Consider the following 57,290-nt stretch of genomic DNA (forward strand, 5'->3'; position numbering starts at 1 on the left):
GTCCATCTCTATGTATGCTTCCATCTTATTTCTGGACACGGATAAGGTAAAACGGTCTTGAAGTTTGTCCACTTGAAGCCTTCCTCCTTCACTTATTATTTTCCAAGATCCAGCAAAGCTCCCTTCAATTTAAAAATCGCTTTAGCATGGATCTGCGATATTCTTGAAGTTGTTAAATTTAATAACTGGCCGATCTCTGTGAGAGTAAGTTCTTCATGATAAAAGAGACTGATTACCATTTGTTCTTTTTCATTTAACTCTTTGATTTGGTCCGCTAACTCTTGATAATTTTCTTCTTTAATTATTTTCTCATGCGGAGCAGGAGTGGTGTGATCTGGAATTGAGTAGCCAATCCCTTCCTTATGATCATCCTGTCCGTCCCTTGATCTTTCTTCCATAGATAAAACATTTGCATAAAGGGAATCTTTCATTGTTTCCTCAACTTCGCTAACACTCATATGTAACTGTTCGGCAATCTCATCAGCGGCAGCTGGTCTTTGAAATTTTTGCTCTAAACTCTCCGCAGTCTGCTCGATCTTCTTAGCCCTGTCCCGGACAGAGCGAGGCAGCCAGTCTTCTTTTCTTAACCCGTCAATAATTGAACCACGAATTCTAAAAGAAGCATACGTATCAAATTTAAGATCTCTAGCCGGATCGAACTTCTTTAAAGCATCATATAAACCGAGCAGCCCTAAACTATTCACATCGTCCTTGCTCACACTTTTCGGCAAATGGGCGGTAATTCTTTGTACATGATAGCTGACTAAATAATAATATCGTTCTACCAGTTCATTTGCGGCATCCGCTCGCTGGTAAGTTGTCCAAAGCTCCCATAACTCTAGTTCCTGAGTAGATAGTGAACGTGACATTTAATTCCTCCCTACTGTAGCAGTAAAATAAGTAGATTCAGTTTTCATCTTTTAATAAAGAGCGAATGACGTTTGTCGTTTCTTCTACTGATTCAGGTGTCATTTCCTTACTAGACTGTGCAGTTCTTTCATCTCGCTGTCCTTTAAGATACGATGTTTCTGATTCTTTGTTTACATAAGCCCACAGCAATCGAAATATAAACGCAAGAAAAAAAAAATAAAGAAGGAAGCTGAGCCATGTAATATTGAAGTTTCCCATGTGTTTACCGATAGAGAAATACTAGTAGTCAGGCCGAAAGCGGCGAGTGCCGAAATTAAATTCCATAGTATTGTGCCTGCCATTTAGATTACTGACTCTCCTTTATTCACTGTACGTATGTTTAGCTGCAGTGTCTCAGAATTAAATTCAATTGTCCTGCCGTTTTTGCCTCCTGTATCTTCTGCAATGAGCGGAATCTTTAATTCTTTAAGAGACTTCTTCACTGCATCAACATTTCTTGGACCAATTCTCATCATGTTGTTCGCCGTTTGAAACTGAAACATTTGGGCGCCTCCGGCAATTTTCGCCTGCAGTCGGCTTTTCTTCCCGCCCTGTTTCACTAACCCAGCTACTAAATCTATGATGGCAGTATCTGCATACTTTGACCGGTTTTTATCCTCTTGCTTGGACATAGAAGACTCAGGAAGCATAACATGAGCCATCCCAGCAATTTTAATCCTGTGATCAAATAGTACGACCCCCACACACGACCCTAACCCCGACGTCCGGATTTTTTGCGGATTCTTCACGATTTTTAAGTCAGCGATACCCACTTTGATTACTTGTGCCAGGTTATTCATCTGATGGTACTCCTAGTGCTTTAAAGATCCTATCGTAGGAATCAGGATCAGGGAATAAAAAGAAATGACCGGTTAAATTTTCATGATTTTCGTCATGCAGTGCTGTTTCCACCACAATTGCTTGATCACTGACTTGCGATAATTCTAGTAAACCATAGCTTAAAATTGCACCTGCCATGTCTGTAGATAAGGAAGGGACCGAAAGATAAAGTTCCAGCCCTGTAAAGTCAGACAAAGCGGAAATATAAGATCCCGAGAGGATATTCCCTAGTTCCTGCAGCACAGAAGAAGTAAATTCGTCCACGCTGTCCATGGGGAGAACGTAACTTGGAAGCCCTGCTATTTGTTTAATAAATTGTTCTGCCTGCCTGGGTGGAAGCAAGAAAAAGATACTGCCAGGTGCCTCTCCATCTATTTTAAGAGCAACGCTGACAACCATTTCTTCCGCTCCGCCTGCAAGCTCCACCACTTCATCAAAATCCACTAGTTTTACGGAAGGTACGTGCATCTCAACTTTTCTGTTCAATAGTGTGGAAAGTGATGTTGCAGCATTTCCCGCCCCAATATTGCCTATTTCCTTAATGACGTCCAAATGGAAATCAGTGAATTTATCTTTAAAGCTCATCCAATCATCCTTCTATTTCTTGTAATTCATTTACTTCTTCACGATTCAGGACTTTCTCTAAATTCAGCAGAATCAGCAATCGATTCTCAATTTTAGCTACACCGCGGATATATTCCACCTCTACTGTTCCCACTACTTCCGGTGCCGGTTCAATATCATCATTATGTAAATCCAGCACATCATTGGCAGCGTCAACAATTAGTCCAACACTCATTCCTTCAATAGTAGAGATAATCATTCTTGTTTGTTCGTTATAGGGCCCTGCTTCCAAATTAAACCTTCTCCGCAAATCGATGATCGGAGTTACGACTCCCCTTAGATTGATAACACCTTCTATAAAGATGGCTGTGTTAGGAATTCGTGTAATAGGCATCATTCGCTCAATGGATCCCACTTGAGAAACGGGAATGGCATACTCTTCTTCATTGAGTTGAAAAACAATGGCTTTCTCTTGTACAACTGATTCTTCAGACATAAAGTGGCCTCCCTTATTTAATTAAGGCATTACTATCAATAATTAAAGCTACTTGTCCATCCCCCAGGATTGTGGCTCCCGAAATGGCGAATACGCTGGACAAATAATTACCTAGTGACTTCAACACCACTTCCTGCTGGCCAATAAATGAATCTACTATCACACCAGCCAGCTTGTCCCCTTTACGAATAATCACTAGTGAGTAATCGTCATCGTCTACTTTCGTTTCTGGTACATTAAATAAATCTTTAAGAGAGACTAGAGGAACAACTTTCCCCCGAAAATCGATTACTTTCTTATTATGCGCCTTCATAATCTCATCTTTTTTTACAATGGCTGTTTCTATAATAGAGGATAATGGAATGGCATATTTTTCTTCCTGAACTTCGACAAGCATGACGGATAAAATAGAAAGTGTAAGCGGAAGCTGGATAGAAAATATACTGCCCTGATTCAGTTCGGAATCAATGGTAATACTTCCTCCTAGTGACTCGATCGTATTCTTTACTACATCAAGTCCCACTCCCCGGCCGGATAAATCGGAGACAGTATCTGCAGTAGAAAATCCACTGGCCATTAGTAGTTCATAGACTTGTTTATTCGTCATGCTTTCAGCTTGTTCGCCCGTTACAATGTTATTCTTCACAGCTTTTTCAATAACTTTATTCCTATTGATTCCTGCCCCATCATCAGAGATTTCAATAAACACGTGATTTCCACTGTGATAAGCTTTCAATTCAATGCGGCCAGTACTACCTTTTCCATTTGCTTCCCTGATCTCAGGGGACTCTATCCCATGATCCAGCGCATTCCTGATCAGATGAACGAGAGGGTCTCCAATTTCATCGATGACGGTTCGATCCAACTCTGTTTCGGCGCCGATGATTTCTAAGTCAATTTGTTTATTTAAGTCACGCGAAAGCTGGCGGACCATGCGCGGAAAGCGATTAAATACTTGCTCTATTGGAACCATGCGCATCGTTAAGATAATACTTTGCAAGTCGCTGGTGATTCTAGACATACGTTCAACTGTTTCTTGAAGTTCGTCATGCTTAAGATCATCAGAGATTTGTTCAAGTCTTCCTCTGTCAATTACTAACTCTTCAAAAAGATTCATCAGGACATCGAGCCGTTCAATATTTACACGAATCGTTTTATTGGGGTTCGTTTTCGCCTGGGAATTGGGTTCTTGATTGGCATCAGCTTCAGTTTCTAGTGGAGATGGACGGCTGACTTTTTCTTCGTTTGAATTAGAGTCAGGCAGCTGCTGAATTTGATTTTGTTCGGCCAAATACTTTTTAATAGAAAAAGTTTTTACTTCCGTCTTTTCTATTTCAGAAACTTTCAAAATCCTATTTTGAACTTCCTCACCAGATTGTTCGGTAATAAGGAGGACTTGGAAACCGGTATCGAATTCCTCATTCTCCAGAGCCTCCACGGCAGGAATCGACTTAATTACCTCTCCAAGCTGATCAAGAACTTCAAAAACCATATAAACGCGAGCAGCTTTGAGTAAACAATCATCTCGAAGTGTAATGTGAATGTGAAAATTATTTTGATTTTGCTCTTCTGATTGCTCGAGCACCGTTAATGTGAATTCATCAAGGATTAGTTCTTCTAAGGAGTGACTATTAGTAGACTCTACATCTGGAGAAGCTGTGTTAGAATTCATAACGGGATTCTCCCCTTGTTCAATCGCATCCAGCATTTGTACTACCTTGGTCACGTCCCGTTCGCCTGCGCCTCCATCTGCAATATCGATGACCATCGCCTCCAGGTCATCGACAGAATCAAAGACTACGTCAAGGACCTCAGCATTCACCTGAAGCTGTTCATTTCTAACAGCATCCAGAACATTTTCCATCTTGTGCGTTAAATTAGCGAGGTCTTGATACCCCATAGTTGCCGACATTCCTTTTAACGTATGGGCCGAGCGGAAAATTTCTCCAACAATGGAGAGATTCTGCGGCTGTTTTTCCAAATCCAGCAGATGATCGTTAATAGATTGCAGATGCTCTCTACTCTCATCAATAAATACTTCTAGGTACTGACTCGTTTCCAACGTCTATTCCCCCTTGTGGTTAGCTGATGGTCTGAATAATTTCTTTACTTAACTGCTCTAACGGTAAAACTTGGTCGGCTAACCCTGTTTTAATGATCGACTTTGGCATTCCGAACACAATACAGGATTCCTGTGCTTCTGCAATCGCATAAGTTTGAGGACAGGCATCCTTAAGTTGAAGGAGACCCTCCATCCCATCTGCCCCCATCCCCGTCATAATAACGGCTATGGTACGCACTTGCTTTAAAGCAGCTAAAGAAGAAAGCATCCGATTCACAGCTGGTCTGTGGCCATTTACAGCGTCTGATTGGTCGAGCTCAACATAGAGTTTATTGCCCTTAGAAACAATATTCATATGAAAATCCCCAGGTGCAATATAAGCGGTACCGCCTGTTAATTCTTCTTGGTCTTCCGCTTCTTTAACGGTGATCAGCGAAAGTTTGTTTAAACGAGCTGCTAATGACCGGGTAAAGCCCCGAGGCATATGCTGGACAATCACAATCGGCAAAGGAAAGTCGGCCGGAAGATCAGTTAATACTTTTTGTAATGCCCTCGGTCCACCCGTCGAAGTGCCAATAGCGACTATCATTGGCTGCTCAATACGAGAGCGGAGGGGTTTATAGCAAGCTGGGGGTTCTTTCCAAGGAAAAGCGGTAACTTTTGCTCCGCTTGCTGCAATAACTTTACGGATAATTGGCCGAGATACTTTCTCCATATCAAGGGAAATGGATCCCGAAGGCTTTTCAATAAAATCCACGGCTCCCAAATGCAATGCCTGAAATGTACTCTCTGCGCTTTGACTTGTTAAACTTGAAACCATTACTACAGGCAGGGGACGTTTTTCCATAATATTCCTCAATGTTTGCAGGCCGTCTAGTTTAGGCATTTCTATGTCCATTGTAATTACATCAGGAGTCAGCGTCGTAAGTTTATGTAGACAATCAAGCCCATCTCTTGCAGTGCCGATCACCTCAATTCGGAAGTCCTTATTTAAAATATCTGAAATCATCTTTCTCATAAATGCTGAATCATCTACAACTAAAACTTGCACTTTATTCATGGGGACTACCTTTCTAATACAAATCTTTTAAGTTTAGTTAGAAACGAACTTTCCTTTCGTTCCTTTTCTTCTATTCGATCGGCAACGTAGCGTTTGGCTATCCCGGCAACTGCCGCGCTGGCTTTGCTTTTAGGACTATTAATGCAGAAAGGTATCTGTTTTGCCACTGCTTGCATCACACTTCGGTCTTCAGGAATGACTCCTAATGAATGAATCGTCTTTGTTAGAAAATGCTCTGCCACTTTTTCAAGTCTTTGAAATGCTTTTTGTCCAGAGTGAACATTTAACGCCCGGTTGAGGAGTAGATAGATTGGTAAGTTCTTATCTTTCGTTACTAGATGTTTAATCATCGAATAGCCGTCCGTAATGGAGGTCGGTTCCGGCGTTGTCACCACGACTGCCTCATCTGCTGCCGAAATGAAGCTCAAACCGTCTGCAGACACTCCTGCACCCATATCAAATAAAATGTAATCGTAAGCGATGGCAAGTTGGGAGAATTGGGATTGGAAATACTCAAATTTACTCTCATCCAATTGAAAAAGATTCGCTAAACCAGCTCCCCCTGCTATATAAGATAGGTTATTTGGTCCTAGTTCAATAATATCATGAATGGTAAGATCTTTAGTAAACAAATCAACAATAGAATATCGAGGAGAAACACCGAGCAGAATATCGATGTTCCCCATGCCGATATCCAGATCAAAGATGAGGACTTTCTTATTTAATTGCACTAATTGTAGAGCAAAATTAATGGTAAAATTTGATTTCCCTACACCGCCCTTCCCGCTTGCAATCGCTATCGTCTTTCCTGCTGCGGGAGTGTCACGGATTTTCAGTCTGTTACGAAGCTGTTCTGCTTGATCTTTCATTCGAAGTCCTCCATGAGCAGAGAAGCAAGTTTATTAGAAGTACACTTAACAATATCATCTGGTACGTCTTGGCCGTTTGTTAAATAAGCAATTCCCATTTCATGCTGCCTCGCTATGTTGATCGCAGGTCCGAAAACAGAAGCTTCATCCGTTTTAGTAAATATTAATTGGTAAACAGGAATTTCTTTGAAATTTCGAATAATTTCCTTCATATCTCTTTCCTTTGAAGTTAATGAGAGCACCAGATGAGTAGCAGTGTTCTGATTAAAATCCATCGTTTCTTTTAGTTCTTGTACGTGAAAGATTTCTTTAAAATTTCTGCCTGCTGTATCGACGAGAATGAGGTCATACTTAGCAAATTTCTCTCTTGCTGCTATGTACTCTTCAAAGTTATAAGCAACCTCAAAAGGAATGTCTAGAATTTTAGCGTACGTTCTTAATTGGTCAATAGCAGCGATTCGATACGTATCAATTGTAATTAGCGCCACGTTTAAATCTCTATTCAGCATGGCATCTGCTGCTATTTTAGCAATCGTTGTAGTTTTTCCTACTCCTGTTGGACCGACTAAATGGACGAATTGTTTAGAATAAAGTTCAGGGAATTGAACCGTCTTTCCTAATTTTTCACTAAGCATATTTACCATATCTCGTTTGGAAGACGTCATGGAATTCAAGCTTAATTGGTTTCCTTCCACCAATGTTGTAAACTCATGCGCCAATTCTTTATCTAACTCCTGATTTAATAAATGTTCGTACAACTTTTGGCAGGAGTCATGAAATAGTGGCTGTTGCTTCTGTTCTTTCATGAGTGTTTTCAAATGCTTTAATTCTTTTAGAACTTCATCTGAGTCGGAAGCAGGGGGATAATTCTCTGGGAGCCGGTTTTTCCTATTAATATACGGTTCCTTTACTTTGCCACGGCTGGCGGCAGGATCCAATGCAGCAATGACCTCGATGTTCATTTTTTTAAACATCCCGAGAAAACCGCCCGTCTTCACATTTTTCGAATTCAAAATTACGGCATCTGGTCCCAGTTCCTGTCTTACTTTTTTCATAGCTTCCGGCATCGTTGGTGCAATAAATTTCTTTATCTTCATGCCACGTTCACCACCCCTACACTTTGTACCTCAACACTTGGTTCCAGCTCATTGTAAGATAAAACAACCACTAGCGGTAAAAAACGGTCTAACAGTTGTTTTAAATACATGCGGACTGCTGGCGAGCAAAGGAGAATGGCTGTTTCTTCCTGAAGGGACATTTGCTCTGCCTGCTCTGCAACTGCATTTATGATCGTTTGCTGAGAATCCGGATCCAACGCTAAATAGCTCCCATGTTCTGTCTGCTGAATATGATCTGCTAATATCTTTTCTACCCTTCCGGAAACGGTGATTACTTTTACACTGTCGTCAGCTGAACGATATTGGCTGGTGATTTGAGCTGCAAGCGCCTGCCTGCTGTATTCAGCTAGTAAGTCGGTATCGTTGGTCATCCGACCAAAGTCAGCCAGCGTTTCAAAAATTACGGGTAGATTTTTTACTGATATATTTTCCCGCAGGAGCTTGGCAAGAACTTTTTGAATATCGCCAATAGATAAAGGATCAGGAGTAACTTCGTCTGCCAGAATCGGATAGGATTCCTTCAGATGATCAATTAGCTGCTGTGTTTCCTGTCGTCCTAATAATTGATGAGCGTGCTGTTTAATGACTTCAGTAATATGAGTAGAAACTACGGATGGGGGATCCACCACTGTATATCCCGACAATTCTGCTTCATCTTTCAAATCCTCGGTAATCCATTTAGCAGGCAGCCCGAATGCAGGCTCCGTGGTTTCAATGCCTTCAATTTCATCTTCAGCTCCTCCAGGACTCATGGCTAAATAGTGATCAAGCAGCAGCTCCCCATAAGCGACCTGATTTCCTTTTACTTTTAACCGGTATTCGTTAGCTCCCAGCTGAATGTTATCTCGAATTCGGACTACCGGAATGACAATCCCCAGTTCGATAGCAAGCTGACGGCGAATCATCACGATTCGATCCAGCAAGTCTCCTCCCTGACTCGTATCCGCAATTGGAATGAGGGCATAGCCAAATTCAAATTCAATAGGATCCATGCTTATTAAGCTCACCACATTTTCAGGAGATCTCATCTGATCACTTTCTGCTTGATCGGTTTCTTCAGGTTCTTCCACTTCCGGAATTCTTTCCTCTCGCGATAACCAGTATCCCCCAAAGAAAAGAAGGCAAGCGATTAACGTTGTTATAAAGAAAGGAATGGGCGTTAACCCCAGTAAGAAGATCGTAGCTCCCGCGATGTATAAAAGCTTAGGGTAACGAAGAAGCTGACTGGTAATATCCGTACTTAAATTCCCTTCTGATGCAACTCTTGTAACTACTATTCCTGTCGCCGTTGAAATGAGTAACGCCGGAATTTGACTGACGAGTCCGTCCCCCACTGTTAATCTCATATATGTATCGACAGCTTCATTAAATGACATATCCATTTGGACCATTCCAATAATGAGACCAAATATAATATTAATAAGTACAATAATAATTCCTGCAATCGCATCACCTTTAACAAATTTACTGGCACCGTCCATAGCGCCATAAAAATCCGCTTCGTTTTCCACTTTTTGGCGGCGTTCTTTAGCTTGGATTTCATTGATCATTCCTGCGTTTAAATCAGCATCAATACTCATTTGCTTCCCTGGCATAGCATCCAGGGTGAATCTGGCTGCAACTTCGGATACCCTTTCGGCCCCTTTGGTAATAACCAGAAACTGAATGATGATTAAAATAATAAAGACAACAAATCCTACCAGTGGATTACCGCCGGTTACAAAAGAACCGAACGTCGCAACTACACCGCCCGCCTGGGCATCCGATAAAATGGAACGAGTTGTCGATACATTCAACCCAAGTCTAAATAAAGTTAATAATAGTAATAAGGAAGGAAAGATGGCGAATTGCAAGGCCTCATCCATATTCATGGAAACTAAAATCACAATTAAAGCCAAGGTAATATTAATTAAGATGAAAAAACTAAGCAGCCAGCCAGGCAAAGGAATGACAAGCATAACGATGATTAATATAACTCCTAATATGACTGATAGGTCTTTTGCGGACATGCACCTCACTCCTTTGGGCTACGCTTTTTTCTGTAATTGATAGACATAAGCAAGAATTTCTGCAACGGCTTTGTAAAATTGTTCATCTATAGACTGATCAATCTCTGAGTGCTGATACAATGCTCTTGCTAAAGGTCGATTTTCCACAGTGATGACATCGTGCATTTTGGCAGTTTCTTTAATCTTTAAAGCGAGAAAATCTACACCTTTAGCAACAACATAAGGAGCATCGGATTTATCTTCATCATACTTCACAGCGATTGCATAATGGGTGGGATTAGTTATGACGACATCCGCGTTTGGAACTTCACTCATCATTCTGGATGCGGACATCTGTCTTTGCTTTTCTTTAATTTTTGATTTAATTTGCGGATCGCCTTCCATGTTTTTATGCTCATCTTTCACATCCTGCTTGGACATCCGAATATTTTTTTCATGATCAAACCTTTGATAAGAATAATCCAATACAGAAAGCAGAAGCAAAGCGAGAGCGGAAGCAAGTCCCATAATGACCGCTGTACGACCAAAGAATGCCAATGCACCTTCAACTGATGTTTGGGAAACCATCAGCATATGATCTTTGTTCAGCCAGATAATTGAAAAAGTAATGGTTCCAATCAATGAAATTTTCAGCAATGATTTCACAAGTTCTACCAGGGCACGGGCAGAAAAAATCTTTTTCGCGCCTTGGATAGGATCTAATTTTTTTAAGTCCATTTTTAGCGGTTCGCCTGTGAACATAACTCCCACTTGGAGGAAATTAGACGTCAAACCAGCGATGATCGCTATTCCCATAAGGGGGACAACCACTTTACTTACTTCCAATAAGGTTTCGACAAATACCGTGTAAACTTGGTTCTCTGTTACTTCCCAAGTAATATATTCCTGAAATGAATGCTGAAATATTCCTGTCAGCGTTTCTTTCAAACTTCCTCCCATGAGGAATAACAGGCCAAATACCATAAGCAGCAAAAAACCTGTATTCACGTCCTGACTCTTCGGCACCTGTCCCTTTTTTCTAGAATCCTGCCGTTTTTTTGGTGTCGCTTTTTCCGTTTTCTCATCGGCTGCAAAGTATTGCAAGTCTAGATTCAGCATTCTATCCGCCTCCAAAGATTTTAATGAGCCCTTCCATCGTCGTCAGCATCGTTTCGAATAAATTTTTTATAAGCATGATGTAAAAGGTCATCGCAATCACAAGAACAGATAAACCGATGAAAATTTTCAAAGGAAGACCTACCACAAAAACGTTTAGCTGAGGGACTGTCCGAGCGATAATCCCAAGAGCTATATCTACGAGAAATAAACAGCCGACAATTGGAGATGCCATTAAAAAAGCAATGACAAACATCTTATTAAAACTATTTAAAATGTAATGAATCCATTTTCCATTTTCGATTGGAATAAACTGATCGAGAGGGATCAGCTGATAACTGTAAAAGACTCCATCAATGATTAAGTGGTGACCGTTAACTGCTAAGATAAATAGTAAGGTAAACATATAAAGATATTGACCAATTAATGGACTTTGTGCCCCTGTCTGGGGATCAATGACATTTGCAATTGCAAACCCCATTTGAAAGTCAATAAATCCGCCAGCTATCTGAATCGCTGCAAGGACTATATAAGCGAGTAGACCAATGGACAAACCGACTCCTGCTTCTTTCAGTAAGAGAAGGTAGTAATCAGCGTCTATCGATAATTCAGGCAAATCAATCGTTGAGTACATTAATAAAGCAAGAAAAAAACTAAAAGCTATTTTATAACGGGTCGGAACATTCCGATAAGAAAATAAGGGCACGCTTACGAAAAAAGAAGTCACGCGAATCAAAATTAATAAAAAAGCCGGCAGATTGACAAAATGAAAAGACTGAAGCATTCGTTATCCTGCCAGCATGTTCAAATTTTTAAAGATATCGGCGGCGAATTCTACCATGTTCGTCAGCATCCATGGTCCAAAAAAGATTAAACCTACCATAACGGCAACTATTTTCGGAATAAAAGCCAGTGTCTGTTCCTGTATTTGGGTCGTTGCCTGAAAAATACTAACTAACAAACCAACTGCAAGAGCCAGGACGAGTAAAGGACCAGTTACGAGTAAGATTGTATAAATGCCTTCTTTTGCAAATGATATAACCAATTCTGAATTCAAAAGATTGTCCTCCTCTGCTTAAAATCCTTCCAGCAGTGATTTAGTAATTAAGTACCAGCCATCCACCAACACAAATAGTAGAATTTTAAATGGAAGGGAGATCATCACTGGCGGCAGCATCATCATCCCCATGGACATTAACACGCTGGCAACTGCCATATCGATGACCAAGAAAGGAATGAAAATCATAAATCCCATTTGAAATGCCGTTTTTAATTCACTAATGGTGTAGGCAGGAACTAAAGTAGTTAACGGAATATCCTCCACTTGTTCCGGCCGTTCCATTTGAGAGTAATTCATAAATAAAGCAAGATCCTTCTGCCTTGTATGTTTCGCCATAAAATCTTTCATTGGATCGCTTGCCTTTTGATAAGCTTCGTCCAAGGTGATCTCTTCATTAAATAAGGGAGTCAGCGCCTGTTCATTTACCTGTTGAAACGTGGGCGCCATGATAAAGAATGTCAAAAACAATGCGATCCCCACAAGTACCTGATTAGGTGGCATTTGCTGAGTCGCAAGTGAGGTTCTGACAAAAGACAGAACAATGATAATCCTAGTAAAGCAAGTCATCAAAATAAGGATACTCGGGGCAAGAGATAAAACAGTCAGGAGAAGTAAAAGTTTCACCGAATTCGCGACGTTTTCAGGATCAGAACTTGAAAACATATCAATAAAATCATTCATAATCCCGACCCTCCTTCTTCTCCTTCTTCTCCTTCTTCCATTCCTTACGTTTTTCTTTCATTTCATTTAACTGCTTTTCGAACATTTGCTGAAATTGAACCGTGGAGGAATGATCTTTAGGCTGGCGGTCTTTTTTATTGAACTTCGTCAGCCACTTCTTCATGCCAAATACCTGGTCCAGATTTCCTTCTTCTCTGTTTAATAAGTGCTCTTTTGTTTCCTCGTTGGTTATCTCTGTAATGATTTCCACCGAGTCCCCGACTCCCAGAATGAATACTTGTGTGCCGATTCTCACCGCCTGAATAGATCGGTTTGGCGCAAGGTTCATTCCACCGAGATTTTCCATTGTGCGATTCCTGTTCATTAACTTGTTTTTTGAATTGAAAAACTTTAGCAGCCCATATATAAGGGCCAGAACAAGAATTAACACGAAAACCAAACGAACAATACTCCAAATCAAAGGAGCCGTTTGATCTTCTCTGGAGGAAGAGGAGCTAATTACTCCTTCCTTTTTTTCATTTCCATCTTCTTTACCAGCATCGTCTGACTGAGAAGCACATCCATCAAGCTCTGGATTTTTCGTACAATCACTCACTGACGGACCGGCAGCCCAAACAGCAGAACTGCTCATAAAGAAACTTAAAAATAGAAGCAGACATACAGTTGTCATTCTAGTTGATTGAAACATAAGGATCCCTTCTCATTCGTTAGCTTAAAGCTTTTTGAATGGCTTCGATCACGCGATCTGCCTGAAACGGCTTGACAATAAAGTCTTTCGCGCCTGCTTGAATAGCATCGACAACCATCGCTTGCTGACCCATAGCAGAGCACATAATAACTTTCGCGTTCGGATTAATTTGCTTAATTTCCTTTAATGCTGTAATTCCATCCATCTCCGGCATAGTTATATCCATAGTCACTAAGTCTGGCTTGTGGTCTTTATACATCTCTACTGCTTTTTGTCCATCTTCTGCCTCGGCGGCAATTTCATAACCATTCTTCGTTAAAATATCCTTCACCATCATTCTCATAAATGCTGCATCATCTACTATTAAGATTCGTTCTGCCATCCTATTTCCTCCTCATGTAATTAACGAAGTTTACTTAACCGGTCTTTGGGACTTGCAATATCCGTGACCCGGACACCGAAATTTTCATCGATGACTACGACTTCGCCTTTCGCCATTAATTTGTCATTCACATGGATATCTACCGGTTCTCCCGCTAGTTTGTCTAGCTCCACAACGGAACCGGAGGTAATTTCTAATATTTCTCGAATTGTTCGCTTCGTACGTCCCAGCTCTACCGTAACCTTTAAAGGGATATCCATCAGCATATCGAGGTTTTTTTGCTCGTGGTTATTCAGCTGTACAGAGTCAAAATCTTGAAATTGTGCAGACTGTACCTTTGAATTCTCCATCTCCTGTCCCTGTGAACCCCCTACAAATTGCTGCTGAGGTTGATCCTTCTGCGGCTCCGGTTTAAGCTCAGAAGCTTCCTTATCCGGAAAAACGGAAGTGCCAGAATCCGCAGTTTTCTCCTTCATTGGCGGAGGTGTCTGCGACTTAGGTGTTTCCTTTAAGTCATCTTCTTGATCATCAGCAGGGTTCATAAGTTCATCTACTAACTGCTTGGCAAATTGAATAGGAAGCAGCTGCATAATATTAGAATCTATTAAGCTGCCGATTTTCAACTGAAAGGACACTTTCACTAGAATCTCATCATCAGGAAGCTGTTCTGTTCCTTTATCTTCCTCTAAATTCAATACCTCTATGGAAGGAGGAGAAATATCCACCTTTTTATTAAAAATGGTAGACATGCTAGTCGCAGCGGAACCCATCATTTGGTTCATAGCTTCCTGGACAGCACTTAAGTGAATTTCCTGTAAAACATCAGCAGGAGAGACCCCATCTCCACCAAGCATAAGATCTGCAATGATCGCAGCATCCCGCGAACGGATTACCAGAACATTTTCTCCAAAGAATCCGTCAGTATAGGTAACCTGGACCGCTACATGAGGCTTAGGAAACTCATCTCTCAGTCTGGAGCGCGGCACGATAGAGATTTGCGGAGTAGTAATTTCGACTTTCTGATTCAGAAGGGAGGAAAGGGCGGTAGCAGAGCTTCCAAAAGAAATATTTCCAATCTCACCTAAAGCATCTTCTTCTAAATCGGACAGTTCCTCCTCGACAGGAAGATCCTCATCCTCTTCACTGCCATTCAATAAAGCATCAATTTCATCTTGAGATAACATATCATCACTCATCATCTTCTGCCCCCTCTCTAAATTCTTCTAAAACTTGGACAGCCATTTTGTTTCTCAATTTACCTGGCTGGATCCAGAATTTTTTCTCCTGATCCACTTTTAGAGTCATCGGCTGATCAATCGCTTGATTCAAATGAATGACATCGTCCGTTTGAAGCCGTAGAAATTGCTGGATCGACATTTCCGCTTCCCCTAAAATAGCCTTAACATCCACATGAGCTTTCTTAACCGTTTTGCTGAGCGCTTGATACTCTTCCTCATTTCGTTCTTTGGTTTGCTGTTTCTGCATCCAATAATGAACGGAAAGCTTCGGCAGAATAGGTTCAAGTACCACGTGCGGGATACAAAAATTAATCATACCGCTTGCCTCACCTATAGTCGTGTTTAAAGAAACTACCACGACTGTTTCATTAGGAGAAACCATTTGCAGAAATTGAGGGTTCACTTCGAAATCTTCCATAACAGGATCGATCTCTACAACTGAGCCCCAGGCTTCCTGGTAATTATCAAGTGCACGCTCAAACAACTGAGACATAATTGTCGTTTCTATTTCGGTTAAATTATCAATTTTGTTTACACTACTGCCCTTTCCACCCAAAACTCTGTCCAGCATCGCATAAGCGACATTAGGATTTGTTTCTAGTAAAATCCTGCCTTCTAAAGGCGAAACGCTGAAAATATTTAAAATAGTCATCGTTGGAATCGAACGAATGAATTCTTCGTATGGCAGTTGATCAACAGATGCAACCGAAATGTTTACATATGTACGAAGCTGAGCCGAAAAATAAGTCGTCAGCAGCCGCGCGAAATTTTCGTGTATCCGCGACAAGCTTCTAATTTGATCTTTCGAAAACCTTAAAGCACGTTTAAAGTCATACACACGTACTTTCTTTTCATTTTCCTCGACCTTTAAATCCTCTGCAGCCATTTCCCCGGTGGAAAGTGCAGAAAGCAAGGAATCAATTTCACTTTGTGAAAGTACTTCTTCAGCCAAATAACCTCACCTCCAAGTCAGCATGCGTCTGACTCTCTTCTATTATTGAAGTACTTTTTCCACGGTATAAACGTCGGTAACTTTCCCCTTATCCATGAGCTCATTTAATTTCAGTTTGACAGTCTCTTCTAAATCATTTAACCCAGATTTAAAAGCTCCAGAATCCATCGTTGCAAGGTTTTTCAAAATAATATTCTGCATTTGAAAATCACGTTTCTGCAATTCCTCCAATGCATTCTTGCTGTCAGTGACAATCCTAAAGCGAATTCTTACATAATCTCCATCCTTTAGGTCTGTAGTGATCTCTTCTGTTAAAAGAGAACTTTCACGGATGTCATCAATAGACCTTTCCCCGCTTGCCTCGCTGTCATTTAAATTGATAACTAAGATGAGAGCAGCGACTCCAAGGATGGTAATTGTGCCTAAGATCATCAGCATCGTTTTAAACAGTTTAGGTTTCAAAGCTATCTTCACCTGCCTTATCTACGATTCGTAATAATCCAATTTTTTGATAAAACTGGCGAATGCTTTTAATGACTGCTTCCTCTGGTTCTTTAACTACAAATTTTCTTCCTTTCGTAGTCGTGATCGTCGTGTCCGGGTGGGATTGAACTTGCTCTATGTATAAAGCATTAAACCAAAATGACTCCCCGTTCAGCCTCGTTAAGCAGATCATTGAATGTCAGGAGTGTTCTTTATGAAAAGAACACTCCTTTTCCCCCTTTAATTATCGTTTCAAATTCACCAGCTCCTGCAGTATTTCGTCAGAAGTCGTAATAATTCTTGTGTTTGCCTGGAAACCACGCTGAGCCGTAATCATTTCAGTGAAGGAGTCAGCTAAATCTACGTTGGACATTTCCAATGCACCGGAAACCATTTGACCGGTTCCATCTTCTCCAGCTACGATCAAATCACCTAAGTCATTAAAGCCTCCATTTCCATCATCGGAAAGGCCAGCGTTATTTGTATTTCTGAACGTATTACTACCCGCTTTTTGAAGGCCGCCTGGATTTGAGAATTTAGCTAATTGGATTTGTCCGGCCACTTGCGGATTTCCAGTTTCATCGACAAAGTTGACTGTACCATCTGTTTGGATGCTAAAGCTTTGAGCATTATCTGGAATAGTTATTGGACCTGCGAGATTGCCCTTGCCACTGCCGGGCTTGCCAATCAAATATTTCCCATCTCCATTGACAATTGCACCATCGCTATCCAAATAAAAATTTCCCGCTCTTGTAAAACTCAAATTGATATTTTGAAGATCACCAATTGATTGGCCGGGTTGAATTCCATTTCCGGGGGTACCTTCCCCCAAGACAAACATTCCATCTCCTTCAAGGGATAAGTCAAGCGGACGATTAGTCGTCTGCCGGTTGCCTTGTGTGTGAATGGTATCAACCGATCCAATCTGAGAACCAAGCCCTACTTGAGAAGGATTGATCCCTCCTCGGATATTACCATTGCCATTCTGAATAGCGCCTTGAGCACCGGACATCGATTGACTCATCGTATCTTGAAAAGTAACCCTGCCTTTTTTGTATCCATAAGTATTAACATTTGCGATATTATTACCGATCGTATCTAATTTAGCTTGGAAACCTTTCATTCCAGAAATTCCTGAGTACATTGAACGTAGCATTAAGCTCACATTCCTTCCCAACTAGTATTTTAAAGCTGCTTCAATCCTTCCACAGCTATATTGGCTTCCCTTCAGGGTCCAGCCTAATCTCCCATAACAATCGTGCCATTAATGTTCGTAAAAATATGAGAACTTGCATCTTCCCGCGACATCGCAGTTACTACCGTATTATTTTTGGTACTTACTACTAAAGTAGCGTCATTCATAACGACTAGTGAATCTGTGACTCCTTTGGAACGTGCATCTGCCATTTTTGATGAAATTTGTTTCCATTTTGTATCACTAATATGAATGTTACGGTCCTCCAGCCTTTGTCTGGCATGTTTACTTACATTCAACTGTTTTGTAGTTTCCAGAACATCCTGAAAAGAAACGGATTTATTTTTCGTTGATTGTTTTCCAGTAAACGAAGGTAAAGGCTGATGCAATTGATGTATTCTAGTGTTCATAGTCGTGCCTTCCTTCTTTTAATCTTCTTCATTACTAACTTTCGTAATCTCTTCTACTGCTACGGAAGAACCGTCTTCAAGTTCCAAGTTTGTTTGTCCATTTGACTGGCTTACCGCTTTAACCGTGCCTTCTGCCTGGTGGTCAACCATACCGGTCTCTTCATCTTTTACAGGGTAAGTGACTTGTTTTCCAATTAAACTGCTGTATTGAACAACTGGCGTTCTGTTTTGACTGTTCATATAGTTCTGAAAAGATTCAGACATGTTTGTCATTTGCTCTAAGCTGGAAAACTGTGTCATTTGTGAAACAAACTCTTTATCCTTCATCGGGTCTAACGGATTTTGGTTTTGCAGCTGGGCCATTAGTATTTTAAGAAAATCATCTTTGCCTAGCGTTCCGTTAGAAGCGGTTTTCGGCTGCTGATTTTTCAAATAGAAAGTTGGATCAATTTTCGTCACGGTGTTCACCTACACTTTCTCGTTCATCAAAATTTCCTGAAATGACAGATCTTCTGTTTGATTGCTCTGAGTATGCTCGTCCTCCGGCTGATTTGAGTCCTGTTCTTGGGATTGCTCAAAGTCTCCATTTTCCTGCTGGTCGTCCGTATAGTAAGCTTGAGAACCTACTGGCTGGTCATTCTTTTCAATTAGGACATGCTGCGGTGAAAACATGTGCCTAAGCTGCTGAATGTTACTTTCCAGCATGTCTTTAGCCGCTTGGGTACTGACCATAATTTTCACCATCATTTCACCGTTTAGCTTAGTTAAGTTGATGGTCATATCTCCAAGGTTAGAAGGATTTAATTTTATCTGCAGCTGCATATCTCCTGATTTTGATGTAAAGAGCTTGCTAGATGCGATTACTCGTTCAAATTTTTGGATGAATTCTTGTTGAGAACTGGCCGCTGGTTGTTTTTGGTTTAAATGAATGGTAAATTGCTCAATTTTCGACATAGGCATAGAAGAGGCTGATAAGGCAGTTTGTCTTGAAGCCTTTGAACTCTCCGCTTTGCTTGCATCCAACTTTTCTATCGTCTGAACCATCCATTTTGCTACTTCCCTGCCGTTTATTGGTGTTTGATTATGGTATGTAGCAGGCAGAGCTGCCCGGTTTTGGAAAGTCTTCACTAAATGATCGAATAGTTGACGCTGGACAGGTGTTCCTTGTTCTGTTACTTTATTCCAGATTTTCTGAAAAACCTGCTTACTGTCCCCTTTTTGATTCCCCTTTAATTTCAGCCAATCTTTTAGCACGTCTTTCACAAGAATCGCATCCTTAACGGGTAAAGACTGGAGATTAATCTTCCCTTCTTCAGACTTTTTCCCAGTCTGTGATTGGATAAAGTCATTACTAGTTTCCAAAAAAGAAGACCATAATTTTTGCAATTTCTTTTCCAATGGTGCCGTTTCAAGCTGATCAAGTTTTACCGGGTTAGCAGGATTCACAGATCCAATCCCATTCTTACTAACAGTCAAAGCAATCGTAGGTTTTTCTTGCACTTCAAAGTATGGAAGAATTTCCAATAATACTTCCGTCAGCTGGTGCTTCTCCTCTTGATTCAACACCTTTTCATCCTCATTATTAATGTCAGCTAACAGCTGTTTTATTTTGAATACTAATGAGGACGGCTGCCCGTTATTGTTCTCCTCCTGATTAGCCGCAACGATCTGATCTGTATTTCCTTCAGTTTCATTCGCCGAACCCTTCTGTTTTTCTGTTTCGTTTTGTAGTCCGCTCACCAGTCCATTCAGACTCAAACCTAGTTTATCTAACAGCTGTTTAAGCTGGGTTAATAAACGCGGAAAAGAGTGAGGATCGCCTGACAGCACTTGCGAAGCAGTATCATGTTCAGCGGAGGGCGTAGTTATATGTGATAACAGATTTTTGAAATTGTTCGTTGTTCCCTGTGTCTGACGATGGTTTACACTTCCAGTAATAGGGTTATGTGGAGCAGACGAAAGCAATAAAGTTAACGGGTTTCCCAATTTTTCACCTCCTTTCAAGAAACTACTTTCCTTCTACTGGCTGTTCCCAGCAAGCAACGAATTAGTAATCGACGCGGCAGAATCAGGATTCATTTCCCCTAAAATTTTTCCCCTTTGCTCGCTTGGAACCTTCTCAAGAACTTGAATTGCAAGATTCTTGTCCATCTTTTCAATTATAGGAGCAGCGGATTTCTCATCCATTTCTTGAAAAGACTTGGCAACTTCTTTAATAGTACTGGATTTCTCTTTTTTTGATTCATTAGCAGAATCTAATTCAGATTTAAGCTTTTCCACCTGCTGATTTAATTCGTCAATTTCTGCCTGTTTGCCATCTACCTCTTGTTTAAGCTTGGCTACTTTATCCTGGCTAGAGGTGAGGGAGGATTCCAGCTGTTGTGTTTTTCTCGCATGATCAGCTTCATTTGAAGTTGTCACTACATTGGAGATCCCAGGAATCTTGTTACCGATTTTTCCAGCATAATCGAAAACATCTACCCCTCTAATGGTGAGGATAATTAAGACCACAGTTATTGCAAATATAAACGGAACGACAATGATGAAAAAGAAGCTTTGCAGTTTGCTGCCTTTATTTTGATCTAGTTTTGCCATGCCATCACCTATTTTTGTAATTTAAGTACTGCTGCATTGATAATTCATCCATTTGCTTATTCTCTTCGGATTTTATCCACTTTTCCTTCCTTTCCAATTTCGCGTCAATCAGCATTTGGAATTTCTTCACTTCTATATGAGCATTCGTAAGTTTTTCCTGTGCCGCTTCCATATGGTACCTCGCTTCTTGGACCTTAGGCTGCAGGGAATCTACAGTCTGATCCAATCTCTCTATGTAGTGCTGTTGCTGAATAAAGGCACCAGCATTTACTTTAGACCGCCCAATCATCATTTGAAACTTAGCTTCTGCCTGCTCTTTTTCATCTAATAAATGAAAAAGTTTCGTTGCTACCTCTTCAAAGGACTCTACAGAATCTTGATAGGTTTTCATTTCAGCTTGCTTATCTCGTTCTCGCAGTTCTTTGATTTTCTGAAAGGAATTAATACTAGCCAATGTTCATCACTCCTAGGTGAATAATTGAGAGAGAGCAGTCCGAGATTGTTCGAAACTAGAAGGTTCATGGACCCCTTGCTTTAATAAGCTGATAATAGGAGGGTGATACTGGATAGCGTCATCAATCTTTTTGCTGCTTCCCTTTTTGTAAGCTCCTATTTGAATAAGTTCATTATTCTCTTCATAAGTAGCCAGCAGTGCTCGAAGTTGATCCGCAGACTGGCTATGTTCTTTGGTTACGATTTGTTTCATTACCCGGCTAATTGATTTTAAGATATTTATTGCCGGAAACTGACCTTGTTCAGCAAGTTTACGATCCAGCACAAAGTGTCCATCTAATATGCCTCTTACAGTATCGGAAATCGGTTCATTCAAATCGTCTCCGTCGACCAGTACAGTATAAAAAGCGGTGATCGTTCCAAACTTACTCGTACCTGTTCGTTCTAATAGCTTTGGCAAAACCGCAAATACGGAAGGAGTGTACCCTTTTGTCGTTGGGGGTTCCCCAGTAGCAAGCCCTATTTCACGCTGTGCCATAGCTATCCTGGTCACTGAATCCATCATGAGGTTTACATCATATCCCTGTTCCCTGAAATATTCACTTACTGCTGTTGCCGTATAAGCACCTTTCATTCTCATCAGAGCAGGCTGATCAGAAGTTGCTACTACCACTACTGATCTTCTCAATCCTTCTTCTCCTAAATCATTTTCAATGAATTCCCTTACTTCACGGCCTCTCTCCCCTATGAGAGCAATGACGTTAATGTCTGCTGAACTGTTTCGAGCGATCATGCCCATCAGTGTGCTCTTGCCAACCCCGCTCCCTGCGAATATCCCTATCCGCTGACCTTTCCCCACTGTCAGGAGGCTATCGATTGCCCTCACTCCTACTTGAATAGGTTCTTTAATCGTAGGTCTTGAAAGCGGGCTTGGCGGCTGTTTGTCTGTAGGAATAGGTTTCAACCCTTTTGGTAAACTGGTTTCATCCATAGGACTCCCCATGGCATCAATGACCCTGCCTACCAAACCAATCCCTGCCTTAATTTGTAATGGTTCGCCCGTCCCTTCCACTAGGCTGCCTGGCTTAATATCAGTAATTTCCTTATAAGGCATAAGCAGCACGTTTTCATGGTTAAAGCCGACTACTTCTGCGGAAATGATTGATTCTTTATTAGAAGGGGTATGGATATAACAAACATCCCCAATTGATGCTTCAGGTCCTTTAGATTCAATCATTAACCCTACAACTCTGTGAATCTTTCCATACCTTTTATAGGGATCTACTCGGTCGATTGCATCCAAGTAAAGCTGCTTATTCATCCGATCGTTCCTCCTGAGCTAGATCAGTCAGTCTCTCTCTTATTTCATTTAATTGACTGTCTATCCCCGCTTCTATTCTTCCAAATGGGGATTCGATCGTACAATCGTACAAGGAGAGCGACTCTCTCATATAGACGGTTAACCTTGATCTGGAATCGATCACGGCATTTAATTCACTTGTTAAAGATTGGATAAATGGATACTGTTCTGGATTCACAAATACGCTGATTTCAGGCTGATCATGAACTTCTTTGATAACCTCTTTCACTATATTTGCAAAAATCTGCGGGTCAGATTCGATAGTTTTATGTAGAATTTTTTCTGAGCTTTTTACTGCAATCTCGATAATTTCCTCTTCACTTGAATCGAGAACCTCATGATAGTTTTCATCCGCTTTTTTAATAAGAGCATTTGCCTGCTGTATCAAATCCTTGTATTGCTGATACCCCTCGGTTTTACCTGCTTCGAACCCATCTTTGTATCCTTCTTCTTTTGCTTCAGCTAAGCGGATTTCCTTCTCCTCCAGCCACATCTTTTTTTCTTGCTGCAGCTGGTTTCTGCTCTCCGTTAAGACTTTTTCCGCTTCACTTTTTGCCTTCTCAAGTTCTGCCTCTGCTTGCTGATACGTAAGTTGGGCTTGCTCCCTCAGCCATTCCTCTGAGTGATCGTCTCTTTTGTGGCTGCTTTCCTTAAGGGCGACGGGCTTAATCTTAATCACTTTGGACGGAATATAAGTATTCGAAGATAAATTAGACAATAATGTCATCTCCTCCACCACGTGCCACCACAATTTCACCAACATCTTCTAATCTTCTAATTGCTGTAACAACCCTCGTCTGAGCTTCTTCTACATCTCGCAGTCTAACCGGCCCCATAACGTCCATTTCCTCCTGGAAGGTTTCAGACATGCGCTGAGACATGTTATTGAACACCAGATCTTTTACTTCGTCACTGGAAACTTTAAGCGAAAGACGTAAATCCTCATTTTCAACTTCTCTTATTACTCGCTGGATCGCTCGATTATCAAGAGTGACGATATCCTCAAATACAAACATACGTTTCTTGATTTCTTCCGCGAGTTCGGGATCCTGGATTTCAAGCGAATCAAGGATCGTTCGCTCAGTGCTTCTGTCTACCCCATTCAAAACCTCAACAACTGCCTGGATACCTCCTGTCTCGGTATAATCCTGAGTCACTGTTGTAGAAAGCTTCTTCTCTAAGATCTGTTCAACTTGGCTGATAATTTCTGGCGATGTAGAATCCATTGTGGCAATCCTTCTCGCTATATCGGCCTGCAATTCCTGGGGCAGTTCTGATAATATCTGTCCAGATTGAGCAGCATCTAAATACGATAATACAAGCGCAATAGTTTGAGGATGTTCATTTTGGATAAAATTAAGAATTTGTCCAGGATCTGCTCTGCGGGCAAAATCAAACGGTTTCACCTGCAGAGAAGAAGTCAGCCTCCCGATAATATTGGTCGCTTCCTCTGAACCAACCGCTTTTTCCAAGACGGTTCTAGCGTAACCAATTCCTCCCTGCGAGATGTAATCCTGAGCCACCGCAATCTGGTGAAATTGTTCGAGTATTTCTTCCTTTTCTTTGGAGTTAACTTTCTGCACCGACGAAATTTCCAGTGTCAATCTTTCCATTTCCTCTTCGCTCAAGTGCTGATAAACTTGAGCAGCTACATCAGGTCCTAGAGAAATCAGAAGAACAGCAGCTTTCTGCTTTCCTGACAACCCCGTTTTCTGATAGGCCATAAGATGCCCCCCTTAATCTTCAGCAATCCAGGTTCGCAATAACTTAGCGAAATCCTCTGGTTTATCTTTCGCCATCCTCTCAAGCTGACGGCGGCGAGCGGTTGATTCTGTTTCTTTCTCTTCGATTTCCGGTACTTCAATTGGAACTTTTTCCTGGAAGATATCTGTGTATTCCTCTTCTTCCACTGGTTTTCTCTTTCTAGAAAGCATCCAGATTAGTGCCGCTATAATTACAAGAAGAACGCCTCCAACAGCATACATCCAAATAGGTATCCCTTTAGTGGTATCGCTGAATTCTGGTTTCCCGTCAAATTCCTGAAAGACGATGGACACTTTATCCGCCGGGTTCACATCTCCATAGCTATCATTTACCGAAGTAGTGATCATGGAATCAAGAATGGACTGGACACTATCTTGTACTGTCTGCTGTTCCTGCTGAGAGAGAAAGGTCGGATTCCCTTGTGAGTCGACACCTTTTCTGTTGTCAATCGCTACCTGTATGCCAAGGTCTCTTACTTTATAAGGACTTTCTTCAATATTCTTTTTAATATGATTAAATTCATTGTTTATAGTTTCTTTGGTCATCTCATAATCACCGGAGGAACCGTTTGCGTCCGCCTGGTAAGAAGGGACATCTTCATCGCCTGTTCCAGCAACCCCTCCTTGTGGGGCGCCATCACCGGTATACGTTTCTTCTATTCGTTCAACACTCACTGGCAGACCATCCATAGTATCGGGATCCACTGGTTCGACGATATCTTCTTCTCTGCTTTCTTTCGTGAAATCAATGTCGGTGGTAACTGTAGCTACTACCTTCTGTTGGCCGATCATCATCCCCAGCATCTTCTGAACCCGCTGTTGAATATCTCGTTCGATATCTTTTTTGACATTCTGCTGATATGTATAGGTACCTTCTCCACCAGAACTTGGATTATTTATGTCATAATACTTAAAGTTTTGGTCCATGATGACGATATTGTCTTTAGGAAGATTTGGAACTGATTTGGATGCCAGATTATATAAGGCTTGGACCTGACTATTTTCAATTTGATACCCGGGCTCCACATTTAACACAATGGAAGCAGATGCTTCCTGGGTGGAGTCAGATAAGAAGATTTTATCTTCCGGTATGTTTATCATGACTTTCGCATCTTGAATGCCTGTGATTCCTTTAATTAAGTTCGCAAGTTCGGACTGCATGGCATCCACTTTGATCACATTAAACTCGTTATCCGTCATTCCCCATGAAGTATTGTCACTAAAGAAACTGTAATCAATGCTGCCGCTGTTGGGAATTCCGGCCCCTGCCAAGTCTACGAGCAGCGACTCTGCTTGAGCTTCAGGCACTTTGATTGACTTTCCTTGTTGCCCAAGCTCGTAATTGATCCCTCGAGTATCAAGTTCAGCTTTCACCTGACCGACTTCCTGCAAAGTCATATCCGTGTATAAAGGCACCATTTTCGTCCTAGTTGCAAATATAGTTAAAAGTACGATAAGGACAAGTACCCCTATAATTGACCCTGCCATCACACCCTTTTGCGATTTCGTGCGTTTATTCCAATACGTTACCAGTTTATCTTTGTATAAAATAATTTTTTCTTTCATATTTGCCCCCAGAAAAAACAGAAATTAAGAGAATGATATAGTGCAATTAATACTGTTATACCTGCATTCTCATCATTTCCTTATAGGCATCAATAACTTTACTCTGCATTTCTACTGCTGTCTGCATCGTGATGCTTGCCTTTTGAGCGGTAACCATCACATCGTGTAAATCATTAACTTCTCCACGAGCTAATGCTTCCGTTTTTTTGTTAGCTTCCACCTGCGAATGGTTTAAGCTGCCTACCGCTTTTTTCAAACTATCCGCAAAGTTAGAGTGAGCTTCACTCGGAGTGACTGCCTTTGTATTTCCCTCAGCAAATTGCTGTTTAAAGGTTGGATTTGTGATCATTTGGCTGGCATTTATCATGTGAAACCTCCTGCTTATCTTCCAATTTCTAACGCTTTCATAAGCATACTCTTCGTGGCATTAATAGACGTGACGTTGGCTTCATAGGAACGTGTCGCACTCATCATATCGACCATCTCTTGCAGCGGATCCACATTAGGAAGCTGAACGTAGCCATTTTGGTCTGCATCGGGATGGTTAGGATTATAAACCTCTTTAAAAGGCTCTTGATCTTCAGTTATCTTCGTTGCTTTCACACCTGTCCCAGGTGACTCGGATTGATTGGCAGCTGTTTGCAGCAAAGATTGAAAGGTCTGCTCTTTCGGCTGAAGCTCTACCATCTTCCTCCTGTAAGGTTCCCAATCACCATTCACATTCTGAGTGGCTCTAGTGGAGTCGGCATTTGCAATATTTGATGAAGCCGCATCCATCCGAAGACGCTGCGCTGTCAGTGCACTAGCGCTCGTATTAATAGAATGAAAGATCCCCAAATCAGCTGCCTCCTTTAATAACATTTTCTAATGTTCTGAATTTACCGTTCAATCGATCAACCAAAGCTTGATAATAAATCTGGTTTTTAGCCAGCTCATTCATTTCCTTATCCATGTCAACATTATTTCCATTGTGGTTATATGTAGTATCTTTGTTCGTAATCGTGCGGTAAGAGGGAGAGGAATTTTCTTGAAAAGATAGGTGCCGGGGACTAGTACGTTTTGCCTTCATAGACGAGAGTTCATTATTCATAACGTCTTTAAAAACCACATTTTTTGATTTGTAACCGGGTGTATCTACGTTGGCAATGTTGTTAGAAATGGTTCTATTTTTTTCTGTAGCATAATTCATTGAGTTTTCCAGCGCGGCAAATGTACTTCCGAAAAGCTTCACACAGGTGTCCTCCATTCGACATATTTCCCATACCTACAAAAAATATTGTAAGAAATTCGTATACAACTGTCTATGCTATTTAATACTCTTTTACATCCGTTTAGCAAAACAGGACTATTAGATCAGTTATAAAGTCACATTTCACTAGGGCTTTGTAAACAGTTGTCGAAATATCTATTATAATGAACATTATTACATACAATTGTTCGAAATTAAATATAATTTTGCCGAAGTTTGGGAAACCGTTCCAAAGAAGGATAGGATTTCTGAATGCCTTTGTCCAGTTATTTGTCATTATTTATTGGAGACACTAACGAAAGTATTGCTGAACAGACAAAAAACCGAACCATCTAAGTGGTTCGGTTTTTCAAGTTTACAATATTCTTTTACTCTGTCGTGATTAGCTGGTCCGCAGTTTTTGCAGTTCTACTAAAAAGTTATTATTAAGAACTTTAATGTACGTTCCTTTCATCCCTAGAGATCGGGATTCAATTACTCCTGCACTCTCCAATTTACGCAATGCATTTACAATCACGGAACGGGTAATTCCTACACGATCTGCTATTTTACTCGCGACAAGCAATCCTTCGTTGCCTTCAAGTTCTTCGAAAATATGCTCTATTGCTTCTAATTCACTGTAGGATAGGGAACTGATGGCCATCTGAACGACAGCTTTGCTGCGTGCTTCCTGTTCAATTTCTTCCGTTTTTTCATGAAGAATTTCCATTCCTACAACCGTAGCTCCGTACTCTGCTAACAATAAATCATCTTCATTAAAGCTTTCAGTTAAGCGGCTTAGTATTAGTGTTCCAAGACGCTGACCGCCGCCAATGATCGGTACAATGGTAGTTAATCCCTTTTCAAACAAATCACGATTCTCTACCGGAAATGCCGTATACTCACTGTTAATATCGATGTCAGGAGTAGTCTCCTGAATATTGAAGAGATTTTGAGTGTATTCTTGAGGGAATTGACGATCAGACAGCATGGCTTGCATACGGTCGTTTTCAATTTCCTGTTTAATAGCAAAACCTAAAAGTTTTCCACGTCTGCTTAGCACAAAAGTATTGGCTCCTATTACGTCCCTTAAGGTAGCTGACATATCGTTGAAATTCACTGACTTTCCTGTTGTTTTCTGCAGCATGGCATTAATTCTGCGTGCGCGATTTAATAATTCCATGTGTGACCCTCCTTGTTTGTTTTCCTATAGTATGAATCGGCTTAAATCTTTGTTTTTTACAATACTGGATAATTTGCTGTCTACGTATTGAGGAGTAATTTCAATAGTTTCCAATGTTACATCAGGAGCTTCAAAAGACAGATCCTCAAGTAATTTCTCTAGAATTGTGTGCAGACGTCTGGCTCCAATATTATCGGTTTCCTGGTTTACTTCAAATGCAATTTCAGCAAGTCTTGTAATAGCATCGTCAGAAAATTCCACCTTTATACCTTCAACTTCTAAAAGAGCCTTATATTGTTTAAGCAAAGCATTGGATGGCTCTACTAATATATTTCTAAAGTCCTGAACAGTGAGTTTATTCAGCTCTACGCGGATTGGAAAACGACCTTGTAGTTCTGGTATTAAATCAGATGGTTTTGCCATATGAAAAGCACCTGCCGCTATAAACAGAACATGATCTGTGGAAACGGGACCATATTTAGTAACTACAGTAGATCCTTCGACGATCGGCAGAATGTCTCTTTGGACTCCTTCTCGGGATACATTCGCCTGATTATCCCCTTTAGCAGCTACCTTATCAATTTCATCAATGAAAATCATGCCGGATTGCTCCACTTTTTCAACCGCTTGCTGGCCGACTTCATCCATATCTACAAGCTTGCTTGCTTCTTCTTGAGTGAGCACTTTCCTAGCTTCAGCTACAGGAAGGCGTCTTTTTTTCTTTTTCTTAGGCATGAATTGACTGAAAGCATCCTGCATATTCATACCCATCTGTTCCATTCCTGAACCCTGCAGCATGTCAAACATAGAGGATTGGGATTCTTCCACTTCTATAGTTACCATTTGGTCCTCAAGTTCGCCCATGTCCAATTGATGACGGATCCGCTTACGGTTATTTTCCACCTCAGCTTCATCGGTGTCCTCTTTTGGCTCTGATTCCTGCTGATTACCTTGGTTAAACAGCATTTCAAAAGGATTCTTGAAGTTATTCCCCTGCTTCTTTTTCGAGGGGACGATTAATTTAACCAGGCGTTTATTCGCTTGTTCTTCTGCACGGTCTTTTACTGCTTCCATTTTTTCATCTTTCACCATGCGCACAGCCATTTCTACTAAATCTCTGACCATAGATTCTACATCTCTTCCTACGTAGCCGACTTCGGTGAATTTAGTTGCTTCCACTTTAACAAAGGGTGCGCCAACTAATTTCGCAAGCCGTCGGGCAATTTCCGTCTTCCCTACCCCGGTAGGTCCGATCATAAGAATATTCTTCGGGACGATTTCATCACGAATCTGGTCATTCAACTGCATTCTGCGATAGCGGTTTCTAAGAGCGATGGCGACAGATTTCTTGGCACTATTCTGTCCTATAATATATTGGTCTAATCTTTCAACAATTTGTTTTGGAGTTAAATTTAATGACATTCTTTGCCCTCCTATTCGAGCACCTCTAAGGTTATTTGGTCATTAGTAAACACACAAATTTCCCCCGCGATCTCCAGGGCTGCTTTGGCTATATCCTTAGCTGATTGCTCCGAAGAATAGCGCTTCAAGGCACGGCCGGCACTCAAAGCGTAGTTCCCGCCAGACCCAATGGCTAAGATTCCATCATCCGGTTCTATTACTTCCCCAGTTCCGGAAACAAGAAACATATTTTCTTTATCCATCACGATTAACATAGCTTCAAGCTTTCTTAATACGCGATCACTTCGCCATTCTTTAGCAAGCTCGACTGCTGCTCTCGCTAAATTCCCATCAAAGGCTTCGAGCTTTGCTTCAAATTTTTCAAAAAGTGTAAACGCATCAGCTACTGAGCCTGCGAACCCGGCTAGTACTTGATCATTAAATAACCTTCGTACTTTTTTAGCTTTATGCTTCATAACCACCTGATTGCCGAGGGTAACTTGCCCGTCACCGCTCATCGCGCTCAGCCCCTTATGCTGGACTGCAAAAATTGTAGTTGCATGAAATTGTTGATCCATTTGATCACCTCATTTATTTGCTCGGGGATGGCTGTTCATATAAACGTTTCTCAGCCGATCCTTTGTAACGTGTGTATATATTTGAGTCGACGAAAGATGTTCATGGCCCAATAGTTCCTGTACTGACCGAAGATCCGCACCATTATTCAGTAAGTGGGTTGCAAACGAATGCCGCAGTTTGTGGGGGTGAATATCCACGGTAAGCGCAGCTTCTTTCACGAGTTTATCCAGGATCATACGTACGCCACGTGCAGTCAATGCCCCACCTTTAGAGTTGAGGAACAATCGATCCGCTGCCGCTCCGCTTCTGCTCAATAACTGTTGACGTCCATCTTCCATATAGCGTCGGAGAGCTTCACCTGCAAATGTGCCAAAAGGGACGTAGCGTTCTTTTCGTCCTTTCCCGTGAACAAGCACGGTAGTCAGTGAAAAATCAATGTCCGCACATTCAATACTCGTACATTCGCTGACCCGGATTCCAGTACCATATAAGATTTCAATCAATGCCTGGTTTCTCTGTCCTAAGGGATGAGTTATGTCACTTGCTAAAAATAATGGTTTCAGCTCTTCCTCATAAAAAAACTCAGGGATAGGTTTATCTCCTTTAGGTAAAGTTACAGTCAGGAAAGGGTTGCTTGTGATTATACCTTCACGTTCTAAAAATCGATAGAAGCTTCTCATGCAGGACAGCTTTCTAGAAATGGTTTTCCTGGATAACTGCGCTTGATGAAGCTGAGAAAGATAGACGCGAATAGCTGGATAATCAACTTCATTAAATGCAACAGCTTCCGCTTCCAAAAAGCGGGCAAAACCTTCTACATCCTTTTTATAATTCTCCACAGTTAACGGTGAAGCATTTTTTTCAATTTGTAAGTATTCTAAAAATAACTGTTTGTGAACTTCCCATTGATTCATAGCCCACCTCACACAAGAGCGTTTAAATTTTATCACACTTTTAACCTTGTAAACAATGGATTTAATAAAACTGTAACAAAATTCTGAATTGTTTCCAACTAATGTTATGAAAACGTTATCTAATCCCCTAAATAAAGGATATTCCTTTATCGTCCCGTCTATTATAGAATCACCTTTGCTGGACAGGGTGTCAAGCATTTCATCTTGCCAAACGGTAATTATATCCGTCAATTTCCCAACTGTCAATATGTTAAGAAAATTAACAGTCAAATAGCAAAAGCCTATAGCTGCAAATGAGCTATAGGCTTAACAAGCAGAATCAGGATTGTGCCTCTTCTTTATAGTCACATTCCGTACATTGGATCTGCGTTCCTTTCTTCGACCTTTTTTCCACCAGGATGGATTCACATTTCGGACAAGGTCTGCTGATCGGTTTATCCCATGAGATGAAGTCACACTCAGGATATCGTTCACATCCATAAAATTTGCGGTTCTTTTTACTTTTTCTCTCTACAATCTCACCTTCATGGCATTTCGGACACGTGACATCAATTTTTTTCAAAATAGGTTTAGTGTTTCGGCACTCAGGAAAGTTTGAGCAGGCGAGAAACTTCCCATATCTACCCATCTTATAAACCATTTCATGCCCGCACTTCTCACAATCAATGCCAGCTGGTTCATCTTTGATCTCAATTTCTTCCATTTCCTTCTCCGCTTTTTCCAACCTCGGCTTAAAGTCCTTGTAGAAGTCGCCGATGATCGATACCCAGTCTTCCTTACCAACTTCTATCGCATCCAGGTCATCTTCCATTCCCTTAGTAAAATCAACATCAATAATTTCCGGAAAGTAGTCCTTTAATTGCTCCAGGACAATCTCGCCAAGTTCTGTAGGGATAAAGCGCTTATTGTCCAGCGCAACGTACCCTCTTCGCTGAATAGTATCAAGTGTAGGCGCATACGTAGAAGGGCGCCCAATTCCTAATTCCTCTAGAGTTTTTACTAAACGAGCTTCCGTATACCGTGGAGGAGGCTGAGTGAAGTGCTGATTCGGTTCAATGTTTTCGGCGGTCACCGTCATCCCTTCTTCAAGATGAGGCAGTAATTTATCACTTTCCTGCTTATTATCGTCCCGACCTTCAATATACACCTTCATAAACCCTTTAAATTTCACTTCTGATCCTGTGGCCCTAAACTCAACCCCTTGATTATCAAGGTGCACGGTCATGGTATCCAGAACGGCAGGCGCCATTTGACTGGAAATAAACCGATCCCAGATCAGTTTATATAAACGGTACTGGTCACGAGAAAGAATACTCTTCATGGCTTTAGGGTCACGTTCGGAACCAGTCGGACGAATCGCTTCGTGAGCGTCCTGGGCCCCTTCTTGTTTTTTCACTTTTTTATTCTGACCTAAATATTCTTCCCCATACTTCGATTGAATGTATTGTTTGGCATCTTCTTTTGCCGAATTGGATAGTCTGGTGGAATCGGTACGCATGTAGGTAATTAAACCTGTAATCCCCAGCTTACCTTTTAGATCTATTCCTTCGTAAAGCTGCTGAGCGATCATCATCGTCTTTTTAGCGCGGAAGTTCAGCTTTCTAGCTGCTTCCTGCTGTAAAGAAGAAGTCGTGAATGGCAGGGAAGGATTTCTGCGTCGCTCCCTCTTGTTGACCTTTTCTACTGAAAAGTTTTTGCCTTTCATCTGCCCTTGGATCCGCTCGACGTCTTCCTGCGTTTTCAATTCTTGCTTCTTCCCGTCCACTCCATAAAAAGATCCTTCAAAAGGCTCTTTCTCCTTTAAAAAGTTACCTTCGATCGTCCAATATTCTTCGGGTTCAAATGCATTGATCTCATTTTCTCTGTCGACAATAATTTTAACTGCCACGGATTGTACCCGGCCGGCACTAAGGCCTTTTTTGACCTTTTTCCACAATATTGGACTGATGTTATACCCAACAAGACGATCAAGAATTCTCCTTGCTTGTTGAGCATCAACTAAATCTGAGTCAATGGTTCTGGGCTGTTTAAACGATTCTTTAATCGCTTCTTTCGTAATTTCGTTAAATACTACGCGGCAATCAGAAGTCGTATCAATATCTAAACTGTGCGCTAAATGCCAGGCAATCGCTTCACCTTCGCGATCGGGGTCGGCAGCCAGATAGACGCGCTTAGCTTTTTTCGCCGCTGTTTTTAATTCTTTTAAAACCGGGCCTTTGCCGCGGATCGTAATATATTTAGGTTCGAATTCATGATCAACATCCACACCCATTTGACTCTTAGGTAAGTCTCGGATGTGACCTAATGAAGCTTTTACTTTGTATTTCTTTCCAAGGTATCGTTCAATCGTCTTAGCTTTTGCAGGCGACTCAACGATTACTAGATAATCTGCCATATCGGTTCCTCCCATAGAGGTGGTTTCTCTGTTCTGTTAGTTATGATAAATCTTCCCTATTATTAAATACAATGAAACCGTTTGTCAAACATAGCTGATAAAAAAGTTTCGAAGCGGGAACGATTCAACCCTGACTGTAACACTATTGTAAGAATTTTTTCAAATTTTAAATTTCCAGTCTTCAAGGATGTCCTGACTGCTCTGGACAAGCTTTGCCCCTTGCTGGATTAGATAATGACACCCTTCACTCGCGGGGTTCAAGATTGAGCTCGGCATCGCATAGACCTCTCTCCCTTGTTCGAGAGCCTGATCAACGGTGATAAGGGAGCCACTTCGCATCCTTGCTTCCACTACCAGAGTCCCTTGTGATAGACCGGAAATGATGCGATTCCTCTCCGGAAAATGATACTTTTTCGCTTGTCGATCCGGGGGATATTCGCTCACTAGTAAATGATGGTAACATAACTCTTGAAGGAGGGCAGGATTATTCTTAGGATATATATGTTGAAAACCAGATCCAAGAACAGCAATGGTCTTGCCCGCTTGCTGTACAGCAAGATTATGAGCATATTGATCAATACCTTTTGCAAAGCCGCTTACCAGCATAAAACCCTGGTTTATCAAGGGATTGAGAATTTTTTTCATCGAGGGGAAAGCGTATATTGAGGGGGTTCTCGTACCAACCACACTTAACGAAGATGGAACATTCAGAAGTTGTGTATTTCCTAGTAAATACAGGACAATGGGGGGATCAGGTATCGACTTTAGAAGGGAGGGATAACTGTCGTCAAAAATCGTTATACAGGTGATATTTTGGAAAATCATGTCGAGTTTCTTCATTATATTAGGGTCACGTAAATAGTCAAAAAGAGCCCGGGAGTGTTCCATTTTAATTTGAAATCGTTCTGCCATTTGATGAGGGGTATAAAGATGGATTCGGTTAAGCTTGGAGTCGTCTTTAATGATTTTACGCAGTAAAGCACGAGTGACGAAGGGAGACGCGTGGAGATGAATCAATTTTCTTCTAAACAGGTCCATATTCAGCCTCTTTTCATTAAAGATAAGCCGTGCCTATTTCCAGGCACGGCTTATCAATTAAATTAATGAGTTTTGCACTTATCAAGCAAACCTTGCTTGTCCAATACTTTAATAAGGGTTTCACCCATTACTGAAGGAGTTTCGGCTACATCAATTCCACATTCATTCATAACACGAATTTTCTCATCAGCTGTTCCTTTTCCTCCGGAAATAATGGCACCAGCATGGCCCATACGCTTTCCTGGAGGCGCTGTGCGTCCACCAATGAAGCCTACGACAGGTTTACTCATGTTAGCTTTCACCCATTCAGCTGCTTCTTCTTCAGCCGTACCTCCAATTTCCCCAATCATAATCACAGCTTCTGTGTCAGGGTCCTCGTTGAAGGCTTTAAGGACATCAATAAAATCAGTACCATTTACAGGATCTCCGCCTATACCCACGGCAGTGGATTGACCGATTCCTGCTTCTGAAAGCTGGTGTACAGCTTCATAAGTTAGAGTACCAGAACGGGATACTACCCCTACATGGCCTTTATTATGGATGTAACCAGGCATAATTCCAATTTTACATTCATCTGGAGTAATAACACCAGGACAGTTTGGTCCTACTAGACGTGTTTTCTTCCCTTCCATATAGCGTTTTACTTTTACCATATCCAGTACAGGAATATGTTCTGTAATACAAATAGCCAGGTCAAGCTCGGCATCCGTAGCTTCCATAATGGCATCCGCTGCAAATGGAGCTGGAACATAGATGACGGAAGCATTTGCTCCAGTATTTTCAACTGCTTCTGAAACAGTATTAAATACAGGTACTCCTTCTACCTCTGTTCCGCCTTTGCCTGGTGTAACTCCACCCACGATTTGTGTACCGTATTCAAGCATTTGCTTTGTATGAAACAAAGCAGTTGATCCTGTAATTCCCTGTACAATTACTTTAGTCTGTTTGTTAACATATACACTCATGATTTCCCCGCCTTTCTTACTTGACTAGTTCTACAATTTTTTGAGCGCCTGCAGCCATAGAATCTGCAGAAGTGATGTTTAAGCCTGATTCATCAAGAATTTTCTTTCCTTGTTCAACATTTGTTCCTTCCAAACGAACAACAAGCGGAAGAGTCAATCCAATTTGCTTTGTAGCTTCGACAACACCTTCTGCAATGACGTCACATTTCATAATTCCACCGAAGATATTGACGAAAATTCCTTTAACATTATCATCGGACAGAATAATTTTAAATGCTTCTGTTACTTTTTCAGTAGTGGCTCCGCCGCCCACGTCAAGGAAGTTGGCAGGATCACCGCTGTAATGCTTAATGGTGTCCATAGTTGCCATAGCAAGACCAGCTCCATTAACCATGCAGCCGATGTTTCCGTCTAAGGCAATATAGCTTAGATCATATTTAGATGCTTCTACTTCTTTAGGATCTTCTTCTTCCAGATCACGAAGGTCTGCTACGTCTTTTTGACGGAATAGAGCGTTATCATCAAAGTTAAGTTTTGAATCAAGCGCCATTACATCGCCACTGCCAGTCGTTACAAGCGGATTGATTTCAGCTACAGAGCAGTCCTTTTGAACGAAGACATCATAAAGGCCAAGCATAAATTTAACCGCTTTTCCTAACGCTTCTTTAGGGATGTTAATGTTGAATGCCAGTCTTCTCGCTTGGAAAGGAGTCAGACCAGTTACAGGATCAATGACCTCTTTAAAGATTTTTTCTGGAGTTTCAGCAGCCACTTCTTCAATCTCCGTGCCGCCTTCCTCAGAAGCCATCATCGTTACTTTACTCGTAGCGCGATCTAAGACAAGACCGACATAATATTCACTTTTAATGTCGCATCCTTCTTCAATTAGTAAGCGCTTTACTTCTTTTCCTTCCGGTCCGGTCTGATGGGTTACTAATGTTTTACCTAAAATTTCTTCTGCGTAAGTGCGCACTTCGTCAAGATTTTTGGCAATTTTCACCCCACCAGCTTTTCCTCGTCCGCCGGCATGGATTTGTGCTTTAACTACAGTGACATCTGTACCTAGTTTCTTTGCTGCTTCAACAGCTTCATCTACAGTATATGCCACATGGCCATTTGGCACTGAAACGCCAAAATCGCGCATTATTTGTTTCCCCTGATACTCGTGAATGTTCATGTTTCATCCTCCCATCAAATTTCACTGCATTCTCATTGTATAAAAAAACGCAGGCTATTGTCCACAGTAACGTAACTTTATGTCGAAATTTTCATATTAGTTAACGATATACTTATTATGTAAACTATATTTTCATTATTTTCTTACTCTTTTAAATCTTTGTCGGATTGATAGATAAAAGCAAATACTTCGGCCACGACATGGTATAGTTCTTCAGGTATCTGCTCATTAATATTCAATTCAGATAGAAGCGCGATCAGCGTGGCATCCTCTTGAACCGGAATGTTATGCTCTTCTGCTTTTCTCAGAATGTTTTCAGCAACATCTCCTTTCCCTTTAGCTTTAACTGTAGGTGCTGCATCGCGTGCTTCATCATAACCGAGCGCGATCGCTTCTTTGCGTTTATAAGTCATATGCGAATATCTAGTCCCTTCTTTTCTGGAGAAGTGAAAGCTGCTGATGCAGCCGGATGTTGAGAGTTTAAGACATGGGTTTTGTAATGGATAGAGGTTAATGTGTAGCCTAGCTTAGTTAACCCTTGTTCTAAGGCTGCTTTATGTTTTTCAAGGACTTGCTTACTTTCCTCCAATTGATTGAAAACTGTCACGGCTACATGGCGTTCACTGATATTTAAATCAATGACAGTCTCCTTCATGGATTCTAAATCTAAGTAAAACACAACTCTGCAAAAGTCCGGATCAATTTCGTTCTTGCTGTTCTTTCTCCCTTCAACATTCACATGGATATCTTTAGCAGAATCTAACAAAAATCCTGGAAATTGGAGTGAAAACTGAATGGATTGATTGGTAACCTGATGGGATGACAGCTGGATTCCGTTTAATAGATGCTGAAGTTGTTTAGCACCTTCTGCCGACTGAGAACGGCCTGCATCTTGCTGCATTTGAAGCATCAACGATCGAAGCGTCTGCTCATTCTGGCTCTTTTGCTGGAGGTCGGAAGAGTGATTAATCATTGCTTCCTCACTTGAACCGATAGCGTGCATCATTAGCTTAATCTTTAATAATATTAAATCTTTGTGGTTCGTTTCAGGAAGCTGATTCATCGCACCGCTGATCCACTCAGTTAAGACTGCCTGTTGAAATTTTGAAAGCTGCTGAGCTTCCAGTTTTTCAAGTTTGGGAAGCAGTGAATTCCATTCAACTGGATCGAAATTCCCATTCGTCACCTTTGGTAAATTTTTGACTGCTTGAGAGAGAGCATTTTTATCCGCTGGCTCTAGAGCAGGAACTATTTTTTCAAAGATCTTACGTTCCATAAGGGACTGATAGTTCTTCAGTAAGGGCTCTAAGTTTTTTTCGGAAAATCTCAGCGTCTGACCTGCCTGTTGGGCATTCTGTTTAAAAGGCTTTAATTGCTGAACCCACTGCTTAACCATTTGCCTGTCTTTAGTTGTTAAAGGCAGTTGTTGATCAAATAACTGCTTCAATTGAGGAACCAGCCGGTTTGCCCGTGGAATTAAAAATTCAGGTATGGGACGGATTCCTATGGGATCCTGCTGGAAAGTTGATGGAATTTCCTGTGCCGTCTTCCAGCTTTGTACGTCTTTATTAAATTGGGTAAACGTATAATTTTCAGGATATAATCCGGCTTTTTTTAAGACCTTAAAGGAATTATTTATTCCAAGGTCAGCTTCCGAAACCAGTCTTACAGCTATTCGCTTCTCTAATGGAATTTCCGGCTGGTTATTTTTCATGCGGCTAATTAAATCTGCAACTTTCTGAGCAGAATTACTAGCATTTTTCTCTGTAGAAACTGACTGGGAGAGCTTATTTATTTCCTGAGTTAAATCCTTCGTCTCCTTTGTATAAAACGCTTGAAAAACAGATGGCTTAATGGGTAGCTGCTTTTCAAACAATTTTAATAGGGTGGTAACTGCTGCTGTCTTCTCTTCCACTTGATTAAGCAGTGTCACAGCATGATTAAGGTCCTGCTTGTGAAAAGAAATGTCCTTCTGAAGGAGTTGACGGACCAGGGAATAGCTATGTTTAGTCTTTTTTAATCCTAAAACTTGAAAGAGATTAGCTAACTCTTGCTGTTCTGTCTTTTGAGAGGATACTACTGCTAAATGAAGTTGGTCCCCAGTCGATTTCACTTGAAACAGATATCGCTCTCCTTTAGTTAAAGATGTTTCTAGTTGAGCTTGAAGCTGTTCTGCGCCTAGCTGTACCAGGGCGCCATTCCCGGGGAATAACTTAATGACCTTACCAGCTATGTACTGACCTTCTATCGGCTGCTGAGAGGTGACCGCAGCCTTTGCTTGTACGGTTTTCAATATACTGGACAAGATGGGGTTCATGTATGTGCACCTCTTTAGGAAAGTATTTGTTCTTTAACAGGAGAAAAACTGACACGGTGATAGGGAGTGGCACCAAATTTATCAAGTGCCTGAAGATGATTTTTTGTTCCGTAGCCTTGGTTGGAAATAAAATCATAGTCCGGGTAAAATTCATGCAGTTCTTTCATGATATTATCCCTGGTAACTTTGGCTATGACACTTGCGGCAGCTATAGAAACACTTCTTTCATCACCTTTTATAAGCGATTCCTGTGGACAAGACAGTTGATTTACTTCCATCGCATCGACTAATACGTAATCAGGCTCTTGATCCAAGGATTCTACTGCCCTTTTCATAGCTAATTTTGTTGACTGATAAATATTAATCTGATCGATTTCTTTATTCGTAACTATTCCCACTCCGATGTCAGCTTGCGTCCTAATGGTTTGATAAAACTCCTCCCTTTGCATCCGGGATAACTGCTTTGAGTCGTTCAGACCTTCGAGGTAAAAGCCTTCAGGAAGAATAACAGCGGAGGCAACGACCGGTCCGGCTAGAGGGCCGCGGCCTGCTTCATCAACTCCCGCGATTTTCACTTTCCCTTTAGCACGTGCTTGTCGCTCAAACTCCATCATTTCGAAATATTGGATTTCCTTTGCTTTCTTTTTTTCCAGCTTCCGTTCATATTGACGGACAAGATCCAGCACTCCCTTACGAGAATCATGTTTCAGATTCTCTAAGTCTGCTTCACTCAAATCGTTCTCTAAAATCCACTGCTTTATTTCTTGTACTGTTTTTTTCATTTTTGCTCCCCGTTTCTTCTTTATATCGGCACCCTGTACTCACTATGTAATAAAAAAACGCAAATTGGAATTTATCCATTTTGCGTTTCTTCACATGTCCATTTATTCCGGACGTTCAAAACTGATTAAACCTGTCTTTCCTGTCCTTAAATCCTGCAGAATTACATCTGAGGTTTTCTCGAAATTGACTACCCCTCCGCTCTCTAGGCAGCCCCTTTTCATCCCGATTTTTTCAAATGCTTCCATAATATCCTCATATTCTGAAAATCCATATCTTTTTTCTAGAAGTGCAGGATAATTCTCTTTTAAATAATCCAGAATATATGCAGCAACATCCTCTTTTGGGAGGATTTGATCTTTAATAGTTCCAATAGAAGCTAGACGATAACCAACTTCCTCGTCTTCGAATTTCGGCCATAAAATGCCGGGTGTATCGAGCAGTTCAAACTCTTTCTTGACTTTAATCCACTGCTGGGCCGTCGTGACTCCTGGCTTATCTCCAGTTTTTGCGGCTTTCTTGTTGGCTAGACGATTGATGAGTGTGGACTTTCCAACGTTCGGAATTCCCAAAATCATCGCCCGGGATGCTCGAGGACGAACCCCTTTTGCCCGTAGCTTTTCAATTTTTTCTTTTCCTAGCTCTTTAGCAATATGAACAACTTTTTGTATATCTTTTTTTTGATTTGCCTCAATTGCTAAAGCTGGAATTCCACTACTTTCATATGCATCAAGCCACTTATTTGTAATGTTGGGATCTGCTAAATCTTTTTTCATAAACACGATCATTTTTGGCTTATCCTGCAATAAATCATGAAGCATTGGGTTTTGTGAGGAAAGAGGGGCTCTAGCATCCACTAATTCAATCACAAAGTCTACAAGCTTTAATTTCTCAGAAGCTTCTCTTCTTGCCTTGGCCATATGACCAGGAAACCATTGTATCGTCACTGTGACCCTCCTAGTGCACGAGTCGAATTCGATTTAGCGGCCAATAAAGAAGAACCGCCTGACCGACAATTTTATCTTCTGGGATCATCCCCAGCATCCGACTATCTGTAGAATTATTTCGATTGTCTCCTAAGACGAGGAGTTCCCCTTCTGGAACTGTATCATAGCCCCCAGGAACCTGTTCAATAGAGAAATCATCCGTTAAGACATCGCCTTCTGGCATTTTACTGAGCCTGTCATTTAAGAACTTCTCATCTACTTTCTTCCCATTCACATAAAGCTGATCACTCTTATATTCAATGTGATCTCCAGGCAGACCTATCACACGTTTTATGTAATCTTTTGTTTCAGTCGCATGAAACACAACCACATCAAATCGATCGGGTTCTCCCAGGGTGTAATTTATTTTGCTTACTATAAGGTGGTCACCGTTATGCAAAGTATTCTGCATCGAGGGACCTTCCACTACTACAGGGGCAAATAGGAAGACACGAACTATGATTGCTAAAGCAGCTGCGATTACAAATGCTTTAATCCAGTCCCACCATTGTTTGTTCACAGGACTCCCTCTCCTCTCTCCTATAAAGATTAGAAAAAAGGAGCTTGGCAAATGCAAGCTCCTTTCGACTTCGATTAAAGAATCTCTTTAATTCTTGCTGCTTTACCGCGCAGATTACGCAGATAATAAAGCTTAGCACGACGTACTTTACCACGACGGGAACGCTCAATTTTAGCAATTCGCGGAGAATGTAGAGGGAATGTACGTTCCACACCTACACCGTAAGTAATCTTACGTACGGTAAATGTTTCACTGATTCCGCCATTCTGACGCTTAATAACGACACCTTCAAATACCTGAATACGCTCACGGGTGCCTTCGACAACTTTCACGTGTACTTTTACAGTATCACCAGGGCGAAAGTCTGGAAGGTCGGTACGAAGCTGTTCTTTTGTAATGTCATGAATAAGTTGCTGCATCGTATTTCACTCCTTTTAACTAATGCTCTTGACTTCTAAGAGGCAGCGGAACATCGTTTATCGCTTAAACTGAACGTTTAAGCACAAAGTTTAATATATCATAAACCTCTATATACTGCAAGGATTCTTATTGATTTTCCCATTCTTGCAGCCATACTTTTTCTTGCTCCGTGAGTTCTCTATTCTGCAATAGATCCGGCCGTCTTTCGTACGTTCGTTTTAAGGATTGATAATGTCTCCACTCGTCGATCCTTGCGTGATTTCCAGAGAGGAGTACTTCTGGTACTTCTTTACCTCGGAAATCAGCAGGGCGAGTATAATGCGGATGTTCCAGCAATCCATTTGAAAAGGAATCTTCTGGTGCCGACTGTTCATTTCCAAGTACCCCTGGGAGCAGACGGATTACAGAGTCCATAACCACCATTGCACCGAGTTCTCCGCCGGTCAAAACGTAATCTCCAATTGAAATTTCGTCGGTGACAAGTTCCTGGCGAATCCGTTCATCATAACCTTCATAATGACCACAAATAAAAACAAGATGCTCTTCTTCAGCTAACTCTTCTGCTTTCTTCTGTGTGTAGGGTTCCCCCTGTGGACACATAAGTATAACTCTTGGCTTAGTAACGGATTTCCGGTGGATATCTTCGACCGCATCAAAAATCGGCTGAGGCGTAAGAACTAAACCGGCTCCGCCTCCATAAGGATAGTCATCTACCTTATTATGTTTATTGGTAGTAAACTCACGAAAGTTGATATAATTATAGTGAAAGGCTTCTCGATCTTGAGCTCGTTTCATAATAGAATGGTTCAATACACCGTCGAACATTTCAGGAAACAAAGTCATAATATCGATTTGCATTAATCAAGCAGCCCCTCTATTGGATCAATAATAACTTTCTGCTCAGCTGGATTTACTTCTTTAACTACTTCCTCAATATAAGGTATAAGTAAATCGCCTTTAGCAGGACGTTCTATCACCCAAACATCATTGGCCCCAGGTGTTAAAATTTCTTTCACTCGACCTAGTTCCTCTCCAGATACTAAATAAACAGAACAACCGATGATTTCATGAAAATAAAATTCATGCTCACCCAGTTCTTCCTGTTCTTTCGAAGTAACCATTAGCATTCCATTTTTGTAACCTTCTACATCATTGATAGTCGAATGATCTGCAAAAGTGAGTAAATCAAACCCTTTGTGCATGCGATGACTTTTAACAACAAGCGGTTTTGGATCCTGATTATTATTTGCCCAATACAACAGCTGACCAGGTTCAAATCGTTCTTCGAAATCAGTAATTCTCTGAACTTTTACTTCTCCTTTAATGCCATGCGTATTTATGATTTTTCCTACATTAAACATTGTATCTGTCATGTATCTAATTACCTCGCTCGTATAACTATTCCATCTTTAATAACAATTTTTTGATCAAGAACGGCTTCACTCCAGACATCTCCCTCTTTAACAGGAAGAAGCGCTTCGACATCTTCGGTCTCTAATTCACTGCCATCCGGCAGTACCTCCAGTTGCTTCAACTGCTGCTCAATCCAACGCAATTGATCTTTGCGTCTGCTGATTTCTCTGGAAAAGCGCCTTTCTACCTCTTGTTTGGAAATGCCAGGCTTTTTCTCAAGCTTTTTTTGTTCAAATGTAAGATGGTGACACTCTTTTTCTAATTGTTTCATGCGGCCGTCAAACCGATCCTTTAAAAGATTACGGCTGTTAGAAGTCAATACTTGCTTCACCGGAATACGTCTGATGATTTGCATTCACCGTCCGCCTCTCGTAAAAAAAATCTGAATGGTAAAAAAGGGAAAGGTTTCCCTCTCCCTTTTTACATGATATCCAGATAGATTCTTTTCTCAGAATCAGAGCCTGCCGCGTAAACGACAGTTCGGATCGCCTTGGCAATCCGCCCGTTTTTACCGATGACCTTACCGACATCATCCGGATGAACAGTTAAGTGGTAAATCGTCTTGCGATCTTCCTCTTTCGTTTCGATCCTGATGTCTTCAGGGTGGTCCACAAGCGGTGTAACGATCGTTTCGATTAAGGCTTTCATGATATCACTTCTTTACTTTTGGTTTTTCTTGTCGTGAAATTGCTTCATGATGCCTTCTTTTGAGAATAAGTTACGAACCGTATCACTAGGCTGAGCACCATTTGACATCCAGTCAACTGCTTTGTCAGCATCCAGCTTAACCTCTACAGGGTTAGCAACCGGATTATATGTGCCGATTTGCTCAATGAAACGTCCATCACGAGGTGAACGTGAATCTGCTACTACTACACGGTAAAATGGGTTACGTTTAGAGCCCATACGTTTAAGGCGAATTTTTACTGCCATGTTTAAATACCTCCATATATTTCATAAGTGTTTCACACAATTTTAGATTTTAGCAGAACTTCAATTGTGTGTAAAGGGTTTTTCCATTACATAAACGGAAATTTCATACCTTTTCCTTTTTTTCCTTTAGTATTACTCATTTGTTTCATCATTTTCTTCATGTCTTCAAACTGCTTTAACAGACGGTTAACCTCTGAAACTGAAGTACCTGATCCTTTAGCTATTCTTTTTTTGCGACTGGCGTTCATAACAGATGGTTCCTGGCGTTCTTTCTTTGTCATCGACTGAATAATAGCTTCTACATGGACGATTTGTTTATCATCGAAGGAAACATTTTTCAGCCCCTTCATTTTGCCTGCCCCTGGGATCATATTAATCAGTTCATCCAGAGGTCCCATATTTTTCACTTGTTCCATTTGATCCAAAAAATCTTCAAAGGTAAAGGAAGCCGTTCGCATTTTGGATTCGAGTTCCTTCGCTTGCTTTTCATCTACTTGGGTTTGAGCTTTCTCAATTAAAGTAAGCATATCTCCCATGCCGAGAATTCGAGATGCCATACGTTCGGGGTGGAACGGCTCTAATTGATCGAGCTTCTCCCCCATACCCGCAAATTTAATCGGTTTGCCCGTGACTGCTTTAATCGACAGGGCAGCACCGCCTCGGGTATCTCCATCCAGCTTGGTAAGCAAGACTCCGCTTATATCAAGCTGCTCATCGAAACTTTCAGCTACGTTGACAGCATCTTGACCCGTCATCGAGTCAACAACAAGAAAGATCTCATCAGGTACAACAGCTTCCTTAATACGCTGCAATTCTTCCATGAGCTCGCCATCTACATGCAAACGGCCGGCAGTATCAATAATTACATAATCGTGATGTTCTTCTTTGGCGGTTTCTACTGCATTTTTGGCAATCTCTACAGGATCAGCATCCGTTCCTTGTTCATAGACCGGGAGACTTAGCTGCTTACCCAGCGTCTGGAGCTGTTGAACAGCTGCTGGACGGTAAACGTCCGCTGCAGCCAATAACGGCTTACGATTATAGTTTTTACGCAGCAAATTAGCCAGCTTTCCTGTAGTTGTTGTCTTACCCGCCCCTTGAAGACCGACCATCATAATTACAGTTGGTGGTCGTTTTGCTACGGCGATCTTGCTTTCATCACCGCCCATTAGGTCGGTTAATTCTTCTTTCACAACTTTAATAACCTGTTGTCCTGGAGTCAGACTGCCCATAACTTCTTGGCCAACAGCACGCTCGCGAATGCGTTTTACGAAATCCTTGACCACTTTAAAGTTAACATCTGCCTCAAGGAGGGCAAGGCGAACTTCACGAGTCATTTCTTTTACATCTTGCTCGGTTACCTTCCCTTTGCCCTTTATTTTCTTAATTGTTTCCTGCAAACGGTCGGATAAACCTTCAAATGCCATTGAAGGACCCCCCTATTCTAAATCTAGTAATTGCTCTAGTTTGCTTTTTAAATGTTCATTACGTTCATCTGTTTCTATTTCTTTTAATAGTTCTTGAATTAAGTTCTGCCGCTGATCAAATTTCTCATATAAACTAAGCTTCTTCTCATATTCTTCAAGCATCGTTTCTGTCCGGCGAATATTATCATAAACTGCTTGTCTTGAGACATCGAAGTTTTCAGATATTTCACCCAGCGAGTAATCTTCTAAAAAATATAGCTCCATATAGTTCCTTTGTTTAGGAGTCAGCAATGATTGATAGAAATCGAACAAAAAATTGACGCGTGTCGTCTTTTCAAGCATGCGTTAAGCACCCCTTGTTAAGTGAAATACCTTTACATACATAAATCATAACGAAAGTACTCAGGAGCTGTCAAGTTTCAGTCTTGACTTTCTTCTTCATACTCTTCAATCATATCAGCAAATAGACCGTAGACAAAGGCATGAGCATTAAATGTTTCCAAATCTGAAACCTTCTCTCCCAGACCTACCAATTTAACTGGAATTTCTAATTCTTTCCGAATGGCCAGTACAATACCGCCTTTCGCTGTTCCATCAAGCTTTGTCAGAGCAATTCCCGTTACATCGGTACTTGCAGCAAACGTTTTTGCCTGGCTCATCGCATTTTGACCTGTTGTCGCATCCAAAGTTAACAGCACTTCATGCGGAGCACCCGGCACTTCTCTTTCAATTACTCGTTTCACTTTAGAAAGTTCATTCATCAAGTTAACTTTATTTTGCAGACGGCCAGCTGTATCACAAATCAGAACATCAGCATTTCTTGATTTGGCCGCTTTAATCCCATCGAAAATTACGGCAGCAGGATCTCCGCCTTCACTATGTTTAATCACAGGAACTCCTGTACGTTCTCCCCAAATTTCAAGTTGTTCTATGGCACCGGCTCGGAATGTATCGCCAGCTGCCAGAGTAACTTTCTTGCCTTCTTTTTTCAGCTTGTCTGCCAGTTTTCCAATGGTTGTAGTTTTTCCTACCCCATTAACACCTACAAATAGGTAAATGGTCAATCCATCCTCGTTGACTGTTAAACCTTCTAGCTCGCTTTCCTGATCATCACCATAATACATTTCCACCAGCTTTTCTGATATAACTTCTTTCACTTGGCGGGTGTCTTTAATATTTCGGCGTTTGACCTCCATTTCTAGCTCTTCAATTATTTCCATCACAGCATTTACCCCAACATCAGCTGAAATCAGCACTTCTTCCAATTCCTCAAAAAACTCTTCATCAACTGTACGATAGCGGGCGACCAAATCGTTAATTTTACTGGAAAATGAATTTCTAGTTTTCGCCAGACCTTTTTTGAACTTAGCTGCTATGGACTCTTCTTCCTCCGTGGTATCCGCTGCATCGTCTTCAGGACCTTCAGCAATAGACTCGTCCAGTTCAGTATCCTCTACATCATTCTCGACTGTTTCCTGGTCTGGGACTTCTGTTTCTCCCTGCAGCGAGGATTCAGTTTCCGCTGTCTCGGTGACCTCCTCAGATTCTACCGACTCGTTTTCTTTCGTTTCTTCATCACTTGATTCTTCACTGGTTTCCTTAGAGGAGTCAAGATCGTCCTCTTCTGGTTTTACAAATTTTTCCTTAAGTTTTTTAAAGAAGCTCATCCTACCATCCTTTCTATACTTCCATTAATTCTGACGTCTCCTCGAGCTTAACCGAAACCAGTCTGGAGACTCCTGATTCCTGCATCGTTACGCCATATAAAACATCCGATTCTTCCATTGTGCCTTTCCGGTGCGTAATGACGATAAACTGTGTTTTCTCACTAAATTCTTTAAGAAATTTAGCAAAGCGATCGACGTTTGCTTCATCGAGCGCTGCTTCCACTTCGTCAAGTACACAAAAAGGTACAGGTCTTACTCGTAAAATGGAGAAAAGTAAAGCTATTGCCGTCAATGCTCGTTCGCCGCCTGACAGGAGACTTAAGTTCTGCAATTTCTTCCCTGGAGGCTGAGCAACAATATCCACCCCGGTATGCAGCAGGTCCTCTGGATTCGTAAGGACTAAATCTGCTTTTCCTCCGCCAAACAAGCTCCGGAAAACATCTTCAAATTCTGCTTTAATTTTTGTAAAGGTATCTTCAAACCGGCGCTGCATCTCCTCATCCATTTCATTAATAATGGAATACAAAGTATCTTTCGCTTCCAGCAAATCTTTCTGTTGACCGGTTAAGAATTCGTACCTTTGCAAAATGCGATCATACTCATCAATAGCTCCAAGGTTTACGGTACCCAGTTCTTCAATCGCCCGTTTTATTAGTTTTACGTCTGTTGCTGCCTGGGTAACATTATCAACGGGAGGATAATTTTTTTTCGCTTTTTCATAAGTCATTACGTATTCTTCCTGCAGATAATTCAGCAGATTTTCAAGTTCGACATCCAGTCTATTTGCTTTTACTTCCTTCCGCTGAATATCCTGTACAAAATTTTCATGAAGGCGATTCTTTTCCTTTACTATTTTTTCTGCTTCTTGAACATTGATCCCGTATTGGTTTCTCTCTCTTCTTCTTTCCTGAATCAATTGAGAAGCCGCTTCTTTTCTTTCTTTTGTTTGGATGATATGCGCTTCTACATCTTCTTCGCTTTCATTTGACTCTGCCACTTCTATCAGCTGCTGGTGAGTCTGTCTGTTTTGGCTCAGCTGTTCTTCCACTTCCCGATAAGATTCTTCATACCGGTCTACTTTCTCCTGCTGGTTTTTCACAGAGGAGTCTAATTCTGCCAGAAGTATTTGCAATTCTTGAGAGCGGCCTTGTAGTTTTTCTTCATCAAGCTTCTGTTGATCTTTAGTTGCGCTCAGCTCATCAATGGACCTCTGTATCTCTGAAAGTTTCTTACTTATAGTGCTTAGTTCTTCTTCTAACTTCTTGATATTCTCAGATGCCCGATCCTGATCTTCGTTGTATTGCGCCTGATCTTGATCATATAGCTTCAGCTGCTCATTTAGATGGTTCACTTTCACTTGCAGCTCTCTTTTAGAAGATTGCAGTTCATATTCATCATTTCGAACGGTGGTTATCTTTTGCTTAAGTTGTTCTGTCTCCAGTTGTTTCGTTCCAATACCTTCTTTTAAGTGCTGAACTTTCTCTTCAACTTCTTTAGTTCTGCCTTCAAAAGTAGTAATTTTCTCCGTTAGTTCCTGGAGTTCCTTCTCTCTCGTAAACAGGGATTGATTCGTTTTCTTTTGAGCTCCACCAGACATTGATCCTCCAGGATGAACCACATCCCCATCGAGTGTTACGATCCTGAATTTCCGATTTAAATGTTTGGCTATAGCATTAGCATTCTCCAGCGTATCAGCAATCACAATATGACCAAGTAAATGTTGAATGGCCCGCTGATAGGCATGGTTTACTTCTACCAATTCTCCCGCTATCCCTACGAAGCCTGAGAGATTCTTAAGTTCAGCAGCTGCCTGCCCTTGAATAGTCCGGGGCTGTATTGCCGTTAAAGGTAGAAACGTAGCTCTTCCTTTATTATGCTGCTTCAGCCAATGGATGGCATGTCTCCCTGCTTGTTCATCTTTTACGATGACATGCTGGGCTTGTGCTCCGAGGGCCGTTTCAATGGCAGTTATTAAACGAGAAGGCACATCTATGACTTCAATCACAGCACCCTCTATACCATTAATCTTATTGCTTTCACGTGCTTTAAGTATTTCTCTAACCCCTTGGAAATAGCCTGAAAAATCTTCTTTCATTTCCTCCAGCATTTCTTTTTTGGAGCGCAGCTTTTCCAAATATTGATAGCCTTTATATAACTTTTCCTGCCAATCTTCATAAGCTTTCTCATCATGAGCACTAGCAGTCTCTAAGTTTTTCAGCTCACCCTCCAGCTGTCCCCTTGCTTCAGTCGTTTGAATTAACTCATTCTCCGTTTGCTGAAGGGAAGCTGCTGCATTTTCCCTTTCATCTCTCAGATCGTGAAATTTATCTTGCTGTCTGCCTTTTTTGCTGTTTAACTGAGAACGCTGCTGTTCAAGAAGTTGCTTTTCATTTCTTTTGGCAGCTTGATTATTTAACAATTCAATGTAATCACTTTTAAATTCTTCAATTTGTTCATCTATGTTCTGTAATCCATAATCGAGTGCTTTTGTCGTTTGTTGAAGCTCCTGTTTGGTCTGTTTCCGATTCGATTTATAATGCTTTAATTTACTAGACTCTTCTTTTAGCGTAGCTTTTAATTTTTCGAGCTTTTGCTGCAGCTCATTATATTCAACTTCTATTTTCGTTTTGTTCTCAGCATAATGTTTATGCCGTTCTTTCATTAACTCTTTCTTACCTTCTAAATTCTCGAGGTCTTTTGTAAGAACAAGCAAAGTTTCCTGCAGATCTTCTATAGACTCATCGAGCGCTTGCATTTGGTCCCGCTGCTGCTCGACCTGCTCTTGCTTCGTCACGATCGATTGCTGGAGCTCTTCCTCTTGCTGCTTAATTTGTTCAAGCTCTTCAAGGATATTCTGCCATTCCTTATGAAGCGATTCTATTTGAGAGATAAGTAGAGAAATTTCCACTTGCTTTAATTCCTTCTTTTTCTCTAAATAATCTTTCGCAATTGAAGCTTGTTCTTTCAGAGGCTCTAATTGTCCATCTATTTCATAGACTATATCCTCTACGCGGTTTAAGTTTTCCTGAGTTTCTCCTAATTTGAGCTCAGCTTTCTTTTTCCGTTGTTTATATTTAAGCACTCCTGCTGCTTCTTCAAATATGGACCTTCGTTCTTCTGCCTTCGAGCTGAGAATCTCCTCTACTTTTCCTTGACTTATAATAGAGAAAGCTTCTCTTCCCAAACCTGAATCCATAAATAAATCAACAATGTCCTTTAGACGGCAAGTTTGATTATTAATATAAAATTCACTTTCACCAGAGCGATAGACTCTTCTTGTTACGCTTACTTCCTGGTAATCCAGCGGAAGTGTTTGATCCTCATTATTAAGCGTTAAAGTGACTTCTGCCATATTCAATGCTTTTCTGGAATCACTGCCTGCAAAAATAATGTCTTCCATTTTTGAGCCTCTTAAAGAACGGGCAGACTGTTCACCCAGGACCCAGCGTATCGCATCTGTGATATTACTTTTTCCACTGCCATTCGGACCGACTACGGAGGTTACCCCGCTGACAAAGTCAACGGACACTCGTTCGGCAAATGACTTAAATCCAACTGTATCTAAACGTTTGAGGAACATACTCATCCTCCTGTATTTAACAAACTTTCCTTCACTCAACTTATTTATTTTATCATAAACTATCCTGATACGGTAGGAACCTTCTTACCTCTTCAAAGTATAAAAATAACTTCATACTAGTACTTTAGGGTTTTAAAATTCTGTGAAGTATTTTATCATTAGAATTATTACACGCAACTGGAGCTTTGAAGGAGGAAATAATTTTGAGTTTAGAAGAACCTACCCAAGAAAATTTATCGATCATCATTAATGAAATTGCAGATAAACTGCAAGTGGTTAACCGGTCCATTATGGATCCAGAAGATTATGATTTAGCCAATTACGAAGAGATTAAATCTCTCCATGATATTATCGAGATGAAGGGTCAGCTTAGTGTATCCGAAATCCAGACCTTCGTTCAAGAACTAGGTCATTATCGTAAATCATAGCTAATAAAAGCCCGTACGGAAAAGTTCCGTACGGGCTTTTATTATGAACTCGAATGATTAATGATGGCTTGCTCTGCTGCTTTTTGTTCAGCTTCTTTCTTTGTTCTGCCAATACCGATCCCTGCCGTTTCCCCTTGTACACGAACATGTGCAATAAACTCACGGCTGTGGGCCGGTCCTCTTTCTTCTACGATCTCGTATTCAATTTTACTGTTGTTATCCCGTTGTATATATTCTTGTAGTTGACTCTTGAAATCCATCGCATGAGAAAAAGCACCTTTTTTTATTTTCGGATAGACATATGCTTCTAAAAAACGTATCACCTGGTCAAACCCTCGATCGAGATACAGCGCTCCAATGAAAGCCTCGAATACGTCAGCAAGAAGTGCAGGGCGATTCCTACCGCCTGTCATTTCTTCTCCTTTGCCAAGCAGAATCAATTCTTGAAAATTCAATTCATTCGCAAATTGCACAAGTGAAATTTCACAAACGATTGAAGCTCTGAATTTCGTTAATTCTCCTTCAGCCATATCCGGAAATTCGCGGTATAAATATTGGGATACGCCCAGTTCAAGCACAGCATCCCCCAAAAATTCCAGCCGCTCGTTATCTTCTCGATCTTTTTTACGATGCTCATTCACATAAGATGAATGGGTAAAAGCCTGTTCCAGTATCGATACATCATTAAATGAGATATCTATTTTTTTCTGGAAACTGGAAAAATCGTCCATAACTCACCTTGTCCTTTACTATAAAATCAATGATACAGAAAGGCTGCCTGCACAAAGCAGACAGCAATTCCCAAGTTAGATTTGGCTGCTTATGTAATTCACAGCATCGCCAACTGTATTAATTTTTTCAGCTTCTTCATCAGAGATTTCCATATCAAACTCGTCTTCAAGCTCCATTACTAACTCAACGACATCAAGAGAGTCTGCTTCTAAATCTTCTTTGAAGGAAGCTTCCATTTTAACCTTAGATTCTTCTACATCTAGACGATCTACAATTATTTGTTTTACACGATCAAATGTATCTGCCATTGGAACTTCACCTCCCTTCAGTTATTATAGTAAATTTCTCAGCGGAAAACCAGATGATTTTTCACATCACCATTCCGCCATCTACATGCAAGGTCTGACCAGTCATGTAAGCAGCATCTTCTGTTGCCAGAAATCTGACCACACGGCTGACGTCTTCCGCACTTCCCAATCGGTTGAGCGGAATCATCTCAAGCATCTTTTTACGCTGCTCTTCTGTAAGGGCATCAGTCATATCCGTAGAGATAAATCCAGGAGCTACAGCATTTACTTGAATATTTCGTGCAGCTAATTCTTTAGCTGCTGACTTTGTTAAACCGATCACGCCTGCCTTCGCAGCCACATAGTTTGCTTGTCCAGGATTGCCGGAAACTCCTACAATCGAGGCAATGTTGATGATCCTGCCATATTTTTGTTTCATCATCTGCCGGGTCACGGCTTTCGTACATAGGAAGACACCTTTTAAATTTATATCTATTACTTCGTCAAATTCTTCTTCCTTCATCCTCATAAGCAGGTTATCTCTTGTGATGCCAGCGTTATTCACAAGAATATCCAGACGACCAAATTCATCGACTGCCGTTTTGATCATGCGCTTTACATCATCACTATTTGAGACATTCGCTTGAATCTTAATCGCTTCACCGCCGAGGTTCTTAATTTCCTGTACGACTTCTTCTGCTTTACCTTCACTTCCAGCAAAGTTAACGGCTACTTTTGCTCCTTTAGCTGCAAGTTCCAATGCAATTGCCCGGCCGATACCTCTTGAAGCACCAGTCACCAGCGCTGCTTGTTCACTAAGCATTAAGATTCCTCCTTCGCCCAGCTAATAAAATCCTCTAAGGACTGGGGATCCTGGATAGAAAATGTTTTCGCTCTTCTCTGGACTTTTTTCACAAGACCACTCAGTACTTTGCCATGTCCTACCTCCACAATAGCATCCAACTCCTGTTCTGCAAAGGACTCCAGGATTTCCTGAAATCGGACAGGGGAATACAATTGTTCTATTAGGAGTTTTTCAATTTGCTCTGCCTCTTGAACGGGGGCAGCTGTTACATTTGCGTAGACAGGAATTTCAGCCGATTGAATATCTGCCCGTGACAAGTGAGAGGCAAATTCTTCACTTGCAGGTTCCATAAGTCTGGAATGAAAAGGTCCGCTTACATTTAGTGGAAGCACCCGCTTTGCTCCTGCCTCTTTAAGCTGTGCAGAAGCGATAGATACGCCCTCTTTAGTACCTGAAATAACAATTTGGCCGGGACAGTTGATATTCGCTAAATCGACGGTTTCCGTCTCTTCTAGATCCGCTAGAACAGATTCAATCGCCTCACTGGACAATCCTAAAACGGCTGCCATTGCACCCTTGCCAGTCGGGTAAGCCTCTTCCATTAGCTTGCCTCGTGTATGGACGAGCTTTACCGCTTCGATCGGGGTAATAGCTCCCGCCGTTACTAAAGCACTGTACTCTCCTAAACTGTGCCCTGCAGTTACTACCGGGCGAATGCCTTCTTCCTCCAGTACTTTTGCTGCAGCTACACTGTTTAGCAACAGAGCAGGCTGTGCATTTTCCGTTTTCGTTAGTTCCTCGGATGAGCCTTCAAACATTAACTTTGTCAAAGAAAAACCTAAAGCTTTATCCGCTTCGTCAAACAGTTGTTTTACACTCTCATATTTTTTGTACATTTCCTCTCCCATGCCGACCGCCTGGGAACCTTGACCTGGGAATATAAAAGCTGTGCGTTTCATGCGTCTTCCTCCTTTGTATGTAATTCATTCAGCATAGTAGTAATGGTAGTCGTAACATCTCGTTCCACCATTTGGCAGGCTTGGCGAATGGCATTATAAACAGCCCGCTGGTTTGAAGAACCATGGGCTTTAATGACAGGCGCTGACAGCCCAAATAACCCTGCTCCTCCGTACTCCGAATAGTCGAGCTGAGTCTGGAGTTTTTTCAAATCCTTCTTAACTAACCCCGCCGCCAGTTTAGTCTTTAAACTAGACATAAAGGTTTTTTTCATCATGGAAAACATGGTTAATGCCGTACCTTCGATTGTTTTAAGTGCAACATTTCCAGTAAAGCCATCTGTTACTACGACATCTGCCGCTCCGTCTAATAAATCACGGGATTCAACATTTCCAATAAAATGAATAGGCGCCTCCTTCATAAGCTGAAAAGCTTTCTTCGTCAGATCGCTGCCTTTTCCATCTTCTGTACCGACATTGAGCAATCCAACTCGCGGTTTATTAATATTCCTGACTTTCTCTGCATAAATGGATCCAATAACCGCGTATTGTAATAGATGCTCTGGTTTCGCATCTACGTTTGCGCCAACATCCAGCATCAAGAAACCCTGTCCGTCCTGAGTGGGCAGCGTAGGACTGAGAGCGGGACGATCCACTCCCGGCATTCGTCCAATAATGAACAGCCCCGCACTCATAAGAGCACCTGTATTTCCTGCAGAAATACAGCCATCAGCACGCCCTTCTTTGACTTCATTGGCCATAAGAACCATCGAGGCATTTTTCTTTCTCCGAACAGCCCGGACTGGTTCATCTTCTGAAGTAATCACTTCTGTCGTATGTATAATCGTAATATTTTTCTCATTATTTAAAAACGGCCGAATCTTCTCTTCATCCCCAATTAACGTGATGGTCAAATTCGGAATAGACTTCGCCGCCTGGACCGCTCCCTTAACAATTTCTTCGGGTGCATGGTCGCCGCCCATAGCATCTATAGCAAGTTTCATCTTCTATCAAGCTCCTTTATTGGTTCGAACGAAACATTTCAAATGAACCGGTAAACACTTCTTCATCCTCTACAAAACTATGAACTAGTACAATAGACCTGCCTTTCTCATCCTCTCCCTGAACCTCTGCATGGGCGATTACCCGTTCACCAAGATTAACTTGGCGGGTGAATTCAATCCTAGAACGGGCAGTCAGCGCAAGTTCATCGTTAATGACCGCTACTGCAAGTGAATTAGCCTGAGCAAATAAATGATGGCCCCGGGCGATATTATTTCGGGAAAAAACATGTTCTTGCTTTATATCCAAAATCGAAATAGCGCGCCGGTCCAGCTCCAAATCCACAACTTCGCCAATAACTTCTTCAATGGGAAGAGCCTTGACCGTCTCTTGCCACCCTAGTTCAGCAACTGACTTTATTCTTTCTCTCAGCTCAGGGATAGACAGCTCCGTTCGATCTAAACGAATCGTTTGAATACTAACGTCAAACTGTCTGGCAAGTTCTTCATCCGTAATAAAAGGAGTAGTTTGAATGGTTTCCTGAAGTTCCTGCTGTCTCGTTTTCTTTGATCTTTTCATTTTATTCCACCGTCCGTAACCTTACAAAAATCAAGCAATTTATGACTAGGTACTAATAGTAATATATAATACCTGTTTCATTTACGCAAGGAAGGAGCATACGGCTCCAGTGCTTAAGAAATCCCTGGTTCAATACTCAATAAAGGGAAACAAGTGTTCATAACAGCTCTTGCTCCTAATGGAAATCCAAAATTAGGCTGGCCATGCCCCATAGAAAACCCCTGGACCACCGGCACTGCACAGTTGTGGAAATAGTGAACAAATAAATCGTTCAGCTCACTATGATATTGCGCTTCATCCTGCTTATCCGTCGTAAACTCCCCCAAGGCTATCCCTGCTACACTGCTAAACTTGCCTGCGAGGCGGAGATGATTGAGCATGGCATCGATTCGATAGAGCGGTTCATCTACTTCTTCCATAAATAAAATATTTCCCGCTGTTTGAATTTCAAAAGGCGTGCCCAAAGAGTCTGTTAAGAGAGTTAAGTTCCCTCCAACAATTCTGCCGTTTGCTCGCCCGGGTTTTATGACCTGCAGTGAAGAAACAGCCGAGGTATAGACGATTTCCACCGGTGTAAATAATTGGCGAAAAGATATGATGTCAGTCTCTGTCCACTCGGAGGCAATCATCGGGCCGTGAAAAGTAATGAGACCGCTGTATTGGCGAATAGCGGTATGAAGGTAAGTAATATCGCTGTAGCCCCAAAAGATTTTAGGATGGCAGCGAATCAGTTCATAATTGACCTGCTCCGCTATTCTTGCCGTTCCATACCCGCCACGCGCGCAGAAGACAGCTTTAATTTGAGGATTCTGGAACATATAATGAAGATCCGATAACCGTTCTTCATCCGTTCCGGAGAGATAACCCTTTTTTAACCTGACCGTCTGTCCGAGACACACTTGCAAACCTAGTGACTTTAGATAACGCACCCCTTGCTGCAGCTGCTTCAAGTCAGGCGGACCAGCTGGTGCTATCACACCCACCACATCTCCAGGGCATAGATGGTTCGGTTTAAGCATCGTTCTCCACTCCTGTGACAACATAAATTTGAAGAAGAGCTTTTATAATCAGTTTTTGAAAAGCTCTCTCTCCTATCCTATGCGTCAAGCAGCAATGATTATTTAAACTAGTCTAGAACTTCCCCCGCAAGGTGTTCATCTGAATTAAGAATGTCATTAATCGCTTTATAGGCTTCCGTTTCCAAACTTTTATGGTGAATAATATCGGAAGCATCTCTTCTTGCCGTTTCTAGTGCCCTGTAATCATGGACCATGTCGCCAACTTTAAACTCCGGCAGGCCGCTTTGCTTTCTTCCAAAGAAATCCCCTGGCCCTCGTAATTTTAAGTCCTGTTCTGAAAGTTCAAAGCCATCAGTAGTTTCAGTCATGATTTTCATTCTTTCCTTACCTACGTCCCCTTTTGGATCGGCAAGTAAAATACAATAACTTTGCTCCGCTCCTCTTCCTACTCGTCCACGCAGCTGGTGGAGCTGAGACAGCCCGAACCTCTCGGCATCATAGATAACCATCAAAGTTGCATTTGGAACGTTAACGCCAACCTCTACAACGGTAGTCGATACTAGAACTTGCAAATCTCCGCCGGCAAACTGCTTCATTACTTCTTCTTTCTCATCATTATGCAGCCTGCCATGCATAAGCCCTACTGAAATGTCAGGTTCATAAATAGATGCCAGCTGACCGTGAAGATCCACAGCATTCTGAATGTCCAGC

65 protein-coding genes (2 of these 65 cut by a window edge) are annotated in these 57,290 nt (G+C 41.4%); 1 reads left to right on the forward strand and 64 read right to left on the reverse strand.

The window, feature by feature from the left end; all coding sequences use genetic code 11:
- The 56 genes from Q7A53_RS04425 to smc form a co-directional block, all read right to left on the reverse strand.
- A protein-coding gene (locus Q7A53_RS04425) for a flagellar assembly protein A (RefSeq protein WP_411787918.1) crosses the window boundary here: on the reverse strand, positions 1–72 show its 5' end (the start). Its footprint begins 441 nt before the window's first position; only the first 72 of its 513 coding nucleotides appear in the window; the start codon lies at positions 70–72; the stop codon falls past the left edge of the window.
- Between the two features lie 23 nt (positions 73–95).
- Complete coding sequence (locus Q7A53_RS04430; RefSeq protein ID WP_411787919.1) at positions 96–869, reverse strand: FliA/WhiG family RNA polymerase sigma factor; 774 nt, start codon at positions 867–869, stop codon at positions 96–98.
- A gap of 342 nt (positions 870–1,211) precedes the next feature.
- Positions 1,212–1,709 carry a chemotaxis protein CheD gene (locus tag Q7A53_RS04435; RefSeq protein WP_411787920.1) on the reverse strand — a complete coding sequence of 166 codons (498 nt, stop codon included), beginning with the start codon at positions 1,707–1,709 and terminating at the stop codon, positions 1,212–1,214.
- A complete protein-coding gene (locus tag Q7A53_RS04440; protein ID WP_411787921.1) occupies positions 1,702–2,334 on the reverse strand; it encodes a chemotaxis protein CheC in 633 nt (210 codons plus the stop codon). Before Q7A53_RS04440 ends, Q7A53_RS04435 begins: the two co-directional genes overlap by 8 nt.
- A 4-nt stretch (positions 2,335–2,338) precedes the next feature.
- Entirely contained in the window at positions 2,339–2,809 is a 471-nt protein-coding gene (locus Q7A53_RS04445) for a chemotaxis protein CheW (protein ID WP_411787922.1), read from the reverse strand.
- A gap of 13 nt (positions 2,810–2,822) precedes the next feature.
- Positions 2,823–4,871 carry a chemotaxis protein CheW gene (locus Q7A53_RS04450; protein WP_411787923.1) on the reverse strand — a complete coding sequence of 683 codons (2,049 nt, stop codon included), beginning with the start codon at positions 4,869–4,871 and terminating at the stop codon, positions 2,823–2,825.
- A gap of 19 nt (positions 4,872–4,890) precedes the next feature.
- Positions 4,891–5,931, reverse strand: coding sequence for a protein-glutamate methylesterase/protein-glutamine glutaminase (locus Q7A53_RS04455; RefSeq protein WP_411787924.1), 1,041 nt, complete (start codon positions 5,929–5,931; stop codon positions 4,891–4,893).
- 5 nt (positions 5,932–5,936) lie between these two features.
- A complete protein-coding gene (locus Q7A53_RS04460; protein ID WP_411787925.1) occupies positions 5,937–6,800 on the reverse strand; it encodes a MinD/ParA family protein in 864 nt (287 codons plus the stop codon).
- Entirely contained in the window at positions 6,797–7,897 is a 1,101-nt protein-coding gene (gene flhF / locus Q7A53_RS04465) for a flagellar biosynthesis protein FlhF (RefSeq protein ID WP_411787926.1), read from the reverse strand. The genes Q7A53_RS04460 and flhF overlap by 4 nt, the downstream gene beginning before the upstream one ends.
- Positions 7,894–9,927, reverse strand: coding sequence for a flagellar biosynthesis protein FlhA (gene flhA, locus Q7A53_RS04470; RefSeq protein WP_411787927.1), 2,034 nt, complete (start codon positions 9,925–9,927; stop codon positions 7,894–7,896). The genes flhF and flhA overlap by 4 nt, the downstream gene beginning before the upstream one ends.
- A gap of 18 nt (positions 9,928–9,945) precedes the next feature.
- Positions 9,946–11,025 (reverse strand): flagellar biosynthesis protein FlhB, encoded by a 1,080-nt coding sequence (gene flhB / locus Q7A53_RS04475; RefSeq protein WP_411787928.1) that lies wholly within the window; start codon positions 11,023–11,025, stop codon positions 9,946–9,948.
- Position 11,026: 1 nt separating this feature from the next.
- Positions 11,027–11,806: a flagellar biosynthetic protein FliR gene (fliR, locus tag Q7A53_RS04480; protein ID WP_411787929.1), complete on the reverse strand. Its 780-nt coding sequence runs from the start codon at positions 11,804–11,806 to the stop codon at positions 11,027–11,029.
- Positions 11,807–11,809: 3 nt separating this feature from the next.
- Positions 11,810–12,079, reverse strand: coding sequence for a flagellar biosynthesis protein FliQ (fliQ, locus tag Q7A53_RS04485; protein ID WP_411787930.1), 270 nt, complete (start codon positions 12,077–12,079; stop codon positions 11,810–11,812).
- An 18-nt stretch (positions 12,080–12,097) separates the two neighbouring features.
- Positions 12,098–12,763 carry a flagellar type III secretion system pore protein FliP gene (fliP, locus tag Q7A53_RS04490; RefSeq protein WP_411787931.1) on the reverse strand — a complete coding sequence of 222 codons (666 nt, stop codon included), beginning with the start codon at positions 12,761–12,763 and terminating at the stop codon, positions 12,098–12,100.
- Positions 12,756–13,451 (reverse strand): flagellar biosynthetic protein FliO, encoded by a 696-nt coding sequence (locus tag Q7A53_RS04495; RefSeq protein ID WP_411787932.1) that lies wholly within the window; start codon positions 13,449–13,451, stop codon positions 12,756–12,758. The genes fliP and Q7A53_RS04495 overlap by 8 nt, the downstream gene beginning before the upstream one ends.
- Before the next feature lie 19 nt (positions 13,452–13,470).
- On the reverse strand, positions 13,471–13,833 hold the full coding sequence (locus Q7A53_RS04500; protein WP_411787933.1) for a response regulator: 363 nt from the start codon (positions 13,831–13,833) through the stop codon (positions 13,471–13,473).
- 20 nt (positions 13,834–13,853) lie between these two features.
- Complete coding sequence (gene fliY, locus Q7A53_RS04505) at positions 13,854–15,032, reverse strand: flagellar motor switch phosphatase FliY (RefSeq protein ID WP_411787934.1); 1,179 nt, start codon at positions 15,030–15,032, stop codon at positions 13,854–13,856.
- The gene (gene fliM, locus Q7A53_RS04510; protein WP_411787935.1) at positions 15,022–16,023 is read right to left on the reverse strand and encodes a flagellar motor switch protein FliM; all 1,002 of its coding nucleotides are present in this window, start codon (positions 16,021–16,023) and stop codon (positions 15,022–15,024) included. Before fliM ends, fliY begins: the two co-directional genes overlap by 11 nt.
- 42 nt (positions 16,024–16,065) lie before the next feature.
- Entirely contained in the window at positions 16,066–16,485 is a 420-nt protein-coding gene (gene fliL, locus Q7A53_RS04515) for a flagellar basal body-associated protein FliL (protein ID WP_411787936.1), read from the reverse strand.
- Positions 16,475–16,699: a flagellar FlbD family protein gene (locus Q7A53_RS04520; protein ID WP_411787937.1), complete on the reverse strand. Its 225-nt coding sequence runs from the start codon at positions 16,697–16,699 to the stop codon at positions 16,475–16,477. The genes fliL and Q7A53_RS04520 overlap by 11 nt, the downstream gene beginning before the upstream one ends.
- Positions 16,700–16,750: 51 nt before the next feature.
- Positions 16,751–17,662, reverse strand: a complete 912-nt coding sequence (gene flgG, locus Q7A53_RS04525) for a flagellar basal body rod protein FlgG (protein ID WP_411787938.1) — start codon at positions 17,660–17,662, stop codon at positions 16,751–16,753.
- Between the two features lie 83 nt (positions 17,663–17,745).
- Positions 17,746–18,111 carry a TIGR02530 family flagellar biosynthesis protein gene (locus Q7A53_RS04530; protein WP_411787939.1) on the reverse strand — a complete coding sequence of 122 codons (366 nt, stop codon included), beginning with the start codon at positions 18,109–18,111 and terminating at the stop codon, positions 17,746–17,748.
- Positions 18,112–18,129: 18 nt separating this feature from the next.
- A complete protein-coding gene (gene flgD, locus Q7A53_RS04535) occupies positions 18,130–18,570 on the reverse strand; it encodes a flagellar hook assembly protein FlgD (RefSeq protein ID WP_411787940.1) in 441 nt (146 codons plus the stop codon).
- A gap of 9 nt (positions 18,571–18,579) precedes the next feature.
- Positions 18,580–20,097: a flagellar hook-length control protein FliK gene (locus tag Q7A53_RS04540; protein ID WP_411787941.1), complete on the reverse strand. Its 1,518-nt coding sequence runs from the start codon at positions 20,095–20,097 to the stop codon at positions 18,580–18,582.
- Between the two features lie 33 nt (positions 20,098–20,130).
- Complete coding sequence (locus Q7A53_RS04545; protein WP_411787942.1) at positions 20,131–20,706, reverse strand: MotE family protein; 576 nt, start codon at positions 20,704–20,706, stop codon at positions 20,131–20,133.
- Between the two features lie 4 nt (positions 20,707–20,710).
- The gene (gene fliJ / locus Q7A53_RS04550; protein ID WP_411787943.1) at positions 20,711–21,160 is read right to left on the reverse strand and encodes a flagellar export protein FliJ; all 450 of its coding nucleotides are present in this window, start codon (positions 21,158–21,160) and stop codon (positions 20,711–20,713) included.
- Between the two features lie 12 nt (positions 21,161–21,172).
- On the reverse strand, positions 21,173–22,480 hold the full coding sequence (fliI, locus tag Q7A53_RS04555; protein WP_411787944.1) for a flagellar protein export ATPase FliI: 1,308 nt from the start codon (positions 22,478–22,480) through the stop codon (positions 21,173–21,175).
- Positions 22,473–23,237 (reverse strand): flagellar assembly protein FliH, encoded by a 765-nt coding sequence (gene fliH, locus Q7A53_RS04560; RefSeq protein WP_411787945.1) that lies wholly within the window; start codon positions 23,235–23,237, stop codon positions 22,473–22,475. Before fliH ends, fliI begins: the two co-directional genes overlap by 8 nt.
- A complete protein-coding gene (gene fliG / locus Q7A53_RS04565; RefSeq protein ID WP_411787946.1) occupies positions 23,230–24,243 on the reverse strand; it encodes a flagellar motor switch protein FliG in 1,014 nt (337 codons plus the stop codon). The genes fliH and fliG overlap by 8 nt, the downstream gene beginning before the upstream one ends.
- A 12-nt stretch (positions 24,244–24,255) precedes the next feature.
- Positions 24,256–25,848 carry a flagellar basal-body MS-ring/collar protein FliF gene (fliF, locus tag Q7A53_RS04570; RefSeq protein WP_411787947.1) on the reverse strand — a complete coding sequence of 531 codons (1,593 nt, stop codon included), beginning with the start codon at positions 25,846–25,848 and terminating at the stop codon, positions 24,256–24,258.
- 55 nt (positions 25,849–25,903) lie between these two features.
- A complete protein-coding gene (gene fliE / locus Q7A53_RS04575) occupies positions 25,904–26,215 on the reverse strand; it encodes a flagellar hook-basal body complex protein FliE (protein WP_411787948.1) in 312 nt (103 codons plus the stop codon).
- Between the two features lie 14 nt (positions 26,216–26,229).
- Positions 26,230–26,685, reverse strand: a complete 456-nt coding sequence (gene flgC / locus Q7A53_RS04580; RefSeq protein ID WP_411787949.1) for a flagellar basal body rod protein FlgC — start codon at positions 26,683–26,685, stop codon at positions 26,230–26,232.
- 1 nt (position 26,686) lies between these two features.
- A complete protein-coding gene (flgB, locus tag Q7A53_RS04585; RefSeq protein WP_411787950.1) occupies positions 26,687–27,079 on the reverse strand; it encodes a flagellar basal body rod protein FlgB in 393 nt (130 codons plus the stop codon).
- A 400-nt stretch (positions 27,080–27,479) separates the two neighbouring features.
- Positions 27,480–28,259, reverse strand: coding sequence for a GTP-sensing pleiotropic transcriptional regulator CodY (codY, locus tag Q7A53_RS04590; RefSeq protein ID WP_411787951.1), 780 nt, complete (start codon positions 28,257–28,259; stop codon positions 27,480–27,482).
- 24 nt (positions 28,260–28,283) lie between these two features.
- The gene (gene hslU, locus Q7A53_RS04595; protein WP_411787952.1) at positions 28,284–29,681 is read right to left on the reverse strand and encodes an HslU--HslV peptidase ATPase subunit; all 1,398 of its coding nucleotides are present in this window, start codon (positions 29,679–29,681) and stop codon (positions 28,284–28,286) included.
- 11 nt (positions 29,682–29,692) lie between these two features.
- Entirely contained in the window at positions 29,693–30,238 is a 546-nt protein-coding gene (hslV, locus tag Q7A53_RS04600; protein ID WP_411787953.1) for an ATP-dependent protease subunit HslV, read from the reverse strand.
- A 9-nt stretch (positions 30,239–30,247) separates the two neighbouring features.
- Positions 30,248–31,153 carry a tyrosine recombinase XerC gene (xerC, locus tag Q7A53_RS04605; protein ID WP_411787954.1) on the reverse strand — a complete coding sequence of 302 codons (906 nt, stop codon included), beginning with the start codon at positions 31,151–31,153 and terminating at the stop codon, positions 30,248–30,250.
- A gap of 319 nt (positions 31,154–31,472) precedes the next feature.
- The gene (gene topA / locus Q7A53_RS04610; RefSeq protein WP_411787955.1) at positions 31,473–33,548 is read right to left on the reverse strand and encodes a type I DNA topoisomerase; all 2,076 of its coding nucleotides are present in this window, start codon (positions 33,546–33,548) and stop codon (positions 31,473–31,475) included.
- 159 nt (positions 33,549–33,707) lie between these two features.
- Positions 33,708–34,586 (reverse strand): DNA-processing protein DprA, encoded by an 879-nt coding sequence (gene dprA / locus Q7A53_RS04615; protein WP_411787956.1) that lies wholly within the window; start codon positions 34,584–34,586, stop codon positions 33,708–33,710.
- Between the two features lie 62 nt (positions 34,587–34,648).
- Positions 34,649–35,551, reverse strand: coding sequence for a succinate--CoA ligase subunit alpha (gene sucD, locus Q7A53_RS04620; RefSeq protein ID WP_411787957.1), 903 nt, complete (start codon positions 35,549–35,551; stop codon positions 34,649–34,651).
- Positions 35,552–35,567: 16 nt separating this feature from the next.
- Positions 35,568–36,728, reverse strand: a complete 1,161-nt coding sequence (gene sucC, locus Q7A53_RS04625; protein ID WP_411787958.1) for an ADP-forming succinate--CoA ligase subunit beta — start codon at positions 36,726–36,728, stop codon at positions 35,568–35,570.
- A gap of 143 nt (positions 36,729–36,871) precedes the next feature.
- Complete coding sequence (locus tag Q7A53_RS04630) at positions 36,872–37,141, reverse strand: EscU/YscU/HrcU family type III secretion system export apparatus switch protein (protein ID WP_411787959.1); 270 nt, start codon at positions 37,139–37,141, stop codon at positions 36,872–36,874.
- Positions 37,138–39,045 (reverse strand): hypothetical protein, encoded by a 1,908-nt coding sequence (locus Q7A53_RS04635; RefSeq protein ID WP_411787960.1) that lies wholly within the window; start codon positions 39,043–39,045, stop codon positions 37,138–37,140. The genes Q7A53_RS04630 and Q7A53_RS04635 overlap by 4 nt, the downstream gene beginning before the upstream one ends.
- Positions 39,046–39,059: 14 nt before the next feature.
- Positions 39,060–39,827, reverse strand: a complete 768-nt coding sequence (locus Q7A53_RS04640; protein WP_411787961.1) for a ribonuclease HII — start codon at positions 39,825–39,827, stop codon at positions 39,060–39,062.
- A 102-nt stretch (positions 39,828–39,929) separates the two neighbouring features.
- Positions 39,930–40,772, reverse strand: coding sequence for a ribosome biogenesis GTPase YlqF (gene ylqF / locus Q7A53_RS04645; protein WP_411787962.1), 843 nt, complete (start codon positions 40,770–40,772; stop codon positions 39,930–39,932).
- A gap of 10 nt (positions 40,773–40,782) precedes the next feature.
- Positions 40,783–41,331: a signal peptidase I gene (gene lepB, locus Q7A53_RS04650; RefSeq protein ID WP_411787963.1), complete on the reverse strand. Its 549-nt coding sequence runs from the start codon at positions 41,329–41,331 to the stop codon at positions 40,783–40,785.
- A gap of 74 nt (positions 41,332–41,405) precedes the next feature.
- Positions 41,406–41,750: a 50S ribosomal protein L19 gene (gene rplS, locus Q7A53_RS04655; RefSeq protein ID WP_411787964.1), complete on the reverse strand. Its 345-nt coding sequence runs from the start codon at positions 41,748–41,750 to the stop codon at positions 41,406–41,408.
- Positions 41,751–41,877: 127 nt separating this feature from the next.
- Entirely contained in the window at positions 41,878–42,609 is a 732-nt protein-coding gene (gene trmD, locus Q7A53_RS04660; RefSeq protein WP_411787965.1) for a tRNA (guanosine(37)-N1)-methyltransferase TrmD, read from the reverse strand.
- Entirely contained in the window at positions 42,609–43,124 is a 516-nt protein-coding gene (rimM, locus tag Q7A53_RS04665) for a ribosome maturation factor RimM (RefSeq protein WP_411787966.1), read from the reverse strand. Before rimM ends, trmD begins: the two co-directional genes overlap by 1 nt.
- Before the next feature lie 8 nt (positions 43,125–43,132).
- Positions 43,133–43,519, reverse strand: coding sequence for a YlqD family protein (locus Q7A53_RS04670; RefSeq protein ID WP_411787967.1), 387 nt, complete (start codon positions 43,517–43,519; stop codon positions 43,133–43,135).
- A 65-nt stretch (positions 43,520–43,584) separates the two neighbouring features.
- Positions 43,585–43,812, reverse strand: a complete 228-nt coding sequence (locus Q7A53_RS04675; protein WP_411787968.1) for a KH domain-containing protein — start codon at positions 43,810–43,812, stop codon at positions 43,585–43,587.
- A 12-nt stretch (positions 43,813–43,824) separates the two neighbouring features.
- Positions 43,825–44,097: a 30S ribosomal protein S16 gene (rpsP, locus tag Q7A53_RS04680; protein ID WP_411787969.1), complete on the reverse strand. Its 273-nt coding sequence runs from the start codon at positions 44,095–44,097 to the stop codon at positions 43,825–43,827.
- Positions 44,098–44,183: 86 nt separating this feature from the next.
- A complete protein-coding gene (gene ffh / locus Q7A53_RS04685; RefSeq protein WP_411787970.1) occupies positions 44,184–45,524 on the reverse strand; it encodes a signal recognition particle protein in 1,341 nt (446 codons plus the stop codon).
- Positions 45,525–45,536: 12 nt separating this feature from the next.
- The gene (locus Q7A53_RS04690) at positions 45,537–45,866 is read right to left on the reverse strand and encodes a putative DNA-binding protein (RefSeq protein WP_411787971.1); all 330 of its coding nucleotides are present in this window, start codon (positions 45,864–45,866) and stop codon (positions 45,537–45,539) included.
- Between the two features lie 77 nt (positions 45,867–45,943).
- The gene (gene ftsY / locus Q7A53_RS04695; RefSeq protein WP_411787972.1) at positions 45,944–47,191 is read right to left on the reverse strand and encodes a signal recognition particle-docking protein FtsY; all 1,248 of its coding nucleotides are present in this window, start codon (positions 47,189–47,191) and stop codon (positions 45,944–45,946) included.
- A 13-nt stretch (positions 47,192–47,204) separates the two neighbouring features.
- Entirely contained in the window at positions 47,205–50,771 is a 3,567-nt protein-coding gene (gene smc, locus Q7A53_RS04700; protein WP_411787973.1) for a chromosome segregation protein SMC, read from the reverse strand.
- Positions 50,772–50,974: 203 nt separating this feature from the next.
- Between smc and Q7A53_RS04705 the strand changes: the two genes are divergently transcribed.
- On the forward strand, positions 50,975–51,199 hold the full coding sequence (locus Q7A53_RS04705; RefSeq protein WP_411787974.1) for a DUF1128 domain-containing protein: 225 nt from the start codon (positions 50,975–50,977) through the stop codon (positions 51,197–51,199).
- A gap of 41 nt (positions 51,200–51,240) precedes the next feature.
- On the opposite strand, the gene rnc is transcribed toward Q7A53_RS04705, so the two are convergent.
- The 8 genes from rnc to recG all read right to left on the reverse strand — a co-directional run.
- Positions 51,241–51,930: a ribonuclease III gene (rnc, locus tag Q7A53_RS04710; protein ID WP_411787975.1), complete on the reverse strand. Its 690-nt coding sequence runs from the start codon at positions 51,928–51,930 to the stop codon at positions 51,241–51,243.
- 75 nt (positions 51,931–52,005) lie between these two features.
- Entirely contained in the window at positions 52,006–52,239 is a 234-nt protein-coding gene (gene acpP, locus Q7A53_RS04715; protein WP_411787976.1) for an acyl carrier protein, read from the reverse strand.
- A gap of 61 nt (positions 52,240–52,300) precedes the next feature.
- Positions 52,301–53,041: a 3-oxoacyl-[acyl-carrier-protein] reductase gene (gene fabG / locus Q7A53_RS04720; protein WP_411787977.1), complete on the reverse strand. Its 741-nt coding sequence runs from the start codon at positions 53,039–53,041 to the stop codon at positions 52,301–52,303.
- Positions 53,041–53,982, reverse strand: coding sequence for an ACP S-malonyltransferase (gene fabD / locus Q7A53_RS04725; protein ID WP_411787978.1), 942 nt, complete (start codon positions 53,980–53,982; stop codon positions 53,041–53,043). Before fabD ends, fabG begins: the two co-directional genes overlap by 1 nt.
- Positions 53,979–54,983: a phosphate acyltransferase PlsX gene (plsX, locus tag Q7A53_RS04730; RefSeq protein ID WP_411787979.1), complete on the reverse strand. Its 1,005-nt coding sequence runs from the start codon at positions 54,981–54,983 to the stop codon at positions 53,979–53,981. The genes fabD and plsX overlap by 4 nt, the downstream gene beginning before the upstream one ends.
- Before the next feature lie 16 nt (positions 54,984–54,999).
- Positions 55,000–55,560, reverse strand: coding sequence for a transcription factor FapR (fapR, locus tag Q7A53_RS04735; RefSeq protein WP_411787980.1), 561 nt, complete (start codon positions 55,558–55,560; stop codon positions 55,000–55,002).
- Between the two features lie 113 nt (positions 55,561–55,673).
- Positions 55,674–56,579, reverse strand: coding sequence for a S66 peptidase family protein (locus Q7A53_RS04740; RefSeq protein WP_411787981.1), 906 nt, complete (start codon positions 56,577–56,579; stop codon positions 55,674–55,676).
- Between the two features lie 107 nt (positions 56,580–56,686).
- On the reverse strand, positions 56,687–57,290 hold the 3' end of the coding sequence (gene recG / locus Q7A53_RS04745; RefSeq protein WP_411788003.1) for an ATP-dependent DNA helicase RecG. It continues 1,430 nt past the right edge of the window; the window shows 604 of its 2,034 coding nt (coding positions 1,431–2,034); its start codon lies off the right edge, out of view; its stop codon occupies positions 56,687–56,689.

The organism is Halobacillus rhizosphaerae (assembly GCF_046719735.1).
Taxonomy (GTDB): Bacteria; Bacillota; Bacilli; order Bacillales; family Halobacillaceae; genus Halobacillus_B; species Halobacillus_B rhizosphaerae.

What these genes read in the sequence shown, in the direction of transcription:
- Q7A53_RS04430 (WP_411787919.1), bottom strand. Translation starts at nt 869, where the DNA reads ATGTCACGTTCACTATCTACTCAGGAACTAGAGTTATGGGAGCTTTGG.
- Q7A53_RS04740 (WP_411787981.1), bottom strand. Translation starts at nt 56,579, where the DNA reads ATGCTTAAACCGAACCATCTATGCCCTGGAGATGTGGTGGGTGTGATA.
- dprA (WP_411787956.1), bottom strand. Translation starts at nt 34,586, where the DNA reads ATGGACCTGTTTAGAAGAAAATTGATTCATCTCCACGCGTCTCCCTTC.
- xerC (WP_411787954.1), bottom strand. Translation starts at nt 31,153, where the DNA reads ATGAATCAATGGGAAGTTCACAAACAGTTATTTTTAGAATACTTACAA.
- Q7A53_RS04670 (WP_411787967.1), bottom strand. Translation starts at nt 43,519, where the DNA reads ATGCAAATCATCAGACGTATTCCGGTGAAGCAAGTATTGACTTCTAAC.
- smc (WP_411787973.1), bottom strand. Translation starts at nt 50,771, where the DNA reads ATGTTCCTCAAACGTTTAGATACAGTTGGATTTAAGTCATTTGCCGAA.
- fliI (WP_411787944.1), bottom strand. Translation starts at nt 22,480, where the DNA reads ATGAATAAGCAGCTTTACTTGGATGCAATCGACCGAGTAGATCCCTAT.
- acpP (WP_411787976.1), bottom strand. Translation starts at nt 52,239, where the DNA reads ATGGCAGATACATTTGATCGTGTAAAACAAATAATTGTAGATCGTCTA.
- rimM (WP_411787966.1), bottom strand. Translation starts at nt 43,124, where the DNA reads ATGACAGATACAATGTTTAATGTAGGAAAAATCATAAATACGCATGGC.
- plsX (WP_411787979.1), bottom strand. Translation starts at nt 54,983, where the DNA reads ATGAAACTTGCTATAGATGCTATGGGCGGCGACCATGCACCCGAAGAA.
- fliY (WP_411787934.1), bottom strand. Translation starts at nt 15,032, where the DNA reads ATGATGAGTGATGATATGTTATCTCAAGATGAAATTGATGCTTTATTG.
- ftsY (WP_411787972.1), bottom strand. Translation starts at nt 47,191, where the DNA reads ATGAGCTTCTTTAAAAAACTTAAGGAAAAATTTGTAAAACCAGAAGAG.
- Q7A53_RS04675 (WP_411787968.1), bottom strand. Translation starts at nt 43,812, where the DNA reads ATGAAAGCCTTAATCGAAACGATCGTTACACCGCTTGTGGACCACCCT.
- flhA (WP_411787927.1), bottom strand. Translation starts at nt 9,927, where the DNA reads ATGTCCGCAAAAGACCTATCAGTCATATTAGGAGTTATATTAATCATC.
- fliP (WP_411787931.1), bottom strand. Translation starts at nt 12,763, where the DNA reads ATGAATGATTTTATTGATATGTTTTCAAGTTCTGATCCTGAAAACGTC.
- hslU (WP_411787952.1), bottom strand. Translation starts at nt 29,681, where the DNA reads ATGTCATTAAATTTAACTCCAAAACAAATTGTTGAAAGATTAGACCAA.
- Q7A53_RS04530 (WP_411787939.1), bottom strand. Translation starts at nt 18,111, where the DNA reads ATGAACACTAGAATACATCAATTGCATCAGCCTTTACCTTCGTTTACT.
- flhF (WP_411787926.1), bottom strand. Translation starts at nt 7,897, where the DNA reads ATGAAGATAAAGAAATTTATTGCACCAACGATGCCGGAAGCTATGAAA.
- ffh (WP_411787970.1), bottom strand. Translation starts at nt 45,524, where the DNA reads ATGGCATTTGAAGGTTTATCCGACCGTTTGCAGGAAACAATTAAGAAA.
- Q7A53_RS04435 (WP_411787920.1), bottom strand. Translation starts at nt 1,709, where the DNA reads ATGAATAACCTGGCACAAGTAATCAAAGTGGGTATCGCTGACTTAAAA.
- Q7A53_RS04630 (WP_411787959.1), bottom strand. Translation starts at nt 37,141, where the DNA reads ATGACTTATAAACGCAAAGAAGCGATCGCGCTCGGTTATGATGAAGCA.
- Q7A53_RS04690 (WP_411787971.1), bottom strand. Translation starts at nt 45,866, where the DNA reads ATGCTTGAAAAGACGACACGCGTCAATTTTTTGTTCGATTTCTATCAA.
- flhB (WP_411787928.1), bottom strand. Translation starts at nt 11,025, where the DNA reads ATGCTGAATCTAGACTTGCAATACTTTGCAGCCGATGAGAAAACGGAA.
- Q7A53_RS04545 (WP_411787942.1), bottom strand. Translation starts at nt 20,706, where the DNA reads ATGGCAAAACTAGATCAAAATAAAGGCAGCAAACTGCAAAGCTTCTTT.
- fliE (WP_411787948.1), bottom strand. Translation starts at nt 26,215, where the DNA reads ATGATAAATGCCAGCCAAATGATCACAAATCCAACCTTTAAACAGCAA.
- Q7A53_RS04635 (WP_411787960.1), bottom strand. Translation starts at nt 39,045, where the DNA reads ATGAACCCCATCTTGTCCAGTATATTGAAAACCGTACAAGCAAAGGCT.
- Q7A53_RS04520 (WP_411787937.1), bottom strand. Translation starts at nt 16,699, where the DNA reads ATGATCTGCTTAACGAGGCTGAACGGGGAGTCATTTTGGTTTAATGCT.
- Q7A53_RS04455 (WP_411787924.1), bottom strand. Translation starts at nt 5,931, where the DNA reads ATGAATAAAGTGCAAGTTTTAGTTGTAGATGATTCAGCATTTATGAGA.
- hslV (WP_411787953.1), bottom strand. Translation starts at nt 30,238, where the DNA reads ATGGATCAACAATTTCATGCAACTACAATTTTTGCAGTCCAGCATAAG.
- fliR (WP_411787929.1), bottom strand. Translation starts at nt 11,806, where the DNA reads ATGCTTCAGTCTTTTCATTTTGTCAATCTGCCGGCTTTTTTATTAATT.
- sucD (WP_411787957.1), bottom strand. Translation starts at nt 35,551, where the DNA reads ATGAGTGTATATGTTAACAAACAGACTAAAGTAATTGTACAGGGAATT.
- topA (WP_411787955.1), bottom strand. Translation starts at nt 33,548, where the DNA reads ATGGCAGATTATCTAGTAATCGTTGAGTCGCCTGCAAAAGCTAAGACG.
- Q7A53_RS04640 (WP_411787961.1), bottom strand. Translation starts at nt 39,827, where the DNA reads ATGAAAAAAACAGTACAAGAAATAAAGCAGTGGATTTTAGAGAACGAT.
- fabD (WP_411787978.1), bottom strand. Translation starts at nt 53,982, where the DNA reads ATGAAACGCACAGCTTTTATATTCCCAGGTCAAGGTTCCCAGGCGGTC.
- Q7A53_RS04500 (WP_411787933.1), bottom strand. Translation starts at nt 13,833, where the DNA reads ATGGCAGAACGAATCTTAATAGTAGATGATGCAGCATTTATGAGAATG.
- fliF (WP_411787947.1), bottom strand. Translation starts at nt 25,848, where the DNA reads ATGAAAGAAAAAATTATTTTATACAAAGATAAACTGGTAACGTATTGG.
- rnc (WP_411787975.1), bottom strand. Translation starts at nt 51,930, where the DNA reads ATGGACGATTTTTCCAGTTTCCAGAAAAAAATAGATATCTCATTTAAT.
- fliG (WP_411787946.1), bottom strand. Translation starts at nt 24,243, where the DNA reads ATGGCCTATCAGAAAACGGGGTTGTCAGGAAAGCAGAAAGCTGCTGTT.
- fapR (WP_411787980.1), bottom strand. Translation starts at nt 55,560, where the DNA reads ATGAAAAGATCAAAGAAAACGAGACAGCAGGAACTTCAGGAAACCATT.
- fabG (WP_411787977.1), bottom strand. Translation starts at nt 53,041, where the DNA reads ATGCTTAGTGAACAAGCAGCGCTGGTGACTGGTGCTTCAAGAGGTATC.
- Q7A53_RS04445 (WP_411787922.1), bottom strand. Translation starts at nt 2,809, where the DNA reads ATGTCTGAAGAATCAGTTGTACAAGAGAAAGCCATTGTTTTTCAACTC.
- codY (WP_411787951.1), bottom strand. Translation starts at nt 28,259, where the DNA reads ATGGAATTATTAAATCGCGCACGCAGAATTAATGCCATGCTGCAGAAA.
- flgG (WP_411787938.1), bottom strand. Translation starts at nt 17,662, where the DNA reads ATGCTACGTTCAATGTACTCAGGAATTTCTGGAATGAAAGGTTTCCAA.
- trmD (WP_411787965.1), bottom strand. Translation starts at nt 42,609, where the DNA reads ATGCAAATCGATATTATGACTTTGTTTCCTGAAATGTTCGACGGTGTA.
- Q7A53_RS04440 (WP_411787921.1), bottom strand. Translation starts at nt 2,334, where the DNA reads ATGAGCTTTAAAGATAAATTCACTGATTTCCATTTGGACGTCATTAAG.
- sucC (WP_411787958.1), bottom strand. Translation starts at nt 36,728, where the DNA reads ATGAACATTCACGAGTATCAGGGGAAACAAATAATGCGCGATTTTGGC.
- rpsP (WP_411787969.1), bottom strand. Translation starts at nt 44,097, where the DNA reads ATGGCAGTAAAAATTCGCCTTAAACGTATGGGCTCTAAACGTAACCCA.
- Q7A53_RS04495 (WP_411787932.1), bottom strand. Translation starts at nt 13,451, where the DNA reads ATGTTTCAATCAACTAGAATGACAACTGTATGTCTGCTTCTATTTTTA.
- Q7A53_RS04460 (WP_411787925.1), bottom strand. Translation starts at nt 6,800, where the DNA reads ATGAAAGATCAAGCAGAACAGCTTCGTAACAGACTGAAAATCCGTGAC.
- rplS (WP_411787964.1), bottom strand. Translation starts at nt 41,750, where the DNA reads ATGCAGCAACTTATTCATGACATTACAAAAGAACAGCTTCGTACCGAC.